At 60.2% G+C, this 55,833-nt stretch carries 55 protein-coding genes and 1 tRNA gene (1 of these 56 only partly in view); 27 read left to right on the forward strand and 29 right to left on the reverse strand.

The window, feature by feature from the left end; all coding sequences use genetic code 11:
- Positions 1-126 precede the first annotated feature (126 nt).
- Both ACYVAC_RS07615 and ACYVAC_RS07620 read right to left on the reverse strand, forming a co-directional pair.
- A complete protein-coding gene (locus ACYVAC_RS07615; protein WP_461097013.1) occupies positions 127-906 on the reverse strand; it encodes an SDR family NAD(P)-dependent oxidoreductase in 780 nt (259 codons plus the stop codon).
- Between the two features lie 64 nt (positions 907-970).
- The gene (locus ACYVAC_RS07620) at positions 971-2,677 is read right to left on the reverse strand and encodes an IlvD/Edd family dehydratase (protein WP_461097014.1); all 1,707 of its coding nucleotides are present in this window, start codon (positions 2,675-2,677) and stop codon (positions 971-973) included.
- A gap of 356 nt (positions 2,678-3,033) precedes the next feature.
- On the opposite strand from ACYVAC_RS07620, the gene ACYVAC_RS07625 reads away from it, so the two are divergent.
- From ACYVAC_RS07625 to ACYVAC_RS07640, 4 genes are all read left to right on the forward strand, one after another.
- Positions 3,034-3,810, forward strand: a complete 777-nt coding sequence (locus ACYVAC_RS07625; protein WP_461097015.1) for a lytic transglycosylase domain-containing protein — start codon at positions 3,034-3,036, stop codon at positions 3,808-3,810.
- 175 nt (positions 3,811-3,985) lie between these two features.
- On the forward strand, positions 3,986-4,798 hold the full coding sequence (locus ACYVAC_RS07630; RefSeq protein ID WP_461097016.1) for an MlaE family ABC transporter permease: 813 nt from the start codon (positions 3,986-3,988) through the stop codon (positions 4,796-4,798).
- Positions 4,799-4,885: 87 nt separating this feature from the next.
- On the forward strand, positions 4,886-5,635 hold the full coding sequence (locus ACYVAC_RS07635) for an ABC transporter ATP-binding protein (protein ID WP_461097017.1): 750 nt from the start codon (positions 4,886-4,888) through the stop codon (positions 5,633-5,635).
- A gap of 87 nt (positions 5,636-5,722) precedes the next feature.
- Positions 5,723-6,745: an MlaD family protein gene (locus ACYVAC_RS07640; protein ID WP_461097018.1), complete on the forward strand. Its 1,023-nt coding sequence runs from the start codon at positions 5,723-5,725 to the stop codon at positions 6,743-6,745.
- Positions 6,746-6,803: 58 nt separating this feature from the next.
- Here the strand turns inward: ACYVAC_RS07640 and ACYVAC_RS07645 are convergent, their stop codons facing one another.
- Positions 6,804-7,100, reverse strand: coding sequence for a hypothetical protein (locus tag ACYVAC_RS07645; RefSeq protein ID WP_461097019.1), 297 nt, complete (start codon positions 7,098-7,100; stop codon positions 6,804-6,806).
- An 82-nt stretch (positions 7,101-7,182) separates the two neighbouring features.
- Positions 7,183-8,109 (reverse strand): EamA/RhaT family transporter, encoded by a 927-nt coding sequence (locus ACYVAC_RS07650; protein WP_461097020.1) that lies wholly within the window; start codon positions 8,107-8,109, stop codon positions 7,183-7,185.
- Positions 8,110-8,246: 137 nt separating this feature from the next.
- On the opposite strand from ACYVAC_RS07650, the gene ACYVAC_RS07655 reads away from it, so the two are divergent.
- A complete protein-coding gene (locus tag ACYVAC_RS07655; RefSeq protein WP_461097021.1) occupies positions 8,247-8,804 on the forward strand; it encodes a DUF4142 domain-containing protein in 558 nt (185 codons plus the stop codon).
- Between the two features lie 70 nt (positions 8,805-8,874).
- A complete protein-coding gene (locus tag ACYVAC_RS07660) occupies positions 8,875-9,588 on the forward strand; it encodes a PorT family protein (protein WP_461097022.1) in 714 nt (237 codons plus the stop codon).
- Positions 9,589-9,595: 7 nt separating this feature from the next.
- Here ACYVAC_RS07660 and ACYVAC_RS07665 read toward each other — a convergent pair whose 3' ends face one another.
- The gene (locus ACYVAC_RS07665) at positions 9,596-10,330 is read right to left on the reverse strand and encodes an EcsC family protein (RefSeq protein WP_461097023.1); all 735 of its coding nucleotides are present in this window, start codon (positions 10,328-10,330) and stop codon (positions 9,596-9,598) included.
- Between the two features lie 108 nt (positions 10,331-10,438).
- Here ACYVAC_RS07665 and ACYVAC_RS07670 point away from each other — a divergent pair, with 108 nt between their 5' ends.
- The 3 genes from ACYVAC_RS07670 to ACYVAC_RS07680 are packed head-to-tail and all read left to right on the forward strand — an operon-like array spanning position 10,439 to position 12,412.
- Entirely contained in the window at positions 10,439-11,146 is a 708-nt protein-coding gene (locus ACYVAC_RS07670; RefSeq protein ID WP_461097024.1) for a murein L,D-transpeptidase catalytic domain family protein, read from the forward strand.
- Positions 11,147-11,189: 43 nt separating this feature from the next.
- Positions 11,190-11,861 carry an alpha-ribazole phosphatase family protein gene (cobC, locus tag ACYVAC_RS07675; protein ID WP_461097025.1) on the forward strand — a complete coding sequence of 224 codons (672 nt, stop codon included), beginning with the start codon at positions 11,190-11,192 and terminating at the stop codon, positions 11,859-11,861.
- Positions 11,862-11,869: 8 nt separating this feature from the next.
- Positions 11,870-12,412 (forward strand): DUF6580 family putative transport protein, encoded by a 543-nt coding sequence (locus tag ACYVAC_RS07680; protein ID WP_461097026.1) that lies wholly within the window; start codon positions 11,870-11,872, stop codon positions 12,410-12,412.
- Between the two features lie 72 nt (positions 12,413-12,484).
- On the opposite strand, the gene ACYVAC_RS07685 is transcribed toward ACYVAC_RS07680, so the two are convergent.
- The 3 genes from ACYVAC_RS07685 to ACYVAC_RS07695 all read right to left on the reverse strand — a co-directional run bounded on the left by ACYVAC_RS07685 (position 12,485) and on the right by ACYVAC_RS07695 (position 15,582).
- Positions 12,485-13,021, reverse strand: coding sequence for a GNAT family N-acetyltransferase (locus ACYVAC_RS07685; protein WP_461097027.1), 537 nt, complete (start codon positions 13,019-13,021; stop codon positions 12,485-12,487).
- A gap of 35 nt (positions 13,022-13,056) precedes the next feature.
- Positions 13,057-13,830 (reverse strand): SDR family NAD(P)-dependent oxidoreductase, encoded by a 774-nt coding sequence (locus ACYVAC_RS07690; RefSeq protein ID WP_461097028.1) that lies wholly within the window; start codon positions 13,828-13,830, stop codon positions 13,057-13,059.
- 87 nt (positions 13,831-13,917) lie between these two features.
- Positions 13,918-15,582 carry a UxaA family hydrolase gene (locus ACYVAC_RS07695; RefSeq protein ID WP_461097029.1) on the reverse strand — a complete coding sequence of 555 codons (1,665 nt, stop codon included), beginning with the start codon at positions 15,580-15,582 and terminating at the stop codon, positions 13,918-13,920.
- Between the two features lie 138 nt (positions 15,583-15,720).
- Here ACYVAC_RS07695 and ACYVAC_RS07700 point away from each other — a divergent pair, with 138 nt between their 5' ends.
- The 4 genes from ACYVAC_RS07700 (at position 15,721) to ACYVAC_RS07715 (ending at position 20,938) form a co-directional block, all read left to right on the forward strand.
- Positions 15,721-16,926, forward strand: a complete 1,206-nt coding sequence (locus ACYVAC_RS07700) for an acyltransferase family protein (protein ID WP_461097030.1) — start codon at positions 15,721-15,723, stop codon at positions 16,924-16,926.
- 18 nt (positions 16,927-16,944) lie between these two features.
- Entirely contained in the window at positions 16,945-18,648 is a 1,704-nt protein-coding gene (gene ade, locus ACYVAC_RS07705) for an adenine deaminase (protein WP_461097031.1), read from the forward strand.
- A gap of 311 nt (positions 18,649-18,959) precedes the next feature.
- Positions 18,960-19,559, forward strand: coding sequence for an RNA polymerase sigma factor (locus ACYVAC_RS07710; RefSeq protein ID WP_461097032.1), 600 nt, complete (start codon positions 18,960-18,962; stop codon positions 19,557-19,559).
- Positions 19,560-19,666: 107 nt separating this feature from the next.
- Positions 19,667-20,938 carry a replication-associated recombination protein A gene (locus tag ACYVAC_RS07715; protein ID WP_461097033.1) on the forward strand — a complete coding sequence of 424 codons (1,272 nt, stop codon included), beginning with the start codon at positions 19,667-19,669 and terminating at the stop codon, positions 20,936-20,938.
- Between the two features lie 49 nt (positions 20,939-20,987).
- Here the strand turns inward: ACYVAC_RS07715 and ACYVAC_RS07720 are convergent, their stop codons facing one another.
- The 10 genes from ACYVAC_RS07720 to ACYVAC_RS07765 all read right to left on the reverse strand — a co-directional run bounded on the left by ACYVAC_RS07720 (position 20,988) and on the right by ACYVAC_RS07765 (position 29,929).
- A complete protein-coding gene (locus ACYVAC_RS07720; RefSeq protein WP_461097034.1) occupies positions 20,988-21,545 on the reverse strand; it encodes a GNAT family N-acetyltransferase in 558 nt (185 codons plus the stop codon).
- Between the two features lie 10 nt (positions 21,546-21,555).
- Complete coding sequence (locus ACYVAC_RS07725) at positions 21,556-21,735, reverse strand: hypothetical protein (RefSeq protein ID WP_461097035.1); 180 nt, start codon at positions 21,733-21,735, stop codon at positions 21,556-21,558.
- Positions 21,736-21,756: 21 nt separating this feature from the next.
- Entirely contained in the window at positions 21,757-21,975 is a 219-nt protein-coding gene (locus ACYVAC_RS07730; protein ID WP_461097036.1) for a Ca2+-dependent phosphoinositide-specific phospholipase C, read from the reverse strand.
- Between the two features lie 60 nt (positions 21,976-22,035).
- Entirely contained in the window at positions 22,036-23,022 is a 987-nt protein-coding gene (argC, locus tag ACYVAC_RS07735) for an N-acetyl-gamma-glutamyl-phosphate reductase (protein ID WP_461097037.1), read from the reverse strand.
- On the reverse strand, positions 23,019-24,272 hold the full coding sequence (locus ACYVAC_RS07740; protein ID WP_461097038.1) for a glycosyltransferase family 4 protein: 1,254 nt from the start codon (positions 24,270-24,272) through the stop codon (positions 23,019-23,021). The genes argC and ACYVAC_RS07740 overlap by 4 nt, the downstream gene beginning before the upstream one ends.
- Complete coding sequence (locus ACYVAC_RS07745; RefSeq protein ID WP_461097039.1) at positions 24,256-25,470, reverse strand: argininosuccinate synthase; 1,215 nt, start codon at positions 25,468-25,470, stop codon at positions 24,256-24,258. Before ACYVAC_RS07745 ends, ACYVAC_RS07740 begins: the two co-directional genes overlap by 17 nt.
- 141 nt (positions 25,471-25,611) lie before the next feature.
- Positions 25,612-27,039 carry a hypothetical protein gene (locus ACYVAC_RS07750; protein ID WP_461097040.1) on the reverse strand — a complete coding sequence of 476 codons (1,428 nt, stop codon included), beginning with the start codon at positions 27,037-27,039 and terminating at the stop codon, positions 25,612-25,614.
- A gap of 54 nt (positions 27,040-27,093) precedes the next feature.
- On the reverse strand, positions 27,094-27,972 hold the full coding sequence (locus ACYVAC_RS07755) for a diacylglycerol/lipid kinase family protein (protein WP_461097041.1): 879 nt from the start codon (positions 27,970-27,972) through the stop codon (positions 27,094-27,096).
- Positions 27,973-28,211: 239 nt separating this feature from the next.
- The gene (gene fabG / locus ACYVAC_RS07760) at positions 28,212-28,949 is read right to left on the reverse strand and encodes a 3-oxoacyl-ACP reductase FabG (protein ID WP_461097042.1); all 738 of its coding nucleotides are present in this window, start codon (positions 28,947-28,949) and stop codon (positions 28,212-28,214) included.
- Positions 28,946-29,929, reverse strand: a complete 984-nt coding sequence (locus tag ACYVAC_RS07765) for an NADPH:quinone oxidoreductase family protein (RefSeq protein ID WP_461097043.1) — start codon at positions 29,927-29,929, stop codon at positions 28,946-28,948. Before ACYVAC_RS07765 ends, fabG begins: the two co-directional genes overlap by 4 nt.
- A 137-nt stretch (positions 29,930-30,066) precedes the next feature.
- On the opposite strand from ACYVAC_RS07765, the gene ACYVAC_RS07770 reads away from it, so the two are divergent.
- The 5 genes from ACYVAC_RS07770 to ACYVAC_RS07790 all read left to right on the forward strand — a co-directional run bounded on the left by ACYVAC_RS07770 (position 30,067) and on the right by ACYVAC_RS07790 (position 33,409).
- A complete protein-coding gene (locus ACYVAC_RS07770; protein WP_461097044.1) occupies positions 30,067-30,516 on the forward strand; it encodes a YybH family protein in 450 nt (149 codons plus the stop codon).
- Between the two features lie 112 nt (positions 30,517-30,628).
- Positions 30,629-31,384, forward strand: coding sequence for a hypothetical protein (locus tag ACYVAC_RS07775; RefSeq protein ID WP_461097045.1), 756 nt, complete (start codon positions 30,629-30,631; stop codon positions 31,382-31,384).
- 141 nt (positions 31,385-31,525) lie between these two features.
- On the forward strand, positions 31,526-31,960 hold the full coding sequence (locus ACYVAC_RS07780) for a MarR family winged helix-turn-helix transcriptional regulator (RefSeq protein WP_461097046.1): 435 nt from the start codon (positions 31,526-31,528) through the stop codon (positions 31,958-31,960).
- Positions 31,961-31,972: 12 nt separating this feature from the next.
- Positions 31,973-32,398: an organic hydroperoxide resistance protein gene (locus tag ACYVAC_RS07785; RefSeq protein WP_461097047.1), complete on the forward strand. Its 426-nt coding sequence runs from the start codon at positions 31,973-31,975 to the stop codon at positions 32,396-32,398.
- Between the two features lie 12 nt (positions 32,399-32,410).
- Positions 32,411-33,409: an NADP-dependent oxidoreductase gene (locus tag ACYVAC_RS07790; RefSeq protein WP_461097048.1), complete on the forward strand. Its 999-nt coding sequence runs from the start codon at positions 32,411-32,413 to the stop codon at positions 33,407-33,409.
- Between the two features lie 83 nt (positions 33,410-33,492).
- On the opposite strand, the gene ACYVAC_RS07795 is transcribed toward ACYVAC_RS07790, so the two are convergent.
- From ACYVAC_RS07795 to ACYVAC_RS07805, 3 genes are all read right to left on the reverse strand, one after another.
- On the reverse strand, positions 33,493-34,347 hold the full coding sequence (locus ACYVAC_RS07795; protein ID WP_461097049.1) for a pirin family protein: 855 nt from the start codon (positions 34,345-34,347) through the stop codon (positions 33,493-33,495).
- Between the two features lie 98 nt (positions 34,348-34,445).
- The gene (locus ACYVAC_RS07800) at positions 34,446-34,604 is read right to left on the reverse strand and encodes a hypothetical protein (protein WP_461097050.1); all 159 of its coding nucleotides are present in this window, start codon (positions 34,602-34,604) and stop codon (positions 34,446-34,448) included.
- Between the two features lie 269 nt (positions 34,605-34,873).
- Positions 34,874-35,971: an aldose epimerase family protein gene (locus ACYVAC_RS07805; protein WP_461097051.1), complete on the reverse strand. Its 1,098-nt coding sequence runs from the start codon at positions 35,969-35,971 to the stop codon at positions 34,874-34,876.
- A 330-nt stretch (positions 35,972-36,301) separates the two neighbouring features.
- Here ACYVAC_RS07805 and ACYVAC_RS07810 point away from each other — a divergent pair, with 330 nt between their 5' ends.
- Positions 36,302-37,171: a sugar phosphate isomerase/epimerase family protein gene (locus ACYVAC_RS07810; RefSeq protein ID WP_461097052.1), complete on the forward strand. Its 870-nt coding sequence runs from the start codon at positions 36,302-36,304 to the stop codon at positions 37,169-37,171.
- An 84-nt stretch (positions 37,172-37,255) separates the two neighbouring features.
- On the opposite strand, the gene ACYVAC_RS07815 is transcribed toward ACYVAC_RS07810, so the two are convergent.
- Together ACYVAC_RS07815 and ACYVAC_RS07820 are read right to left on the reverse strand one after the other, a co-directional pair.
- Positions 37,256-38,572: a family 1 glycosylhydrolase gene (locus ACYVAC_RS07815; protein WP_461097053.1), complete on the reverse strand. Its 1,317-nt coding sequence runs from the start codon at positions 38,570-38,572 to the stop codon at positions 37,256-37,258.
- A gap of 279 nt (positions 38,573-38,851) precedes the next feature.
- A complete protein-coding gene (locus ACYVAC_RS07820) occupies positions 38,852-41,809 on the reverse strand; it encodes a S8 family serine peptidase (RefSeq protein ID WP_461097054.1) in 2,958 nt (985 codons plus the stop codon).
- A 358-nt stretch (positions 41,810-42,167) separates the two neighbouring features.
- On the opposite strand from ACYVAC_RS07820, the gene ACYVAC_RS07825 reads away from it, so the two are divergent.
- The 6 genes from ACYVAC_RS07825 (at position 42,168) to ACYVAC_RS07850 (ending at position 46,852) form a co-directional block, all read left to right on the forward strand.
- On the forward strand, positions 42,168-43,133 hold the full coding sequence (locus ACYVAC_RS07825) for a c-type cytochrome (protein ID WP_461097055.1): 966 nt from the start codon (positions 42,168-42,170) through the stop codon (positions 43,131-43,133).
- Between the two features lie 9 nt (positions 43,134-43,142).
- Positions 43,143-43,601 carry a DsrE family protein gene (locus ACYVAC_RS07830; protein ID WP_461097056.1) on the forward strand — a complete coding sequence of 153 codons (459 nt, stop codon included), beginning with the start codon at positions 43,143-43,145 and terminating at the stop codon, positions 43,599-43,601.
- 125 nt (positions 43,602-43,726) lie between these two features.
- A complete protein-coding gene (locus tag ACYVAC_RS07835) occupies positions 43,727-44,725 on the forward strand; it encodes a YeiH family protein (protein WP_461097057.1) in 999 nt (332 codons plus the stop codon).
- Between the two features lie 45 nt (positions 44,726-44,770).
- Positions 44,771-46,006: a sulfite oxidase gene (locus ACYVAC_RS07840; protein ID WP_461097058.1), complete on the forward strand. Its 1,236-nt coding sequence runs from the start codon at positions 44,771-44,773 to the stop codon at positions 46,004-46,006.
- 10 nt (positions 46,007-46,016) lie between these two features.
- Positions 46,017-46,454, forward strand: coding sequence for a hypothetical protein (locus ACYVAC_RS07845; RefSeq protein ID WP_461097059.1), 438 nt, complete (start codon positions 46,017-46,019; stop codon positions 46,452-46,454).
- A 62-nt stretch (positions 46,455-46,516) separates the two neighbouring features.
- Complete coding sequence (locus ACYVAC_RS07850; protein ID WP_461097060.1) at positions 46,517-46,852, forward strand: hypothetical protein; 336 nt, start codon at positions 46,517-46,519, stop codon at positions 46,850-46,852.
- A gap of 17 nt (positions 46,853-46,869) precedes the next feature.
- On the opposite strand, the gene ACYVAC_RS07855 is transcribed toward ACYVAC_RS07850, so the two are convergent.
- Complete coding sequence (locus ACYVAC_RS07855) at positions 46,870-47,283, reverse strand: EamA family transporter (RefSeq protein ID WP_461097061.1); 414 nt, start codon at positions 47,281-47,283, stop codon at positions 46,870-46,872.
- 184 nt (positions 47,284-47,467) lie between these two features.
- Here ACYVAC_RS07855 and ACYVAC_RS07860 point away from each other — a divergent pair, with 184 nt between their 5' ends.
- Positions 47,468-49,603 (forward strand): hypothetical protein, encoded by a 2,136-nt coding sequence (locus tag ACYVAC_RS07860; RefSeq protein WP_461097062.1) that lies wholly within the window; start codon positions 47,468-47,470, stop codon positions 49,601-49,603.
- A gap of 97 nt (positions 49,604-49,700) precedes the next feature.
- Here ACYVAC_RS07860 and ACYVAC_RS07865 read toward each other — a convergent pair whose 3' ends face one another.
- Together ACYVAC_RS07865 and ACYVAC_RS07870 are read right to left on the reverse strand one after the other, a co-directional pair.
- Positions 49,701-52,019, reverse strand: a complete 2,319-nt coding sequence (locus ACYVAC_RS07865) for a hypothetical protein (protein WP_461097063.1) — start codon at positions 52,017-52,019, stop codon at positions 49,701-49,703.
- Positions 52,020-52,175: 156 nt separating this feature from the next.
- Positions 52,176-52,249 (reverse strand) — tRNA-Arg (locus ACYVAC_RS07870).
- A 296-nt stretch (positions 52,250-52,545) separates the two neighbouring features.
- Here ACYVAC_RS07870 and ACYVAC_RS07875 point away from each other — a divergent pair.
- The gene (locus ACYVAC_RS07875; protein ID WP_461097064.1) at positions 52,546-54,312 is read left to right on the forward strand and encodes a T9SS type B sorting domain-containing protein; all 1,767 of its coding nucleotides are present in this window, start codon (positions 52,546-52,548) and stop codon (positions 54,310-54,312) included.
- Between the two features lie 34 nt (positions 54,313-54,346).
- On the opposite strand, the gene ACYVAC_RS07880 is transcribed toward ACYVAC_RS07875, so the two are convergent.
- The 3 genes from ACYVAC_RS07880 to ACYVAC_RS07890 form a co-directional block, all read right to left on the reverse strand.
- Positions 54,347-54,832: a GtrA family protein gene (locus ACYVAC_RS07880; RefSeq protein ID WP_461097065.1), complete on the reverse strand. Its 486-nt coding sequence runs from the start codon at positions 54,830-54,832 to the stop codon at positions 54,347-54,349.
- Between the two features lie 308 nt (positions 54,833-55,140).
- Positions 55,141-55,407, reverse strand: a complete 267-nt coding sequence (locus tag ACYVAC_RS07885; RefSeq protein ID WP_461097066.1) for a hypothetical protein — start codon at positions 55,405-55,407, stop codon at positions 55,141-55,143.
- 59 nt (positions 55,408-55,466) lie between these two features.
- On the reverse strand, positions 55,467-55,833 hold the 3' portion of the coding sequence (locus tag ACYVAC_RS07890; RefSeq protein ID WP_461097067.1) for a response regulator. It continues 83 nt past the right edge of the window; 367 of the gene's 450 nt are visible here — the last part of the coding sequence; its start codon lies beyond the right edge, outside the window — the gene reads right to left on this strand; its stop codon occupies positions 55,467-55,469.

Raw genomic sequence — 55,833 nt, forward strand, 5'->3', positions numbered from 1 at the left:
CCCCATCTCAACGGCACGTGCCATATCGTAGTCGATTTATAAAAGCCATGAAAGTAGCTAACTTGCTGACGTTACTGATACCCAACTTTACGACGCACAGCAAATCTTACAACTCTACAACTTCCCTTACCCCACCGGCGGGATGCCTACGCTGGTCCAGCCGCCATCGATCACCAGGCTTTGCCCCGTGATATGCCCGGCGGCCGGAGACAGCAGGAAGAGGGCCGCTTCGGCGATGTCGGTAACGGTGGCGGGCCGGCCCATGGGGGTGATGCGCGACCAGACGGGGATATAGTCGGGATCGTCGAGGGTTCGTTCGGTCAGGGTAGCCCCCGGCGCAATGGCGTTGACGGTAATGCCCAGGGGCGACAGGTCGATAACGAGTTGTTTGGCCAGCATTTCGAGCCCCGCTTTGGTCATGCTGTAGACGGGCAGGCCCGGATGACCGATGTGCCCCACCACCGACGACATAAACAGAATACGCCCACCGCGCCCCTGCAGCCGCATCTGACTGGCTGCCCGCTGCGCCAAAAAATAGCTCCCTCGCAAATTGAGGTTGACAATCTGCTCGAAGGCCGCCGGCGTGGTGCTGAACACATCCCCGAATACCGTAATGCCGGCGTTGGCAATGGCCAGATCGACCGACCCAAACCGATCGACCGCCGTATCGACGAACTGCTGGATAAAGGCGACATCGGCCGCATCGCCGGGGCAGGCTTCGCATACTCCGCCCGATTGCCGGATACGACCGGCAGCCGCGTCGGCCGCGGCCGCGTCGAAGTCATTGAGCAGCACCTGCACCCCGCGCCGGGCAAGCCCGTCGGCAATGGCAAAACCAATACCGGTGGCTGCTCCCGTAATCAGGGCCGTCGGGCGCGGTGTCGAATCAAAATCAGTTGTTGGCATAGCAGCGCGTAAATCGGGTCAGGGTCGTTCGCCGGTCGACCCTGACCCGGTCGTTACAGATCGATTAATGTGAATCGCGTCGAACCTCGCTGCCCGACCCGCCTTTCAGGAAGTCGAAGTCGGCACCTTCGTGGGCCTGCGTGACGTGGCGAATATACAGATTTACGTAGCCCCGGTCGTAACCAAGGTCGGGCGCCACGTACTGCGACCGCCGTTCGGCCAGTTCATCGTCCGACACGTGGAGGTGCAGCCGCCGGGCTTCCACGTCGAGGGTAATCAGGTCGCCGTTCTTGACCAGCGCCAGCGGCCCACCCACCGCCGATTCGGGCGAAACGTGCAGCACCACCGTGCCAAAGCCGGTACCGCTCATGCGGCCGTCGGAGATGCGCACCATGTCGTGTACGCCCAGGGCCAGAATTTTGGCAGGTAGCTGCATGTTGCCCACTTCGGGCATGCCCGGATAGCCCCGGGGTCCTACCTGTTTCAGCACCAGCACACAGTCGGGGTCTACATCGAGGGCCGGATCGTCGATGCGCGTCTTGTAGTCGTCAATATTTTCGAACACCACCGCCCGCCCCGTATGCTGCATCAGCGCGGGCGTAGCGGCCGAGGGCTTCAGCACGGCCCCATTCGGGCAGAGATTACCCCGCAGCACGGCAATACCTGATTCGGGCTTGAACGGCTTCTCGACTGTTGCAATCACGGCCGGGTCGTAGCACTGGGCTTCGGCGCAGTTTTCGCCAATCGAACGGCCATTGACGGTCAGGGCGTCGTTGTTGAGGTACGGACGCAGTTCATTGATGATGGCCGGCAGTCCACCCGCATAAAACAGGTCTTCCACGAAATGCTCGCCCGAGGGCTGGAGGTTGGCCAGTAGCGGAATGCGGGCCGACAGCCGGTCGAAATCATCGAGCGACAGCTCCACCCCCACCCGCCCGGCAATGGCGGTCAGGTGCAGAATGAAGTTGGTCGACCCGCCCAGGGCTGCGTTGACCATGATGGCGTTTTCGAAGGCTTCGCGCGTCAGCACCTGCGACGGTCGGGTGCCTTCCCGCACCAGCTCGACCATGCGCATACCGGTCAGGTGGGCAAGCACTTTTCGGCGCGAGTCGGCCGCGGGGATAGTGGCGTTGTCGGGTAGGCTCAGGCCCAGCGACTCGACCATGGCCGCCATGGTACTAGCCGTTCCCATCACGGCGCAGTGGCCTTGGCTACGCGCCATACCGGCTTCGGCGGCTACAAATTCAGCCTGACTCATCTCGCCCATCTTATACGCTTCGGCAAACCGCCACAGGTCGCTCGTTCCGATTTTTCGGCCCTGAAACCGGCCCGCCAGCATGGGCCCGCCCGACACCACCATGGTCGGGATATCGACGCTGCAGGCCCCCATGACCAGCGACGGCGTGGTTTTGTCGCAGCCGCACATCAGAATGACCCCGTCGAGCGAGTTACCCCGGATGCTTTCTTCGACATCCATACTGGCCAGGTTCCGGAACAGCATGGCCGTGGGCTTGATCTGACACTCGCCCAGCGACATCACCGGGAACTCGAGCGGGAAACCGCCGGCTTCCCAGACCCCCCGTTTGATGGCTTCGGCCAGTTCGCGGAAATGGGCGTTGCAGGGCGTCAGTTCAGACCAGGTGTTGCAGATCCCGATCACGGGTTTGCCTTCGAATTCGTGATGCGGGAAGCCCTGGTTTTTCATCCAGGCCCGGTAAATAAAGCCGTCTTTTCCGGTGCGGCCAAACCAGTCTTGGGAGCGTAAAGGCATAGCGATGTTGAAGGGGCAGCAGTACAACCGAGTGGGTATCGGCCCGACGGACGCCCGCCGGGCTACTGCCTGCGGTAGAGAGCCACCGGGCCGGCTTCTTTACCCATCGGCCGGGCAAAAAGAAGCGACGGGGGCGCCCACTTTTATACATTTTAATGTGGCTCCGCCGGAACCTCGCCCCATTGGCCAGAATCGCCCCTCCCGGCCCGGAATCCCACAAAATAAGAATTTGAACAGTTAACCTGTCTGGCCATTAGCCCGGGCCGACCCCCTTCCGATTCGTTACCCGATTGGCTATCAGCAAACTAATCGACACGCCCCTGGCGTTACCTTTCCAGTACCATCAAAATGTTGCCTTGCTTAAACGAGTTGGATTCTCTGTGTTGATGGCCGCCCTGCGCCCGTCAGTAACCGTAGCGGCCCGGCTGACAGCCGCCCCTCTGATTCCCTCCGGTTTGATTCCCGTCAGTCAGGTTGTGCACCCCGATGCCACCGTGACACCCCTCAAACCCATCATCAACAAACCCGAGTTACCCCTGCTGGATGTCGACTTCTGTGGCGAGTGTATGCCCTTCCACCAGGATGAAGTGGTTAGCCGCTGGAAACACGTGTTTACCCTGTTTCGGCCCCACGCCAGCACCCTGACGGCGCTGCGTGCCCGCGCCGACAAGTTTTTTCCGCTGATCGACCCCATTCTGGCCAAGTACGACATTCCCGACGATTTTCGGTATATCCCCCTGGCCGAGAGCGATTTGCAGCCGCACGCTGTTTCGCGGGCGGGCGCTGCCGGCTACTGGCAGCTGATGCCGGGTACGGCCCGTGCGCTGGGTCTCAAGGTAGGCCGCGGTGTCGATGAGCGGTTCAACGCCCGCAAGGCCACCGAGGCCGCCTGCAAATACCTGCGCGAGCTATATACCCAGCTGGGTTCCTGGTCGCTGGTGGCCGCAGCCTACAATGCCGGCCCCGGTCACCTCAAAAGCCAGCTTCGCCAGAACAAACAGCGCGACTATTACAGCATGGCCCTGCCCCGCGAAACGCGTTACTACCTGTTTCGGGTGCTGCTCTATAAAGAAGTCATGTCCAGGCCCGACGACTATTCGGCCTTTCTGACCCCGGCCCTGCAAACGGCCTGAGCCACCAGCGCTACCACCCAGACGGCCCGACCGGCGACCCATCAATCGCTGGCCGGGCCGTCTCGCTTTCGGGAAATCCCTCGTTATATTTGCCGAGTTAAACCTGTAGCGACTAATTTGAGTTAATAGGCAATAGCTGCCCCACCATGCTACAGGGTCGCTTTTTCCAGTCTGAATGCAGCCCGATCCCAAGTCCGCTACGCCCCCTCCTGCCGATAAGCCGGCCCGCTCCGGTGGGTTTGCCCGCTTTTTTATCAATCTGGCCGATGTTGCGGCCTTCGTGGGGCGCTTTTTTCGGGAAGTACTGGCTCCTCCCTATGAGTTCAGGGAAATTGTCCGGCAGTGCTACGAAGTAGGCGTTCGGTCACTGCTGCTCATTTCCATGACCGGTTTCATCACCGGCATCGTCTTCACCAACCAGTCGCGCCCGTCGCTGTCGGAGTTTGGCGCTACCTCGTGGCTGCCCTCGCTGATTGCCATTGCCATCGTGCGCGCCCTTGGTCCGCTCGTGACGGCGCTGATCGCTTCGGGCAAGGTGGGGTCGAGCATCGGCGCCGAGCTGGGGTCGATGAACGTAACCGAGCAGATCGACGCCATGGAGGTATCGGGCACCGACCCGTTCAAGTTTCTGGTTGTGAGCCGGGTGCTGGCCACCTCGTTTACCATACCGCTGCTAACCATGTACACGATTTTCGTGGCCCTGCTGGGCGCGTTTATCAATGTCAACGCCAACGAACAAACCAGTTTCTCGTCGTATATACAGGAAGTATTCGGGGCCATCACATACCTCGATATTTTCGCTTCCCTGCTGAAATCCATCGTGTTTGGCTTTACCATCGGTATGGTGGGCTGTTACAAAGGCTTCCATTCATCGAAAGGTACCGAAGGGGTTGGCAAAGCAGCCAACGCATCGGTGGTTACGTCGATGTTTCTGGTTTTTATCGAAGAGCTGCTGTCCCTTCAGATTGTCAGCGCGCTGCGTGGGTAAGCCGGTGCGCAGCCTGAGCCCGGCCGCCACCCGCACCCGGGCCGGTCGTTGCGGCTCTACCCGTTTATACATTCACTCATTGAGCCTATGACACCTGAACCTGTCATTCTTATCAAAGACCTGCGCAAGTCGTTTGGCGACCTGCACGTGCTGCGTGGCGTTACCCTGACGGTCAACCGGGAAGAAAACGTAGTGGTGCTGGGTCGGTCCGGAACGGGTAAATCCGTGCTGATCAAGATTCTGGTGGGTCTGCTCAAAGCCGACTCGGGTTCGGTGTCGGTACTGGGTCAGGATATCAACGCGCTGAAAGGCCGCGAACTCGATCTATTCCGGCAGAAGGTTGGTTTCTCCTTCCAGAACAGTGCCCTTTACGATAGTATGAGCATCCGCGAGAATCTGGAGTTTCCGCTGGTACGCAATGTTCGGAACCTGAGCCGGGCCGAGATCGACCGGGCGGTGGAAGAAGCCCTCGACGATGTGGGTTTGCTGCAAACCATCAACCAGATGCCGTCCGAACTATCGGGGGGGCAGCGTAAGCGGATCGGTATTGCCCGCACGCTGATCCTGAAACCCGAAATCATGCTCTACGATGAGCCCACGGCGGGTCTCGACCCCATCACCTGCATCGAGATCAATAACCTGATCAACGAGGTAAAAGTCCGCTACAAAGCCACGTCCATTATCATTACCCACGACCTCACCTGCGCCAAAACCACCGGCGACCGTGTGGCCATGTTGCTCGACGGTACCTTCGAACGTGTCGGTACGTTCGAGGAAGTGTTTGCCGATCCAGACGAACGGGTACAGCAGTTTTACCATTACAACTTTGTGAATTAAACAGTGACCACGCTTCAGGCGTTTGTGAGTTAACCCACGAACCTCTTTTCCAGCTGGCCATCATTACACGACTACACGACCATCCGAATGAGTGCAGAATCTAATAAACGATCCGTTACTGTTGGCATTTTCGTGCTGATCGGGATCATCATCTTCGTCGCCGGCGTTTTTGTGCTGGGCGGACAGCAGAAGCGATTTACGAAGAGCATCCGGCTCATGGCCGTTTTCGGCGACATTGCCGGCCTCAAGGCGGGGAATAACGTCTGGTTTTCGGGCGTCAAGATCGGCACGGTCAAGAAGATCAGTTTCTACGGCCAGTCGCAGGTAGAAGTCGACATGGACGTGGAGCAAAGCTCACAGCAGTATATCCGGAAAGATGCCAAAGCAAGCATCAGCAGCGACGGCCTGATCGGCAACAAGATCGTGGTGATTATGGGCGGCACCGTGAGCCACCCCGAAGTGGAAGATGGCGACCGGCTGCAGACCGTGGCCGCCCTCAGCTCCGATCAGGTACTCGAAACGCTGCAGGAAAACAACCGCAATCTGCTGCGCGTTACACAGGATTTCAAAGCGCTGGTTGGCAACATCCGCCGGGGCAAAGGCACGGTTGGCGCCGTGCTGACCGACTCGCTGGTGGCCAATAACTTCAAGAAAGCAATGGAAAACCTCGAAAAGGCGTCCAGCAACACCGTTACGCTGACCGGCTCGGTGTCGAAGTTTGCCGCCAAACTCAACACCAAAGGCAGTCTGGCCAATGAGCTGGTTACCGATACAACCATTTTCCGGCGCCTGAGCCGCACGGCCGCCCGCCTGGAAAGCACCGCCAACAACGCCGATAAAACGGTGGGCACGCTGAGCCAGACGACGCAGAACCTCAACAAGGCGTCGGAAAAGCTGAATAACAACAACAGCCCGCTGGGTGTTCTGCTGACCGACCAGGAAACGGCCTCGAACCTGCGCATCACGCTGCGTAACCTCAACAAAGGCACCGAGCTGCTGAACGAAGACCTGAAAGCCGCCCAGAACAACTTCCTGCTGCGAGGCTACTTCAAGAAAAAGGCTAAAAACGAAGCCAAGCAGAAAGCCGACAGTACGGCCAACATCAAATAGGCAGCCTCACTGCCAGACGCATCGTATAACGGGCGTAGTTCAGGCCAGCCGGCATGGGCTACGCCCGTTCGCTTACAATCACGTAGTAACAACAGCAGGGCACCGCCGGGCTACCGGTTTCGGTTCGGAAGATCCGGATGCGGCCGGGCTCGCCGGGTTGCCAGCTGAGCCCCACCGGCCGCGCGGCTTCCGAACTGCCCGGTTCATCGATGGGCAGCAGCATCACGTCCGGATCAGACGTGAGGGCCGGGTCGAGGGTGATGTCGGCTACCCAGCCGGGGCCGTTGTCGCTCGGGTGTGCGAGCGTTACTATCCCCGTCAGAATCACTGTATTGCGAAAGGATACCGTTGTCATAATCAGCGAGGTAAGGTTGCTCAAATGTAGGCATCTGTCTCGCCAGATACTATCCCACAAAAGGGTGACAATCAGCTGTTTTTCAACCGAGCAGCTGCTGCCACGACAGCAGCCCGATGGCGATGACAGACAGCCCCAGCCCGACCTTGTTGGCCATCGACAGGCGCTCCTGAAAAAACAGCCCTGCCACGAGGGCCGCTACCAGAATAACACCGATGTTATAAATCGGATAAACGAAAGCCCCATTGCCGCCGTAGGCCGAGAGTGCCAGCAGCAGCGTGTAGAAACTCAGGAAATTGGGAATGCCCAGCGTGACGGCTCCCGGCAGGCTCCGCCACGACAGCTGCTCCTGCCCCCGCACCAGCCGAACCACCAGCATCAGTGTCCCGGCCACAATGGCACCCAGCACCATCGTCAGCGTTACCTGCACCGTTTTGTCGGGCGAGGGGATGTAGCGGATGTTCATGTAATTGATGGTGGTGTTGGTGGCTCCGTAGAACAGAAAGACGGCTACCGGCAGCAAAGCCGCGGCTCCCCACCGACGGCCCGGCTCAGGATCGGCAGCGGGTGCGGGCTCGTCGGGAGCGGGTTTGCGGTAGGTACTCAGCCCCACCGCCACAATAGCCAGCAGCAGGCCAGCGTAGTTGAGGGCGTCGAAAGCCGTCGACCGGCCACCCTCGAACACAAACAGGCTGAAGCAGACCGGAATGACCAGCGAGAGGTTGTTGGCCAGCGACGTTACGGTGATACCCATGCGCTGGGTCGACGCCCCCGCCAGCAGAAACGTCAGGATGAAGCCAACGCCCAGCGCCAGAGCCATCCAGGTCCAGGGCTGCGCCAGATCGACCGAAAATGTCTGCCCGGCCGGCAGCAGCAGCCAGCCCGTCAGAAAGCAGACCGGATAGTTTAAAACGATAGCCTGAAAGGTGTTTACGCCAAAGCGCGGAAACAGGCGAAAGTTGAGCAGCAGGACAACCGACAGCAGCACACTCAGAACTAGAAACGTCATACGGCAGGTACAAAAAGGCAATGGGGCCAACGCCGACCCGTACCCCAAAATAACTCATGCCGGCTCCGGCAAACAATACACAGCCCACAGGGTTCGGTTACTACATTGTTTATCAAGTCATTTTGACCCCGAACGTTATGAAAAAGATCATTTTGTTAGCCTTTCTGGTCGCCGGTGGCCTCACGGTTCAGTCGTGCGGCAGTGAGAAAAAAGACAGCACCGAACAAGCCGAAGACATGAACGAAGCCAAGGCTACGGCCGTGGCCGACGACGACGCGGAGTTTGCCGTGAAAGCAGCCAATGGCGGCATGATGGAAATCGAAGCCGGGCGACTGGCGCAGGAGAAAGGCATGAGCCCCGCCGTGAAGGAGTTTGGTGCCATGATGGTGAAAGATCACTCGGCCGCCAGCGATGAACTGAAGTCCATTGCCATGAGCAAAAACATCACGCTGCCCGCCACCCTGGGTGAGGACATGCAGAAACACATCGACGAACTCGCCAAACTGTCGGGCAAGGAGTTCGATAAGAAATACGTGGATATGATGGTCGATGACCACGAAGACGACGTGAAGGAATTTGAGAAGGCCGGCGAAAACGCCAAAGATCCCGAACTGAAAGCCTTCGCGGCCAAAACGGCCGGGGTAGTCAAAGGGCATCTGGAACGGATCACCACGATCAAGGTCGACATGAAGTAAACGGGTTGACAACAGCCTTAAAAAAGGGACACGGCTTCGGCCAGCGTCCCTTTTTTGGTTTATTTGGCGTATGGTACTTCGCATCCTGTCGCTGGCCCTCCTGCTTACGGCCCCGCTTGTCGGCGCACGGGCCCAGTCAGCTTCGCGCTGGCAGGCTGCGCTGCCACAGCAACGGCTGCGAAGCCTGTCGCTGGCCATTGGCATGGCACCGTCATTGACCAGTACCGGCTATCGTCGGCAGACGCTGTATCCGGAGAGTAATGGCCAGCTGGTCGAACCGGTCTGGCTGGACAGCCGGCGAACGGGGATCGGGTTTGGCGCGGGTGCCACAGTCTACTATACCTACGCCCCCGGCTGGTCGGTGGGCGCCGGGCTGTGGTACCACCAGCAAACGATCCGGCAGCTGCGCCGGCCTGTAGCGGGGCCGGGCACCACCCTGATCCGAAGCAGGGCGCTGCGGCTGCCCCTGTCCATCACGTTTCAGCCCGGCACCCAGCGGCTCAGCCCGCTTTTTACCCTGGGGCTCCTTACCGATTTTGGATTGCCGACACAGCTGGTGGCCAGGCGGGGCAGCGAACCCACGCAGTATCTGCGCGTTGCCCAGTCCATCAATCCCACGTTTCAGGCGTCGGTGGGCGCCGGGGCAGCCTATCGGCTGGGAAGACAGCTAACGGTGCAGCTACAGCCCACACTGATCTACGGGGTGGGGCAGTTTGGCGGGGCCACCACTTTCCACCCCACGCTCGAACTGGCCCTGCAAACCCAGGCCCTGTGGCGGTTCTAGCCACTGGTCAGGGGCGGTAAATGCCCTCGTCGAGCCAGCGCATGCGGTAGGCGTTCATGGCCGTCTGCCCCAGCTGGTCGATCAGCTGGTAATTGGCCACCAGCCCCACAGCCGCCCCGATACCGGGAATGAACTGAGCCAGTTTGACCAGGTCGATATAATCGCGGTATTCCTGCTGGAACGTCAGCCAGTCGAACTGATGAATATCGGCGGGCAGCTGCCGGCTGTGTTCGGGCCAGTTGGCCAGTTGGGTATAGACCTGCTGCCGGCGCTCCTGACTCGAAAAGGCAAGCTGAAAAACAGAAAGCATGTACACCCGTTCGCGGTAGTCGCTGGTGGTGTAGCCGTAGATGGCCGCCAGTTCGAACAGCAGCTTCATCTTGATACCCATCAGCAGCGGGAAGTCGGCCAGCCCGAGCAGCAGCCCGCCGGCTCCGGTAGCGCCCCCTTCTACGGCTCCCGCCCGCTTGTAGAAATCGATTCGGGCAATGGCTTTGGTTTCGCGCTGGGGCAGCGTCAGGCCCACCGCGGGCGGCCGGTTCAGCGCTTCGGCCCCAAACAGCATGGCCCGGGTCATCTGCTTGATGGCCGCGGTGATGAGCTGGTGAATCCGGGCCGGAATAAGTTTGTTGATCCGGCGCTGCAACAGCGCCGACGTCCGGCCGAGCCGCGTGGGGGGTTGCTGCATGCGCTGCTGCCAGCGCATCAGTTCGGTCCGAACCGATTCTTCGTAGGATGACATAGCAAATAGCTGCCCGAAAAGCTGTAGTTTCGTTACCCTAAACCGGGACTGCCGCCGTTTGGTGCGCCCAGTTTCGGTTTATTCGTCTGGTTCACGTTGCTGACCTCTATGAAACCACTGGTACTCGTTTTCCTGCTGGCCCTGACCTGCGGCTGCAGCAGCTCCTCGGCCCCGGCCACCAGCGAGCCGTTGCAGACAGCCTCCCTGGCAGCGGCTACCCGGCCCGCCAACCCGCTCTACGACACCCTTAAACTGGCCGATGCCGGTCTGGCCCAGCCCATATTCGAATACGCGCTGCAGGGCCGCACTAACCTGCACAACACGCACCCCGTACTGACCATTGCCGACATGAGCCAGCCGTCGAGTCAGAAACGACTCTACGTGATCGACCTGGTGAAGAAGCAGCTGCTGTTCAATACCTACGTGGCCCACGGCAAAAACTCGGGCGATCTGGTGCCGCAGCAGTTTTCCAACACCCCGTCATCGCTCCAGACCAGTCTGGGCTTCTATCGCACGCTGAACACCTACATGGGCAAGCACGGGCTATCGCTGCAGCTGAAAGGGCTCGAAAAAGGCATCAACAACAACGTGCAGGACCGCAACATCGTGCTGCATGGCGCTAATTACGTCTGCGACGATACGGTTCGGATCACGGGCCGGCTCGGCCGGAGCGAGGGCTGCCCCGCCGTGCCCTACGCGCTCTCCAAACCCATTATTCAGGCGGTGAAGGGCGGTTCGTGCCTGTTTGTCTACGCGCCCAACACCGACTATCTCGCCAAATCGACGCTGCTCGCCACCCGGCGCGATACCCTCTGATTACCCGCCCTGGCCCTCCTGCTCGGGCAACGACCCCGTTCCTGTGGATATTTACCTGATTCGACATACCGAAGTAGCCGTAGGCCAGGGCATTGCCTACGGGCAATCGGATGTGGCGCTGACCGACAACTACCCCGAGCAGCGCGACCGCCTGCTGACTCACCTGCCCGTCGCCCCGTCCGTTATTTTTACCTCGCCCCTGAGCCGCTGCCGCCGACTGGCCGATGATCTGGCGGAAGCCCTGACCACGGGCAGCCCCATCGAAACGGCACCCGGCCAGACCGCACTGGCCGACGCTCACCGCCCCCCGGTGCAGGCCGACGACCGGCTGCGCGAGTTTCATTTCGGCGACTGGGAGCTAAAAGCCTGGAGCGCTATCGGGCGCGATGCCCTCGATGCCTGGATGGCCGATTTCGTGCGCAACCGAACACCCAACGGCGAGAATTTCGACGATCTGTCGACCCGGGTGCAGGCTTTCTGGCAAGACGCTGTTGTGCCGCTGCTGGCCACCGGCGAGGGCGGCCCCGTGCTGGTTGTTTCGCACGGGGGTGTGATTCGGGCTTTGCTCTGTTTGTTTCTGGATTTATCTTTGCAAAATGCCTATCGTATCCACCTCGACTATGGCGCTGTCAGCCGCGTCAGCCTGATCCGGACCGACCCGACAACCGCCAGTCCGCAGGGACTGGCCTACACGATTCAATACATCAACCGCTGATTTACCTCATGAAACCCCTTCAGTTAAAACTGGTTACCCTTATCCTGATTGTACTGGTGGCTGCCCTGTTCCGCCTGCTGCCCCACTGGCCCAACATGACCCCGATTGCGGCCCTGGCGCTGTTCGGAGCCGCCCATTTCGACCGCAAATGGCAGGGACTGATCGTGCCGCTGGCCGCCATGCTGCTGAGCGACGCCATCATTGGCTTTCACAGCGCAATGGGTGCCGTGTACATCAGCTTCGCACTGACCTGGCTGCTGGGTCTGTTGGCCCTGCAGCGCCCCACGGCTCTGCGCATTGCCGCCACGTCGATTGCGTCGTCGGTGCTGTTTTTTCTAATCACCAATTTTGCCGTCTGGTACGGTAGCTCGTTCTATCCCCAAACGTCGGCCGGGCTTATGGCCTGTTACGCAGCCGGGCTGGCCTTCTATAACGGCACCTCGTTTGCGCTCAACGGCCTGATCGGCGATCTGTTTTTCAGCACGGTGCTCTTTGGTGGCTACTACCTGCTCCAGCAGCGCTTCACGGTGCTGCGTCCGGTGCGTCAGTAGTCCAGACACGCCTAGATAAACGGCCCGACCTGTTGCAAACAGGTCGGGCCGTTTCGTTTCGTACGGGTTGGGTCAGGGCTGTACCGAGCCGGGTGCTGGCAGCCAGGACTCGTCGGGATGAGGGCGCAGGGCCCGCTGCAGCCAGCAGGTGCTGTGCCACGTTCCGAATTTATAACCGACGCGGTCGAATACGCCAACCGGCCGAAACCCCATCGACCGATGTAATTGTTCGCTGGCCGGATTTGGTAGTGTAATCACGGCGTAGGCGTTTACGAAACCCTGCCCGGCCAGCCGCTCGAGCAGCTGGGTGTAGAGCTGGCGGGCCAGCCCCTGCCGCTGCCCATCGGGATGTACGTAGACCGACACTTCGACCGACCACGCGTAGGCGGCCCGTTCGCGGTGCCGGCTGGCGTAGGCATATCCCAGCACCCGCCCGGCCACCTCGGCAACCAGATACGGATACTGTGTCTGAATAGCCGCTACCCGCGCGGCAAAGGCTTCGTGGGTGGGCACATCGTATTCAAACGTAGCCGCGGTATCACGTACGTACGGCGCGTAGATTGCCAGCAGCGCCGGCACGTCGGCAGGGGTAGCCAAACGGATAACCATAAGCAGCAAAAACCCCGGCCGTTGGCGGGTCGGGTTTAGTTGTTGAGCCGAATGAAACCGCCATCGAGCGGGTAATCGGTGCCGGTTACGAAGCCGGCCTCGTCGGAACACAGGTAGAGCGCCAAGGCACCCACCTCGCGGGGTTCGGCCATCCGGCCAATGGGTTGCGACTGGGATAGTTTCTCGAACATTTCGGCCTCGCGACCGGGGTAGCTTTTAGCCAAAAATCCGTCTACAAAAGGCGTATGAACCCGGGCCGGCGAAATGCAGTTGCAGCGGATGTTGTCGGCCAGGTAATCTTTGGCCACCGACAGAGTCATGGTGAGCACGGCCCCCTTCGACATCGAATAGGCAAACCGATCGGCTATGCCCACCGACGAGGCCACCGATGCCATGTTCAGGATTACCCCGCCCCCGTTGGCTTTAAAGTGCGGAATAGTCGCGAAGAGGCAGTTGTAAACGCCCTTGACGTTGATCCGAAACAGCCGGTCGAAGTCAGCTTCGCTCGTGGTATCGGCCCGGCCTACGTGGGCTACCCCCGCGTTGTTGACCAGTATATGAATGGGCCCCTGTGCCGCAATGGCGCCGATTACGGCTACGACCTGTTCCTGATTCGATACATCGACCGAGTGGGCTTCGGCCTGACCGCCAGCAGCCCGGATGTCGGCCACCACCTGCCGGGCCTGCGTATCGTTGAGTTCGAGGATGTGCACCAGCGCCCCCGCCTGCGCAAACGCCTGCGAAATGGCCAGCCCAATGCCACTGGCCCCACCCGTTACCAGCGCGGTTTTGTTTTGTAGAGAAAACATAAAATTGAGTGAAAGAGCGAAAGCGTGAAAGAGCGAAAGTGTGATCGGATAAACTGACACACTTTCGCTCTTTCACGCTTTCGCCAGTTACAAAGATACCCCCCGCTTCCAGGGGATGAAGTCGTCCTGGCCAAGGCGTTCGGCCTGGGTTATTTCCTGACCCGACGCGAGCCGGATAATGTAGTCGAGCAGGTTTTCGGCGCTCTGCTCGATGGTCTGCTCACCCTCAATAATGGGGCCGCAGTCGAAGTCGATCACATCGGGCATGCGGTCGCGCAGTCTGGTGTTGGTCGAGATCTTAACCACCGGACACACAGGGTTGCCGGTAGGCGTGCCGAGACCGGTTGTGAACAGAATCACGTTGGTACCCGAACCCGCCATACCCGTGGTTGCTTCCACATCGTTGCCGGGCGTGCAGAGCAGGTTCAGCCCCGGCGTAACCACAGGCTCGGCATAATCGAGTACATCGACCACGGGCGAGTTACCCCCCTTTTTGGCAGCTCCTGCCGATTTGATGGCGTCGGTAATGAGCCCGTCTTTGATATTACCGGGCGATGGGTTCATATCGAAGCCCGACCCGGCGGCCTGCGCCTGCGCCGAATACGCGCCCATGAGGTCGATAAACTTCTGCGCGTCGACATCATCCACGGTCCGGTTTATGAGTTCCTGTTCCACCCCGTTCAGTTCGGGAAATTCGGCCAGGACGGTTTTGCCCCCCAGCCCGACGATCAGGTCGGACAGATGCCCGACGGCCGGGTTGGCCGAAATACCCGAGAACCCGTCCGAGCCCCCGCACTTGAGACCAACGGTCAGTTTGCTCAGGGGCGCGGGCTGCCGCTCGATTTTATCTATCTCGACAAGCCCCATAAACGTCTGCTTCACCGCCTGTGCCATCAGCGCATACTCGGTACCCGCCTGCTGCTCGAAGATGTAGAGCGGCTTGTGAAAGTTGGGGTTTTGCTGCCGAATGGCGTGTTCGATCATGTCGGCCTGCAGGTGCTGGCAGCCCAGACTCAGAATGGTAGCCCCGGCCACGTTGGGGTTGTTGATAAAACCCGCCAGCAGCGACCCCAGATACGCCGAATCCTGCCGGGTGCCGCCACAGCCCATTTCGTGGGTCAGGAACTTGATACCGTCGACGTTTTTAAACGGTCGCCGGGCCACGTCAGGTCGGGCCTGGCGTGGTTCCGCATCGGGAAACGGCTGTAATTTTTCAATCGTGCTCAGGTCACCGGCTTTATACAGGCTCAGCAGTTCGTGAACCTGTTCGCGGTAGGTATCGGGCTGGGCATAGCCCAGTTCGCGCTCAAACGCGTCTTTCAGAATCAGTACATTGCGATTCTCGCAGAACACGAGCGGCACCACCAGCCAGTAATTGCGGGTACCGACCGATCCATCGGCCCGGTGGTAGCCCATAAACGTCCGGCCCTGCCAGGCCGACACATCGGGCCCCTCATAGGTGTAGGGTTGCTTGCGGTCGAGGCCGTAGCCGTCGGCATCGTGTTTCAGATTGAACGTGGTAATGGGCTCGCCCCGCCGGATGGGTTGCATGGCCTTTCCCACCAGTACCCCGTACATCGTGATGGGCTCGCCGATCTGACGATCTTCGGTAACAAACTTATGCTTGGCACTAACGGGGTAAGGCAATTCGTAGCGTTCCTGATCGAACGTAATAACGTCGCCGGCCGCCAGGTCGCGCAGGGCAACGATGACGTTATCGGCGGGGTGAACTTTAAGTACGCGGGCTGGCATTCGACAACTGGGTTTTATGGAAAAGAGTCCATTAAGCCCGAAATATACCAGCCTTTCCTAAAAAACATTCGGACGGGCGGTTGCTATTGTGGCCGGCAATCCCAAGTTTTGGCGCCGACTCCCCTGACCCGACCCGCTATGCTGACTCAATCGCCCCCCGCCGGCTCGGCGGCACTGCCCGGCCGACTGGTGTCGATGGATGCCTACCGGGGTTTTGTCATGACGCTCATGGCGGCCGAGCTGCTGCAGTTCGAAGCCCTACACCGCGCCCGGCCCGAAAACCCTGTCTGGGCCTTTCTGGCCCACCAGCAGACGCATGTGGCCTGGGTGGGCTGTAGCCTGCACGATCTAATTCAGCCGTCGTTTTCGTTTCTGGTGGGGGTGGCCCTACCCTACTCCGTAGCCAGCCGCCAGACCCTCGGCCAGTCGGACCGGGCGCAGTGGGGGCGGGCGCTGCGCCGATCGCTGCTGCTGATACTACTGGGCATTTTTCTGCGCTCGATTCACAGCGACCAAACCAATTTTACCTTCGAAGACACCTTGACCCAGATCGGCCTGGGCTACCCGTTTCTTTTCCTGCTGGGGCGCACCTCGGCTCGAACTACCTGGCTGGCGGTAGCCGGGCTGCTCATCGGCTACTGGCTGGCCTTTATCCTGTATCCGGCACCTGGCCCCGGTTTCGATTACGCGGCCGTAGGCGTTCCGGCCGACTGGCCGCACCACCAGGCAGGGCTGCTGGCGCATTTCAACAAAAACAGCAACCTGGCCTGGGCCTTCGACACCTGGTTTCTGAACGGCTTTCCACGACCGACTCCGTTTCTGTATAACGGCGGGGGCTACGCGACGCTTAGCTTCATACCCACGCTGGCAACCATGCTGCTGGGACTACAGGCCGGCCGCTGGCTGCGGTCGAGACCCGACCCGGCCCATCTGCTGCGCCGGTTGCTGGTGGCGGGCGCCATCGGCATAGCGGGCGGACTGGTGCTGCAGCTAACCGGGCTGTGCCCTATTGTCAAACGCATCTGGACGCCGGCCTGGGTACTCTTCAGCGGGGGCTGGTGCTACTGGCTGCTGGCCCTGTTTTATGGGTTGATCGACCGGGCGGGTTACCGCAGCTGGGCAAAGCCATTCGTTGTTGTCGGTATGAACTCCATCGCGATCTACTGCCTGGTACACCTCATCGACCAGTTCATCATCCAGTCGTTTCATATCCACCTGGGCCGTGCGCCCTTCCAGGTGTTTGGTACGGCCTATGAGCCCCTGCTGACTGGCCTGGCTACCCTGACTGTTTTTTACCTTATACTGCGGTGGATGTATCACCGCCAGCTCTTTATCCGACTGTAAATCACTTCCTGTCAACGCATGATCACTGCTAACCTTATCAACCTCTTCGATCAGACCATTGCCTACGGTCACCTGCATGTCGAACACGGCCGCATCAGCAAAATTGAGCTAACCGGACCCGAGCGCCCCGATGAACCCTACGTGCTGCCGGGCTTCGTCGATGCCCATGTTCACGTCGAAAGTTCGCTGCTGACGCCCCCGCAGTTTGCCCGCCTGGCCGTGGTTCACGGTACCGTGGCTACCGTATCGGACCCCCACGAGATTGGTAACGTCCTCGGCGTGGCCGGCGTCGAATACATGATTCGCGAGGGCAAACGGGTGCCCTTTAAATTTATGTTCGGGGCACCCTCCTGCGTACCCGCCACCCCGTTCGAAACGGCCGGCGCCACCATCGACCTGGCCGATATCCGGTACCTGCTCGGTCTCAAAGACATCGGCTATCTGGCCGAAGTAATGAACTTCCCCGCCGTGCTGCATCAGGACCCCGATATGATGGCCCGGCTGGCGTTGGCCAAAGCCTTCAACAAACCCATCGACGGGCATGCCCCCGCCCTTACCGGCGACGACGCCCAGCGCTACATCGACGCGGGCATCACCACCGACCACGAATGTTTTACCTACGCGGAAGGGCTCGACAAAGCCCGGCGGGGCATGCAGATTCTGATTCGGGAAGGTAGTGCCGCCCGTAATTTCGAGGCACTTATTCCGCTGCTGGCCGAGTATCCCGGACAGATCATGTTCTGCTCCGACGACAAGCACCCCGATACACTGGCCGTTGGCCATATCGACCAGCTGGTTCGGCGGGCGATTGGCCTGGGCCATTCGGTCTGGCACGTACTGCGGGCTGCCTGCCTGAACCCTGTGCTGCATTACCGGCTACCCGTTGGCCTGCTGCGCGAAGGCGATCCGGCCGATTTTATCCAGATCGACTCGCTGCGTTCGTTCCGGGTGCTGCAAACAGTTATCAATGGCGAAACGGTTGCCCGCGACGGTGTATCGGCCATTCCCGATCTACGCTCCGAGACCATCAACAAGTTTAACTGCACGGCCAAGACGCCCGAACAGTTTGCCGTACCGGCCGAACCTGGCGCGACCCACATCCGGGTAATCGAAGCCCTCGACGGCCAGCTGATTACCAATGAGCTGATCGAAGAAGCGCCCATCCGCGACGGGCAGCTCGTGGCCGATCCCAATCGGGATTTGTTGAAACTGGTGGTCGTGAACCGGTATGAAGACGCGCCCCCCGCCGTGGCGTTTATCCGGAACGTAGGGCTCAAACACGGCGCCATTGCCTCGTCGGTCGGTCACGACTCGCACAATATCACCGCCGTAGGCTGCGACGACGCGAGTATCTGCCGGGCCATCAACCTGGTTATCGAAGCGCGGGGGGGGCTATCGGCCGTGTCGGGGCTGAAACCCCACGCCCACGACGACGAGGTAATGAGCCGGCGGGCTTTCCTGCACATAACCACTACGCCCGACGAGCAGGTGCTAGCTCTGCCGGTAGCTGGTCTGATGAGCGACAGCGATGGCTATGATGTGGCAGTGCAGTACGCCAGCCTCGACCGTTTTGCCCGGCAGGATCTGGGCAGCCCCCTCGGTGCGCCGTTTATGACGCTGAGCTTTATGGCGCTGCTGGTTATACCGATGCTAAAGCTTAGCGACAAGGGCCTGTTCGACGGAAATCGGTTTTCGTTTACGCCCCTGCAAATTGTGCGATAAGTTTACCAGGTCGCCTTTTCGACCGGGGCGCCGGGTGCGGCAGCTGTGTAATACGGATTGCCGCACCCGGGCTACCAGGCCAACAACCGGCTACCCCTATCTACGAAATTTATAACACCATCAGGGAATCAGTCTGAAACGACCTCTTTATAGCCTTATTTGACTCAAACCGGCTCTTATTTAACCAACTGCAAAATTTGCAGTGATTTCTGGAAAAAATTTACCTGAGCCCTGCCTTAAATCTAATTTATTATTAATATGTTTACAGACGCCAACCTATTTCTAAACACTTTCCCTCTCTTAACTCCTACATGGCTCGCTCTTGCAATCAATCAGGCCCGGACGACGAAACGCTCTGGAATATGTTTCGGAATGGGGATGAAAACGCGTTTGCCCGACTGTATCAGAATTACGTACAGACCCTTTACCACTACTGTGCGCACTTTGCCACAGATCGCGCGCTGATTAAAGACTGCATCCACGACTTGTTTGTCGAGCTCTGGAAACACCGTACCACCATTGGCCCCACCACCTCGGTTCGGTTCTACCTGATGGCTTCCATCAAACGCAAGCTGGTACGCCACCTGACGGCTGAGCAAAAGCTGGTCAGCCAGGACGAAATCACCAATGGCCGCCGGCTGGGCGATACGCTCCCCGGCGCCGACCCCTCACACGAACACCTGCTGATCTCACACGAAGAAGATTCGTTCATGACCTCGTGTCTGCATCAGGCACTCGACAAGCTGCCCCGGCGGCAGCGGGAAGCCGTGCACCTGCGCTACTTCCAGAACATGAGCAACGAAGAAATTTCGACCATGATGCAGATAAACATCCAGTCGGTTTATAACCTGATCTTTGGCGCCATGAGTAACCTGAAGCGCTACGTTACGCCCGAAAACGTATCGCTGTAGACAGCATTCGTTTTTACCGCCAGTTCCCACAGCCCGGTCGACCCAGTAAGGTCGGCCGGGCTTTTATCTGGGTTGCACACGCCGGTTTGCGGGGGTAACTTCGCCCTATGAATACAGACGCAACGCCCCTGCCCGAACGGGTTCGGCCCCGCACACTCGACGACGTAATTGGCCAGCGCAAACTAATCGGCCCCGGCGGTTCGCTGCGCCGGGCGGTCGAAGCGGGCCGCCTGCCGTCGATGATTTTGTGGGGACCGCCGGGCGTGGGCAAAACCACCCTGGCCCTGCTGCTGGCCGAAGCCGTTAAACGCCCTTTTATCGCGCTGAGCGCCATCAATTCAGGTGTCAAAGAGATTCGGGATGTGCTGAGCCGCCCCTCGGGTATGTTTCCGCCGGTGGTTTTTATCGACGAGATCCACCGGTTCAACAAAGGCCAGCAGGATGCCCTGCTGGGCGCTGTGGAGAAGGGACAGATTACCCTGATCGGAGCCACTACCGAAAACCCATCCTTCGAGGTCAACTCGGCCCTGCTGTCGCGGTCACAGGTGTACATCCTCGAAGCCCTGAGCCGCGACGAGTTGATTCAGCTCGTCGACCGGGCCATTGCGCAGGATGCACAGTTGCGCAGCAAACAGATTACGGTGGCCTCGTACGATGCCCTGCTGCGTCTGTCGGGGGGCGATGGCCGGAAGCTGCTGAATTTGCTCGACCTGGTCGCATCGGGCCATGTGAGTGCCGAGCCGCTGGTTATCACCGACGCGCTCGTAACCTCGGTTGCCCAGCAGAACATTGCGCGCTACGACAAGTCGGGCGAGCAGCACTATGACATTATTTCGGCGTTTATCAAGTCACTGCGGGGCTCCGATCCCAACGCGGCTCTCTACTGGATGGCGCGGATGATCGTGGCCGGCGAAGACCCTATTTTCATTGCCCGTCGAATGCTCATCATGGCGTCGGAAGATATCGGCAATGCCAACCCCACGGCCATGATTATGGCTTCGGAAGCGGTGCAGGCCATCAAGGCGATCGGGATGCCTGAGGGGCGCATCATTCTGTCGCAGGTAGCCGTTTATCTGGCTACCTCGCCCAAGAGCAACGCCAGTTACGTAGCCATCGACGCGGCCATTGCCCTGGCCGAACAAACGGCGCACCTGCCGGTACCGCTTCACCTGCGGAACGCACCCACCAAACTGATGAAGGCCATTGGCTATGGGCAGGACTATCAGTACGCCCATGCCTACGAGGGTAACTTTGCCCAGCAGAATTTTCTGCCCGACGACCTGCAGGGCCGTAAGCTCTACGAACCAGGCCATAACGCCCGCGAAGCCGAAATCCGGCGCAGCCTGCAAAAATGGTGGGGCGACTGGTACGGGTATTAGGCAGGCTGCGCATGCACCACGTATAGCGACTACCGATAGCGTCGCCTGGCTATTGTGCCGGCTCCCCAGCCAGCGAACGGCCATACTGCCGGATTATGCGCCCGCTGGTCAGATACGGGCCCTCATAGCGCAGGCCCAGCTTTTCGATCAGCCCGATGGAAGGCGCATTATCAGGATTGACAATGGCCAGCAGCCGCGGTAGCCCGAGGGTCTGCCGCGCGTACGTCAGCAGGGCGCTGGCAGCTTCGTAGCCATAGCCCTGCCCCTCGAAGCCGGTTAGAAACGCAAAGCCAATATCGGGGTGATCGAGGGTATCGCGTTTGAACAGGCCACACATCCCCACCGACACCCCATCGGCTACGCGCCTGACCCGGTAGCCGCCATAGCCATGCCGGCGGTAACTGGCCTGGTAGTTGTCGCGGATGTAGGCCCGGGCATCCCCGAGCGTCCGGACGCCCCGGTCGCCGATAAAGCGCAGCCAGCCGGGGCTGTTCAGTAAATCGAGCACAAAGGGCGCATCGGCAGCCGTTACCCGGACCAGTTGCAGCCGGGGCGTTGTGAGTACTACCTCAGCGGGTAGTTCGGCGGGTTCCTCTCGGTCGATCATCGGCAGGGGGTCAGTTCGTTTTGTGGGGGCGACCGTTCAGCAGGGCCACCATCATCAGCCCGAAACCGGCGCCCTTAAGCAGGCCATCCACGACATCGGGCATGGGAAACAGGTGCTTAAGCCAGAAACCGCTGACCAGCAGCAGAAGCCCGACAGCGACAAAACGGAGGTTTGACTTTTGGCGATTCATTGGCGCAGGTAGTTTGGTCTCCTATCGGTCAGCCGACAAACGGGGGCCAGCCGCACTAAACAGGGGGTTGGCCCGAAAGTAAGGATTCCCGTCGAACTGTACCGAATACGTCGAGGCAACATGCGTACTGGGCTGGTAGGAATCGGTGGTGATGATCTGCGCGCCCGACGCACAGGCTGCTAAAAAATCGCGCCGGCCGTTGGCCCGGGCCTGACGCAGCAGCCTTCGAAACGATGGCATACGCGTAACGGAACTAAAAAAAGCCCGACTGTCGGAGACAAGTCGGGCAATACAATCCAATCAGAACGCGGTGGCTTTCAGGCGCAGGCCGCAGTCTTCGGGCAACCCAAAGACGAGGTTGAAGTTCTGCACGGCGTGCCCCGATGCGCCTTTGGTCAGGTTGTCGATTACGCTCGTAATCAGCAACTGCCCATCGTGTACCTCCAGGTGCAGCAGGCATTTGTTGGTGCCCACCACCTGCTTGATATCGACCGGTGCCTCGCTCAGGTGTGTAAACGGGTGTTCGGCGTAGTACGTCCGGTACAGCGCCCTGGCCTCCTCAATCGTCCCGTCGTAGGCCGTGTACACGTTGGCCATGATCCCCCGGGTGAAGTCGCCCCGGTACGGAATAAACTGGATGGGGGCGTTGAAATCGGGGTCGAGCTGGGTCAGGCTCTGCCGGATTTCGGCCAGGTGCTGGTGCGTAAAGGCCTTATAGATCGACACGTTGTTGTTGCGCCAGGTAAAGCCCGTGGTCGGTACGAGGGCCTGACCGGCCCCGGTGCTGCCCGTGATGGCGCTCACGTGCACCTCGCCGGTCAGTCGTTCAGCTTTTGCCAGCGGCAGCAACGCCAGCTGAATGCTGCTGGCAAAACAGCCAGGGTTGGCAATGCGGTTAGTTTCGGCAATGCGGTCGCGCTGCAGTTCGGGCAGGCCATACACGAAGTCGTCGTGTTCATCCCGAAAATCAGCGCTCAGGTCGATGATAGCGATATCGTCCGACACCTCGTATTGCGCCAGAAACGCGGCCGACGCGCCGTGGCCCGAGCACAGAAACAGGGCGTCGAGGTCATCCTGCGTCAGCAGGCCGGCGATATCATCGCCCGAAAAGAACAGATCAGTGTCGCCCAGCAGATCGGTATGGGTAGTCCAGACGGGTTTGCCGGCCTGACTCTGGCTGTGTACAAAAGCAATATTGGCAAAGGGATGGTTGAGCAGAATGCGCAGCAGTTCGCCCCCGGTGTAGCCGGCTCCGCCAATGATACCTACGTTTATTTTATCGGTCATGCTATTTTCCGGTATAGATCAATGTGCTCCTGCAGAAACTTATCCCAGGAGAATTTACCCGCCTGCACCAGCGATCGGGCGGCCAGATCGGCCCGCACCGTGCTGTTGTTGACCAGCGTCAGCATGGCCTGACACAGGGCGTCGACATCGGTGGGCGGCACCAGCAGGGCCGCGTCGCCCACCACCTCGGGCAGCGACGATACGTTGGACGTAATCACGGGCAGGCCGCACTGCATGGCTTCGAGCGGGGGCAGGCCAAACCCTTCGTAGAGCGACGGATACGCAAACGCAAGGGCACCCGCGTACAGAGCCGCCAGATCGCCGTCGGGCATAAAGCCTGTAAACACCAGCCGCGACCGAATGCGGTCGTTTTTGGCCACTTCGGCCAGCAGCGCGTCGATTTTCCAGCCCTTCGTGCCCACCAGCACCAGGTTCAGCTCGTCGGGCAGTTCGCCGGCTTCGATGAGCCGCACGAAGCACCGGATCAGGTGATCGATGTTTTTGCGGGGCTCCAGCGTGGCCAGACTGAGCAGATACGGATTGTCGCCCAGACCGAATTTCTGCCGAACGGCCTGCTTACGGGCCACATCGGTCACGGGATAAAACAAATCGGGCGATGCCGCCAGCAGGATGGGCGTTACCCGCGCCGGGTCGATGCCGGTGTAGGCGCAGAGATCGGCTTTGGTAGCGGCCGAAATGGTGGTCACATGGGCATCGGGCGGCAGCGTTTCGATGGCGTGCCGCACCGACGATTCGCCGTCGGGGAACCACTCGGGATGCAGCAGCGGAATCAGGTCGCTCACCGTGAGCAGCTTCGCCACCCGTTTGCTCGTACCAATCTCGGGCGGGATGGCGTAGAACGGCGCGTGATAGACCGAACCGGCCGCCAGCCGGCCGGCATCGAGCCGGGCCTGCTCGGCACCGAGTTGTTTGCGACCCAGGTAAAAGCCCTGCCGGATCACCTTCGAGGGGAGACTCCCCACCGCAAACGGATTGAGCAGGGTATTCTCGACACGCGCCCAGCGCTGCTCGCCCGGCGGGTTGACGAACGCCGGTGCCGACGTGCCGAACGTGGCCGTGGCATAGCGCATGGTTTCGGGCAGGTGCGTGGTAGCCGCCAGCGTCAGCCGGATGTCGGGCGCCTGTTGCAGCCCCGACACCAGCTTTTCGACGATGCGGCTAATGCCCGTTTTGGCCTGCCGGTGATAAAATCCCAGTCCGAGCGGACTGGCATCAATTGTTACGTCCACTGATCTTTTCGTAAATCATGACCTGATTGGAAGCTACTTTCGAGAAGCCCCGGACATCGTCGCCGGTCCAGGCATTGTTCATCTCGCCGTACGAGCCAAAGGCCGACGACATCAGGTCGTAATCCGATTCGATGCCGAGCACCTGGAACCGGTAGGGCGACAGCTGCACGTGCACCTTGCCCGTAACATGGCCCTGCGTATCGGCCAGGAAGGTTTCGATGTTGCGCATCACGGGGTCCATAAACTGGCCTTCGTGGAGCATGGTGCCATACCAGTTGGCCAGCTGCTCTTTCCAGTAGAGCTGCCATTTGGCCAGTACGTGCTTTTCGAGCGTGTGGTGCGCCTTGAGCAGGATCAGGGGTGCGGGGGCTTCGAAGCCCACGCGGCCTTTGATGCCGATGATGGTATCGCCCACGTGAATGTCGCGGCCAATGCCGTAGGGGCCCGCCAGTTCGGTTAGTTTCCGGATGGCATCGACCGGGTTATCGTAGGTCTGATCGCCGACCGACGGGCCCGAAATGCCTTTGATTTCGCCGTGTACAAAGGAGAGCGTAATGGTTTCGGGCTCCGATTTGGTTACCTGCGTAGGCCAGGCCGATTCGGGCAGAAACTGATCGGAGGTAAGGGTTTCTTTGCCCCCTACCGAGGTGCCCCACAGTCCTTTGTTGATCGAGTAAGCGGCCTTGTGCCACTCCTGCACCACCCCTTTCGCTTTCAGGTAATCGATTTCGGCTTCGCGCGACAGCCGCAGGTCACGGATGGGTGTAATGATCTCGGCTTCGGGAATGATAATCCGGAAGGCCATGTCGAACCGCACCTGGTCGTTGCCGGCGCCGGTGCTGCCGTGGGCAATGGCCGATGCGCCGATCTGCCGGGCGTATTCGGCGGCTGCAATGGCCTGAAAAATCCGTTCGGCGCTGACACAGAGCGGGTAGGTATTGTTCTTAAGCACATTGCCGAAAACCAGAAACTTCAGGCAGTGCTGGTAGTAATCGTCGGTTTTGGCAATGGTCGCGTGCGATTTCACGCCCAGCGAATAGGCCCGCTCCTCAATGGCTTTGATCTCCTCGTCGGAGAAACCACCGGTATCGACCAGCACGGAGTGAACTTCCATGTCCCGATCCTCGGACAGGTATTTAACGCAGAAGGAGGTATCGAGACCCCCGCTAAAGGCAAGAACTACTTTTTTCTGAGACATGGTACGAAAGACGCCGGGCAACTGCCTACCCATCGTCGGGATAGTGTTGGCGCGCAAATATCGGGCATCTCAACGGAAAATCGGCCTGCCCGGCCCACTACTTCCGTTGGCTTTCGCCCAAATTGCCCCTACCCGAGGCCCTTAGTTGGTCACTACGTTCTGCTCGTCGAGGGTAACGGGGGTGCCGTTTACCACAATCGCCCCGCCCTGCATGGAGAACGTACCAATCACTTCCAGGTTCAGACAGCTGGCCCCGGGCATGGTGGCATCGAGCGTGACGACATACCCCGCCCCGATCGTCACGTTGTTGCTCGCCGATGGCACGCACCCGCACGACCAGACCGTCGGGTCGTTCCAGTTGCCCGACTTAACGGCGTAGACAGCATTCGACACAGGCCCCACTTTGACGAGCCATGTTTCTGCATCTGTGTTCGTTTTGCCCTGTACGTTGCCATCGGTCGATGTAGTCGTTCCGATTACTAAAAGGCCGCCATCGGAACCCGCAACGACTCCCGTAACGGTTTCGGCCCCGGAGCCGCCCAGCATTTGCAGGTAACTCAACTCCTTACCGACAACCGTCTGCAGTCGAATATCACCCTGCCGTTCGTTGACGACATCGGCGATGGTATGACTATTCGGATTTTCACCAGTAGCCAGAAATGAGGTAGTGAAATTAGCCCGGTTCGTCAGGGGACTGTCCTCAGTCAAATCGCCGTTGGTATTGACTCTGACCGTCCGGGTTTCAGCTCCCGTAATTGAGCCAACGGCAAGCGTAGCCGTGTTGTCGTATGGGCTTACAACAACATTGTCCAGTCCGCGGCCACCCTTATTTTTCTGCCAGATCACGGCTAGTTGGGCATCCAGTTTAACCACCCAATCGGCAGGTGAAGCGGATGCGCCATTGGCCCTGCCGACCAGTGTGTATGTACCATCTGGCATCTTGACAATCTGCCTTACAGTGGAATAGGTCCATGGCTCGTTTCCAGCGGGTATGTTGACCGAACTTTTCATTGTATTGGTCCCAGCCTCGTCAAACTTATACAACTCCGTTCCGAACGAGCCTCGTGAATAGCCCATGGTAGCCGCTGCCAGAAACCCACCATCAGCCGTATAGATCAGCCCTGCGAACTCACGTGTCGCCGAACTCGATGTTTCTGTACTCTCAACAAACACTTTATTCCAGCGAATACTGCCGTCTGCGTTTAGCCGGAACAATGACCACTTAAACCGATTATAGGCCAATACCCCAAACCCGCCATCGAGCGCGGCAGCAATATGAGTCGTGATAGTATAATAACCAGGATATTCAGGCGGGTCGGGAAGGGTAGTCTCCCAGATCATGCTACCTGACTCGGTCAGACGAATCACCTTCCGGTGCAGAACCGCAAACCCATCGCTACTAGCGCGAACGACCCGTGCCTGATACGGGCTTGATCCGCGTGATGGGCCCAGCAGCCGCTGCCACTGTATTGCAGGCGGGCGATTCGTCTGGGCGAGCGCGGTGCCGGTGACCAGCAGGCAAATCAGCCATAAACTCCCCGTAATTGTGCGTTTGTATAGGTTTGCCATAGGCAGTTGATGTGGAAAAATAATGGGAGAACAGGTATGGGCCTGCTGCCTCGTTTACAGCAGCACCAGCAGACTACCCGGCAAAATGCGGATGTCAGCGCGGCCGGTGGGCAGCGTCAGGGGTTCGCCGTCGGCATGGATCAGCAGCGGCCCGTCGGTCTCGACGGTGGCCTGCGTAATCGAACGCCCCTGCCAGTAGGCCGACCGGTCGATGCTTTTGTTAAACAGCTGCCAGGCCAGCAGCCCCCCCGCCCGCATCGGAAACGGGCGCAGTTCGCACTGCTCCAGTCGCCCGTCGGCGATGTTGGCCGTGGGTGCCATCCAGGCATTGTTACCAAACTGGCCGGCATTGGCAAACGTCAGCGAATACAGTTCTTTCTCCTGCCCGTCGAGCCGGTAACGACCCGGCTGGTAGGCCCGAAAGGCATCGAGGGTGGTGCGCACATACGTCGACAGCCCCCGCGTGGCCTGCCGGGCAAAGGCGTGGGCCACGTAGGCCTCGAAGCCCAGCCCGGCCGTGCAGAAAAACGGATGTTCGTTGATCTGGGCGCTGTCGATGACCACGGGCCTGCCATCGAGGGCCCGGCGCACGGCCAGCTGCGGGTTGAGCGGAACGCCCAGGTGCCGCGCCAGCCCATTGCCCGACCCGATGGGCACAATACCCAGCGCCGTGTTGGACTGCCGCAGGGCCCGGGCCGTTTCGTTGATGGTGCCGTCGCCCCCAATGGCCAGCACGCGCGTAACGCCCCGCCGAACGGCGTCGGTCGCCAGTTCGGTGGCGTGGCCGGGGCCTTCGGTTACGACCAGTTCGGGGGCGTAGCTACCGGCCTGAGCCGTCTGGGCCACAAAGTCGCGCAGGCGGGCTTTGGCAGCGGCCGAGGTCGTCCCCGACAGTGGATTGATAATGGCCAGTAGGGCCGGTAATGCAGCCATTCAGGCAAAGAAGATAAAGAGCACCAGAATAAACACGACGATGAACACGTAGTACCAACCATCCGAAAAGATGTAGGGTTTGTACTCATCGTAGAACTTTCGAATGGGGTTCATAAGTGGGGATTCGGTTTTCAGTTTACTGTTTACTGTTTACTGGTTTTCAGTTTTCCGGGTACGCTGTCGGCTGACGAAGGGAACGGTACACTATAAATCGTATACCGAAAACTGTAAACCCAACACTAGATCGCCTGCCCGCCGTTGACGGCCAGTACGTGACCGTTGACGAACGACGCTTCGGTCGATGCCAGAAACAGGTAAGCGTTGGCGATATCCTGGGGTTCGCCGATGCGCCGGACCGGAATGGCGGCCACCGCTTTGGCTTTTACGTCGTCGGGCATGGCGTCGGTCATGGGCGTCCGGATATAGCCCGGGGCCACAGCATTGACGGTGATGCCCTTCGGCCCCAGTTCCTTGGCCCAGGTTCTGACCATGCCAATAATACCGGCTTTGGCTGCCGCATAGTTGGTTTGCCCGAACGCCCCGTGCACCCCGTTGATCGACGACGTGCAGATGATCCGCCCGTACTGCTGATCGACCATGTAGGGCGCAATCACTTTGGTGCAGTTGAACACGCCCGACAGGTTGACGTCGATCACCTGCTGCCATTCGGCATATGACATCTTGAGCAGACTTTTATCGCGGGTGATGCCGGCATTGTTGATCAGAATATCGATACGCCCGTAGGTGTCGATAACCGACTGGGCTGCCTGCTCGATGGCTGGCACATCGGTCGTGCTGACCGTCATGAAATCGCAGCGATACCCGGCCTCGCGCAGCGAGCGGGCGGTTTCTTCGCCCGCGTCGAGCACATCCCAGATCACGACGGTGGCGCCTTCGCGGCAGAACAGTTCGGCCGCAGCCTGGCCAATACCCCGGGCTGCGCCGGTAATGATGGCTACTTTATCGGTTAGTTTCATGGCTTATTGATGACAACGATGGCCTTGCCGATCACGTTCCGGTCGAGCAGATCGCGGAGGGCATCGGGGGCCGCCGATAACGGATAGTGTTTGTAGATGTGCTGCTTCAGCTCGCCAGTGCTGATCCAGCGCAGCAGCTGGTTGAAATTCTGCCGACTGGTAGCGGGTTCGCGCTGCGCGAAGGCTCCCCAGAACACTCCCACAATCGACGCGCCTTTCAGCAGCGCCAGATTGAGCGGAATGCTCGGGATGGCCCCGGCCGCGAAACCCACCACGAGGTAGCGCCCCCGCCACGCCAGCGACCGGATGGCCGGTTCGGCAAAGCGGTCGCCCACGGGGTCGTAGACAACATCGACCCCCTTGCCGCCGGTGATCGCTTTCAGGCGTTCGCGGAGGTCTTCGGTGGTGTAGTTGATGGTTTCGGTGGCTCCCAGGGCGCGGCATACGGTCAGTTTCTCATCAGTCGAGGCCGCTGCAATCACGCGGGCGCCCATCAGCACCCCCAGCTGCACGGCAGCCAGCCCGACCCCGCCGGCGGCCCCCATCACCAGCAGCGTTTCGCCGGGCTGCAGCGCTGCCCGGTCTTTCAGGGCGTGGTACGAGGTGCCGTAGGTGTACATACTCGATGCCGCCGTCACGAAATCCATTCCCTCGGGCATGGGCAGGGTGGTAGCGGCACTGGCCACGACCGCTTCGGCGAAGCCCCCGAAGCCCGTCAGCGCAAAAACCCGGTCGCCGGGTTTGAACTGGCTTACCCCCTCGCCTACCGAGCGAACGGTGCCGGCCACTTCGCCCCCCGGTGCAAACGGCAGGGGCGGTTTGATCTGGTACTTGCCTTCGATGATCAGCGTATCAGGAAAATTGACGCCACAGGCTTCGACCTGAATAACCACCTGACCGGCCCCGGCTTCGGGTTCCGGCACCTCGGTCAGCACCAGCTGTTCGGGCGGGCCATAGTGTTCACACAGTATAACATTCATTGGTAAGGCGGGTGGTTTTGTCGGAACGATGCCCCTAAACTACGCGAAAATAAAGTCCGGCGGGTCAACGGCGGCCAAACTACCGGCTTCCACTGCGGGTTATCTGGAGCAGGATGCCTTTCCCCCTGCTCTGGCCTATGCGCTTTCTTTGCCTGTCTCTTTGGTTGCTGGCTACCGGCCCCGCCGTGTATGCCCAGCAGCAACCCGAATCGCCGATCGACAAAGACCGGAGGGCCATTATCCAAACCCTTAAACGCCAGTCGTCGGACTGGAACGAGGGCCGGGTCGATCGCTTTATGGATGCCTACTGGCGCTCCGACTCACTCACGTTTGTGGGGAAGGCCGGCATCACGTACGGTTACAAAGCCACGCTGGCCAGCTATAAAAAGCGCTACCCCGACCGGGCGTCAATGGGTCGACTGGACTTTGACCTGCTGCAACTCGATTTTCCCGCTCCCGATGTGGCCTATGTGATTGGGCGCTGGCAACTGACCCGCCCCAGCATCGGAAACGCCACGGGCCATTTTACGCTGCTCTGGCGCCGGATCAGAGGCCGCTGGCTGATTGTCAGCGACCACAGTAACTAGGCTGCTGACGGCGTCGGCCCCTGGCCAGCGGCTGCTTCGGTGACGGGATAGCCCCCCCCTGGCTGGCGGAGCCCACCGGCCTGTTATCTTTGCGGCCTTACCCCCCACCGGCATGCCCGTTCTCCTGATCAAAGTTAGTCTGATGCCCGTTGTGATTGGGCTGGTTACGCTGGCTACCCGCCGGTGGGGCCATACCATTGGCGGCCTCATCGGCAGTATGCCCTGGATGGCCGGGCCCATTCTGCTGTTTTTCATACTCGAACAGGGCAAAGCGTTTGGCATCGCGTCGATACCGGGGGTGCTGACCGGTATTCTGTCGCTGATTGGCTTCTGCCTGACCTACGCAGCGCTGTCGCGCCGACTGCCGCCGGCACCTACCCTGCTGCTGGCCTACCTCGTTTACGTAGGGGTGGCGCTGGTGTTCAATCAGCTCGCCATGCCGCTGGTGCCCAGCTATGGCCTCGTTATCGGCTGCGTTCTGCTGGCGCTCCGTTTTTTTCCGAAAGCCCGCGACACAGCCCGCCCCGCCCGCCGACTCCCCTACGACATTCCCCTGCGTATGGGCGTTGCCACGGGGTTTGTGCTGGCCATTACCGGTCTGGCGCAGGTGCTGGGCCCTGCCTGGAGCGGTATTCTGACCCCCTTTCCGATACTGACTACCATTCTGTCGGTTTTTGCGCACTACCTGCAGGGCAGCGCGGCCGCCATTGCTACCCTGCGCGGCCTGATGATCGGTTTGCTGGGCTTTACTACTTTTTTGTTTCTGCAGGCGTTTCTGCTTCCCCACTTCCCGGTAGCTATAGCGTTTGGGCTGGCACTTGTTGTCAACGGCAGCATCAATGCGGTGGCCGGCCGGATCTGGCGCTAGTCAGCCCGACACGACCACTAGCCACCTTAATCACCTATCTTACAGTCAACTACCCAAAGAATCCTAACTAATTCCGGGTAGTTCAAACTTTTCGGCAGGCGCATGGGTTATTATATTGTACACAATTTAATTGTAGACTATATGTCGGCGCAACGGCTCAGTAATCAGGTTTGTTTTCCGCTCTACGCGCTTTCGCGGCAGGTGACGGCCCTCTACCGCCCCCTGCTCGACCAAATTGATCTGACCTATCCGCAGTACCTGACGCTGATGCTGCTCTGGGAAACGGATAACCTCACGGTCGGGGCCATTGGCGAGCGACTGCTGCTCGACTCGGGCACGCTGACCCCGCTCCTGAAACGACTGGAGCAGAAAGGTCTGGTGAGTCGGCATCGTAACCCCGCCGACGAACGGCAGGTGACCATCCAGCTCACCGAGGCCGGGCGGGCGCTCAGCGAACGGGCCGAATCGATACCGACCCAGCTGCTGCAGCAACTTAACCTGAGTGACACCGACGCAATCCGCCTGCGCGATCAGCTGCTGGCCCTCCTGTCTCCATTAACCACGCAAAAACCATAAGTTAACACCCCGATGATCACTCCACTGTACACAGCCCAGGCAACAGCCACGGGCGGCCGCAACGGCCACGTTACCTCGTCCGATCAGGTACTCGACCTCGACGTTCGTATGCCCAAAGAACTAGGCGGGTCGGGCGGGGCCTACACCAACCCCGAGCAGCTGTTTGCCGCCGGCTACGCAGCCTGTTTCGATAGTGCCCTGAACCGGGTCATCCGAATGAGCAAGGTACAGACAGGCACTACCACGGTCGAAGCCAGCGTTGGCATCGGCCAGAATGGAGACGGAGGCTTTGGCCTGACCGTGAGCCTGGTCGTAACCATTCCGGGTGTCGATCAGGCGGTGGCCGAGGAGCTGGTGGCTAAGGCCCACCAGGTTTGCCCCTACTCCAACGCCACCCGCAATAACATCGACGTAACCCTGACGGTAAGCACCCATTAATCGACACGAACCATGAACACCCAACAGATTGTGCTGGCAGCCCGCCCCAAGGGTATGCCCGATACCAGTACCTTCCGCACCGAAGCCGTTACCCTGCCCGCGCTGGCCGACGGTGAACTGCTGGTGCAGCCCACGTTTTTCTCGGTCGACCCATACATGCGGGGCCGGATGAACGCGGGCAAATCCTACATCGCCCCCTTCAGCGTCGACCAGCCGCTGGAAGGCGGAGCCGTTGCTACGGTACTCGAGAGTAAAGCCGACGGGTTTGCGGCCGGCGACACCGTAACGGGGATGCTGCCCTGGGCCACCCAATCGGTTGTACCCGCCAAAAGCCTGAAGAAAGTAGACGCGAGCCAGGTTCCGGCCAGCTATTACCTCGGCATTCTGGGTATGCCCGGCCTGACGGCTTATTTCGGCCTGCTCGACATTGGCAAGCCCAAAGCCGGCGAAACCGTGGTGGTATCGGGCGCAGCCGGTGCCGTGGGTATTCTGGTGGGGCAGATTGCCAAAATTCAGGGATGCCGGGTGGTTGGACTCGCCGGCTCCGATGATAAAGTGGCGCTGCTGACCAACGAGTTTGGTTTCGACGCCGTAATCAACTACAAAACGGCAACCGACCTGACCAAAGCCGTAGCCGATGCCTGCCCCGATGGCGTCGACGTCTATTTCGACAACGTGGGGGGTGACGTCTCCGATGCCGTTGTCGCCAACCTTAACTTCCACGCCCGCATACCACTCTGTGGCCAGATTGCGCTCTACAACACCACCGAAAAGCCCGTTGGTCCCCGGATTCAGCCCATGCTACTCACGCGCAGTGTGCTGATGCAGGGCTTCACCATCGGTAACTACCAGGCCCGTTTCGGCGAAGGCATCCGGCAACTGGCGGCCTGGGTAAAAGAAGGTAAACTACACTATACCGAAACCACCATACAGGGCTTCGACAAGTTGCCCGAAGCCATGCTGGGTTTGTTCTCGGGTCAGAACACCGGCAAAATGATCGTGGCCGTTTAGGCTCACCTACCGTCACTACACAGCCAGGCCGCCCGACGATACACTGTCGGGCGGCCTGGCGTCTTTACCGGGCAGTGCCGGCGTCAGTGCGTCCAGCTGCCGAACTTACCCTGCCGAAAGTCGGCATAGGCCTGCTGAATTTCGGCCTCGGTGTTCATCACGAAGGGGCCCTGCGCCACCATAGGTTCGTTGAATGGTTTGGCCAGTCCGAAAAGCAGCAGACTATCACCGGCGCTGGCGACTTCGATGGCATCGCCGTCGGCGTTGAATTCGGCCAGCTGGCGGGCTTTCACCGGCGTATCGCCCACGGTGAGCTCGCCCTGAATGACATAGAAAAAAACCGTGTGATCAGCCGGTGTCGGCACCGTCAGGCGGCTGCCCGGCCGAAAACGGATGGTATTGAGCTGGACACCCGTCTGGGAATCGAATGCGCCGGTATGGCCATCCCAGTTGCCCGACACCAGATCGACCGTTACGCGGCCTTCGTCGAGGGTCAGGGCGGGAATGTCCTGATGCTGGAGACCCCGGTAAAACGGATCGGACAGTTTGAGCCGGGCCGGCAGGTTAAGCCACAGCTGCAGAATTTCGAGAGGGCCACCCGTTTGCTTAAAGGCGTCCGACGAGGTTTCGGCGTGAATCAACCCCCGGCCGGCGGTCATCCACTGCACGCCACCCGCCGTCATTACGCTGTTGTGACCACTGCTGTCTTTGTGCGCAATGTCGCCCTCGACGATAAACGTGACGGTTTCCATGCCCCGATGCGGGTGCGGGCCAAACGGCAGCCCCTGGTTGCGGGGCGGGTAAACCTGCGGACCGTGGTGGTTGAGAAACAGAAATGGATCGAGGTAGTCGATAGAACGGGTAGGAATGGCGCGGTAGGTGACCAGATCACCAATCGGCGACGATTCGGCCCGGTGCAGTTGCTTGATAGTTCGCATGGACGCTAATTCGTGTTTATACACATAACGACCAAAACCGGCAAAAAGGTCATTCCGCTACCCGCCCGGGTAACGCCAATCCGACTATCAGCGGGCCCTTATTTCATCAGCAGCCACTTGTCGGCAAACCAGTCGGGCGTCAGCTCGCAGTGCTGGAAAATCCAGATCGTCACCAGAATAAGGGCCAGATTAACCAGACCGGCAATCCACATAAGTTCGCGCTTATCGTCATTCAGCCGCATAATGAGCAGCACCATCAACGTGTTTGTAAGCAGTATCCAACCAATAAGTGCAGCAAAATGAATGATGATGTAGAGAAGCTCCAAGGTGTGATAGACAGCTAATGGTTATGCATACCGATCTGGCCGTTTATGGGCAATCGAATTACTAAACTATGGGTTACCGATAGTCGTCATTTGTTTATTTACCAAACGGTAAGCGAATGACCGTTCACGAAAAAGCCGTTGCTGTGCCAACAACTGTTGTTGACACAGCAACGGCTTTTACAAGTATCCGGACGGGCTGTCTAGCGCGTCGAGAACGAATAGACCGTTGTGGTCTGATAGGTCTGTCCGGGGCGCAGCGTCGTCGTCGGGAAGGCCGGCTGGTTGGGCGAATCGGGATAATGTTCAGTTTCGAGGCAGAGGGCGTAGCGCTTCTTAAACGTTGTTCCCCGGCCCGAAATCGTACCGTCGAGGAAATTACCGGTGTAGAACTGAATGGCGGGCTCCGTGGTGCGTACTTCCATTACCCGGCCGCTGGTGGGTTCGTAAACGGTGGCAGCCAGCTTCAGGCTCTTGCTGCTGTCGCTCAGCACCCAGGCATGGTCGTAGCCTCCGCCGTACTGGATCTGTGTATCGGTCGAGTCGTTGATGCCTTTGCCGATCACCGTTGGTTTGGTGAAATCGAACACGGTACCGGCCACGGGTTTCAGCTCGCCGGTCGGGATCAGCGTTTTATCGACGGGCACAAACCGGTCGGCGTTCAGCGTCAGTTCATGATCGAGAATATCGCGCTTGACGCCACCCGTCAGGTTGAAGTAGGTGTGGTTGGTCAGGTTCACCACGGTTGGTTTGTCGGTGGTGGCTTTGTAATCGATTTTCAGCGCATTGTCTTTCTGCAGCGTGTAGGTCACTTCCACGTTCAGGGTGCCGGGATACCCCTCCTCACCGTCTTTGGCGGTGTAGGTCAGTTTCAGGGCGGGTTCGTCGCCTTCTACGGGCGTGGCGGTCCAGAGCACTTTGTCGAAGCCTTTGAGGCCCCCATGCAGGTGGTTACCCATGTTGTTGGTAGCCAGTGTATAGGCCTTGCCGTCGAGGGTAAATTTGCCTTTGGCGATGCGGTTGCCGTAGCGACCGATCAGCGCTCCGAAATAAGGTACCCCTTTCTGGTAGGTCGCCAGCGAATCGTCGCCCAGGGTTACTTCCTCGAAAGTGCCGGCCTTGTCGGGCGCCGTCAGCGAAACGATTGTTCCGCCGTAGTTGGAAATTTTAACGGTCATGCCGGCCGCGTTGCGCAGCGTGTAGAGATCAGCGGTCTGACCATCGGTGAGGGTACCAAACGGCGCTTTTTCGATACCGGCTTTCTGGTCGTTGTCGGTCTTGGAGGTACAGGCGTTCATCATGAGTAAACCGCCCCAAAGGGCGAATAGAGCAAAACGGTTCCGTAGATTCATCAGGCGATTGCAATTGACGGTTGACGGTTGGCGGGGTTTCCGGCGACCACCCCGCGCAGTGCCGACCCGGCCGAATAAAGCCGGCGGAAGGGTTTATGTACTCAGCCCGTTGCCTGTTTTTTTCGCAGGAAACGCCTTATTCGGTCGATTTTCGCCCATCTTCGCCTTACAATCCGGCCTACCAAGGGGTCTATCCCGGTCCGCTGACTCGTAAAACCAACGACGGTAGCGTAGAACCGGGCTTCCTTTTTGTTTTATCCCGGTAATCCTACATCCTGTATGCAACGACGCAGTTTTCTAAAACAGACCGGCCTGCTGACCGCCGGTGCCCTTACCCTAAGCCAGCATTCGCTGCTGGCCGGCGCTCCCGCCAAAACCATTAACCCCTTTGGCGTACAGCTCTATAGCGTACGCGACGTGATTCCGGCCGACCCCAAAGGCGTAATGACCAAACTGGCTCAGATGGGCTATAAACAGTTTGAAAGCTACGGTGGGGCCAAAGGCTTTTTGTGGGGCATGGAACCCCGCGAGATCAAATCGTTTCTCGATGGCCTGGGCGTAACCATGATTAGCACGCACTTCGATTACCGGGGGGCCGTCAGCAAACCCGATGAACTGAAAAAAAGTATCGAGATGGCCCACGACGCCGGCCTGAAATACCTGCTGTGCCCCTACATAGGCCCCCAGAAAACCTGGGACGACTGGAAGCGTATTGCCGAACAGTTCAACACGGTGGGCGAACAGGTCAACAAGGCGGGGCTGAAGTTTGGCTACCACAACCACGACTACTCGTTCCGACCCCTCGAGGGAAAACTGCCGCAGGAATACCTGCTGGCCAATACCGATCCCAAAAACGTGATGTTCGAGCTGGATTTGTGCTGGATCGACGTGGCTGGCCAGGATACCGAAGCGCACCTGAAAAAGTACGGCAAACGCTACGAACTCTGCCACATCAAAGATTACAGGAAAGTGGATGGGAAACCCGTTCAGAACGATCTGGGCAAAGGGGCCGTCGACTTCAAAAAAACGCTGCGCGTAGCCATGGATAACGGCATGAAGTATTTTATCGTCGAGCAGGAAGAATACCCCGGCGAGGTGCTGGTGAGTATGAAAAACGACGCGGACTACATGAAAAAACTGACGGTCTAGGTCAGAACCGGTATAGCCCAAAACCCGAACAGGGCCGGTCTGTGTGACCGGCCCTGTTCGGGTTTTAGACCTGTTTGCGACTGACTACAGTTCGACACCAGCCTGCGGAGACCCCGACCGGGCGGCCCGCTGCCGGGCCGCCTTGGCGTCGACCTTACGCTGGGTGGCCCAGGGCTGCTCACTGTCGCTGGGCATCACAATGGGCACCTGCAGGCAAACACTGTGGGCGGGCAGCACCTGCTGCCAGTCGCTGATGAGTTGTTTATAGGCCTGCCCCACCGGCCGAATCTGCCGGTTCAGGTCGTAGAGCCCCAGTGGGTTGACGTTACCATTGTTTTCGCGCAGGGCCGAATCCCAGTCGACCTGGTCGGTCAGCGAATACCAGGTAAAGCCCACCATCGGCACCCCATCGTTGCGCACGCGCAGCACGTTGGCCCACTCTTTCCAGAGCCAGTTGACGGCCTCATCGCCCCGGGGCCCCTGCCACAGGTTGGTTTCGGTGTGCATCACCGGCAGCTGGTAGCGATCGTGGTACTGGGTCGTAATCACGTGATAGCCAAACACTTCGCCCGACGCCCGGGTACTGCCATCGGCCGACACCCGGTGTTCGTTGGTGTAGTAATAATCATTGCCCATGATGCAGTACTGCTTCAGGCTCTGATTCAGAAAAAAGTGGTACTCCTCGCGGGTCATGCCGTTGTCCATCAGGTACTCGTACATCTCCGAGTCGACCCGGCGGCCGTAGTTCAGATCGAGTGACAGAAACCGCTTGGCGTTGAGCAGTTCGGCGGGGCGGATGGCGGCCGGATTTTCGGCGTGAAAATACTCCGACGATTCGCTCTGGATAAAGATCGCGTCGGGCCGCACCGACAGGATGGCGTTCATGGCCATGACGTTGGCTTTGACGATGTGTTTAAGCGCCGTTACGAACGCCTGATCGGAGCGCAGCTGCTCGTTCCACCAGCCATACAGAGCCGAAAACTGGGCGCAGATATACATCTCGTTGACGGGCGTGTAGAGCTGCACCCACGGAAAGCGCCGGGCAAAATCGCGGGCGTAGTCGGCGAAAAGGACCGGAAAGTCGGGGTTCTGAAAATTGCCGATCCAGTCGGGCACGCCGAAGTGACACAGATCGACGATGGGCACGATATCACGCCGGCGTAACTCCCGAAACGTTTCATCGGCAAACGACCAGTCGTAGCGCCCCGCCCCGATCAGCGTCGTATGCAGCGGGGGGCCATAGCGCAGAAACCGGATACCCAGTTCGCTCACCAGTTGAAAGTCGGTGCGCCAGTGGGTATAATGGCCGCATTTTTCCAGTTCGTCCTGCCGGACGGTGCCCCCCCGGATGGTGGGGTTACTATTCTCGATGCCAGTGGCAAACAAAAACTGTGGTGTCATAGGTGGTTACGTAATCAGTACGGTTCAGGAGCTACTACAGAACCCGGACGGGTCCGATCAGGTATCGATACAATTCTCGATCCAGCGTCCGGGAAATGTAACCAAAACGCAGACATATATCGGATTAATCTGTCGGCGACCCGGTAAAATAAGTTTTTGCTGACCGGGCCTCGCCTGGCCGGGCCTCGCCTGGCCGGACCTATCCAGGGCGGACCAGTTACCCAAAAAAAGACCCGGCCAACTGCTGACCGGGTCTTATACCTGAGTAGATTATGGCAATTAGGGCCGTATAAGCTTCACCTGCTGCTGCTGGGCAGGGGTCTGCACCCGGAGCAGCAGCATGCCTTTACTCCGCCCTACCGGCACGGTGATCCGCTGGACAGCAGCCGCTTCGCCGATGCGCTGCTGGTGCACCGGATGGCCCAGCAGATCAACAAGCCCTATCGTCAGAGGCTGCCCTTCGGCCCCCGTCACCTCAACCTCAGCCGACTCGCCCGTTACGGGGTTGCCCAGCACCGTTACCTGCAGCGTACGCGTACCTTCCGCCACGCCCAGCCGTCCCTGTTTCTGGCAGCCGGTGAGCCAGTCGTATTTGAAACTGGCCGACTTACCGTCCTGATCGGCAATCAGCGTCACGGTCGGGTTGTCGGTATAGAGTTGCACGGTGTAGGGACCCGGCGCCGTTGTTGGCACCGTTTCATTGACCACGTAGAACTGGATCGGTGTCCCCGACGCACCGCTATACTGGGGCGTAAAGACCAGCTGACGGCTGGTCTGGCTCAGCACATCGCACTGGACTGTAGTGACCCCCGTGATGGCAAAACCCGGAGCGGGCGGTGGTGGGGTGGCCGGGGTAGTCAGGCAGGCGGCAAGCCAGTTGTACTGAAAGCGGGCCGTTGTGCCGCCCTGACTGGCCACCAGTGTAACCACCGCGTTGTCGGTATAGAGCAGCAGCGTGTAGGGGCCGGGCTGCGTAGTGGGTACCATTTCGTTGACCACCGAAAAGCTGATGGGCGATTCGGTAGCCAGCGCGTACTGGGGCGTAAAGATCAGCCGGTGCCGGTTGCCGGGCAGGCTCTCGCAGCTGAGGGTTGTTGCACCACTGATGCCAAACGTGGTCTGGGCTTTGTCTTTAATCGTCACCGACGTAGTCGACGCAGTGGGGTCAGGGTCGTAGGCATCGCCGTCAAGGAGCGTAATCACAATCGACTCATCCCCCTCGACCAGCTCATCGTCGATCGGGTCGATTTCTTCCGTGACCACCGCCTGGCCGTCGGCAAACACCACCGAGGTGGGCAGTGAGACGAAGTCCGTTCCGTTAGTGGCTGTACCACCAATCTGGTAATTAACGGTCAGGGCTCCCTGCGTATTCGACCGTTCGAACCGGATAAAGCCCGGATCGGCCGCCGTACCACTGCTCAGCCGGGCCCCACTGGGGGTACTGACCCGGGCACTTCTTGGCGCAGCTCCCTCGCTCGACGTCGGATCTGTACTGCTCACCTTCACCACCGGCCCACCCGAGGCTACACTGCTGACAAACAGCGAAAACTCCTGTGGCCCTTCTTTGATGGTGCCTTTGTGACTCACCTGAATTTCGTACTGACCGGCGGGCAGGTTTTCGATGAAAATCTGCTCCACGTTGTCGACTACGTTGTCGCCCCGTGTAGCGGCCGCTGCGGGCTGATCGGGATTCAGTTTCCAGGGCAGCTCCTGTACCGGCTGCCCCGTCGTCACATTAATCAGGCGCACATCCAGGTCATTGATCAGCATAGCCGTGCGGTTGTTCAGCGTCGGATTGGCAAGGGGTACTCCCGGCACATCGCTCCAGCAGATGGTGGTTTTAAACGGACCACCGCCCGTGGTCACCTGCTTTTTGTAGACGTCTTTGTCGGCCAGCTGGGTCTGCTCCATGAGCTGAAGACCCCCTTTCTGATCCATCAGGTTAATGGCTTTCTCCAGATTGAGCAAGCCCCAGCCAAACGAATAGTCGGGGCCGGGCGCCGTACCGGCTTCATCGGCCGTATGAATAGCCAGTCCCTTCAAGGTCGCGGCCCGCATGAATCCGCCCGTTTTGTTGCGGTAGTGTTGCTGAAGCAGAAACAGCGAGCCTGCTGCTCCCGGCGACGCCATAGACGTGCCATTGAAGGATTTATATTTATCATCGCCATCGGAAGCAGGCGACTCGATACCCACCCCGGGTGCTACAAAGTCAGGCTTGATCCGGCCATCATCCGTCGGGCCGTAGCTACTGAAGTCACTCATTACGACACTGGACGGATCTTTATACCCTTCCGCCAGAATCCGCACGGCCCCAATAGTAGCCACGTTTTTGGCTACCGCCCCGCCAATCAGCAGGTCATACTTTAAGCCATCGCCCTCATCGCGGTCATTACCGGCCGCGTGAAACTGCAGGTAGTTCTTCTGCCGAAAGGTAATCTCGTCGTATTTCCGGGCGCCATCGTCGTAGAGCCCCTGTGGAAGAGGATTCGTTTTCTTCAATGATGGCCCATACGAGTGATTCGAAACGAGCATACCCTGCGTGGCAGCCTGCTCCATCTCGTCGAGTTCACCCAGCTGAATCTCATAGCAGTCCAGTTGGGCCTGATTGGCCATGCCGCGCGCCGTGGCCTTGATACCGGCGGCAATCATGGTACCTGCCACGTGGGTAGCATGGTCGGCGTTACCCTTGCCAGCACTGTCGGCAATGAAGGCCGGCGTGTCGCGGGTGATGGCGCGACCCCCAAATTCGGCGTGTGTGGTGCGGGTTGCACCCGGCTCCCACATACCCAGCCGCGACCGGGTAGGGCTTACGACCATATCCTGCCCCTGCAGGTTAAGCCCCAGATTGCCCCCCGACCATAGCTTGCTGGTCCCGATCGACGTGGCCAGCCCCAGGTTGCTGCGGGTCTGGTAGTAAACGGGCTGCCCCTGGGCGTCGATGTGGTGCAGAAAATGGTAGGCTCCATTTGCGTCTGTGAAGGCCCGGCGAACGGTTTTGTTACGGGCCAGAAAAGCGGCTACGGCCGCCTGCCGATTGGCTTCGTACTGTTTCAGCTCCTGCCGGAAAGCGATCACGTCGGGGCGCTCCGTTGTCTTTACCTGACTACTGCTGGCCGTTGTGCCGGCTCCCGGTTTAGTGCTCGGCGGGGTCTGCGCCTTCAGGCTGGGGCTGCTCAGGGCGAGCAGAGCAACCAGCCCGATACCGCGCCAGTTGGTGAATCGATACACGTGTTTCATTGGGTGTTAATAAGGTTGACGGTTACGTTATCACTGTGTCTGCGTGCACACGGGCCAATTCCCGCTTGGGGCCGGTTTCAGCCAGCGTCAGGCAGCAGCAGGCTCGCCGGTAAGGCTTCGGTGGCCGCATGCTGGGCGCAGACACCCCCAATCAACCGATTATGCAGATCGTTACCAACATCCGCCCGGACTTTGGGTGCGAATCACCCTTTTTATGAGTGCGAAACCGCCATCAGGCCCCTCATCGACCAGCCAACTCGCTGACACATAGACCGTATCGACCTCGTCAGCCCGGCAACTGCGTCGATTCTATCTGGATATGGCGTACCTTCACCGGCAGACTTAAACGCTATAGCCGATGTCCGTATCCCGGTTGGCCAGCCTGTTGCTGGCCGGTAGTGGTTTCGCGGCAGCAACCCTGCTGCCCCCCCGAACACCCCCGGCCGATGAAGCAGTCAGCTGGTGGCGCCCCCCGGCCGACTCACTGATCCCGGCCGGTGCCGCCGGCGTGTCGATTCGCTACGGCCGCGAACTGATTGCCCATACGGCCCGCTACCTCGGCCCCCGGGGCACCGTGGCCCGGCTTTCCAACGGCATGAACTGCCAGAACTGCCACCTCGACGCGGGCACCCGCGTGTGGGGCAACAACTACGGGGGCGTTCGGGCTACCTACCCGCGCTACCGCGACCGGTCGGGCACGGTCGAGACCATACGTCGGCGTATAACCGACTGTTTCGAACGCAGCCTGGCCGGCCGAGCGCCCGACAGCAGCAGCCGCGAGATGCAGGCCATGGTTGCTTACATCGACTGGCTGGGCACGGCCGTACCGGCTGGCCGGAAACCGGCCGGAGCGGGCCTGACCCGCCTGCCCTATCCCGACCGCGCGGCCGACCCGATTCGGGGTAAGGCCGTATACCGCACCCGGTGTCAGAGCTGCCACGGGGCGCAGGGGGCCGGGCTGCGGGTGGCCGGCGCCCGCGAGTATACCTACCCACCGCTCTGGGGACCGGCCAGCTACAACGATGCAGCCGGCCTGTATCGCCTGTCGAACTTTGCCGGCTACATAAAAAGCAACATGCCGTTCGGCGCCACGTTCGACACGCCCCAGCTGAGCGATGCCGACGCCTGGGACGTAGCGGCCTTTGTCAATTCCATGCCCCGACCCCACAAAGACCAGCAACGCGACTGGCCCGACCGGCGCACGAAACCCGTCGATTTCCCGACCGGGCCCTACAGCGACAGCTTCAGCGAACAGCAACACAAATTTGGTCCGTGGGCGCCCATCGTAGCGGCCCGTAATGCCCAGTCTACCCTACAAAAGTAAATGCTACTCATGCGCAGACTCCCGATTATCGCCCTGACCCTCGGGCTGGCGGCTACGGCCCCTACCCTGGCACAAACCACCCCCAACCCCGCCGACTTTCACGGGGCCGAAGCCACCAAAGCCCGCTACCGGGCCGCTTACCAGCTCAACACCGACGATTCGACGCACATTATCAGTACCCTCAAAAACATTCAGAATGCGCTGAGCGACCCACGACTGAAGGGTAAGCTCGACATCGAACTGGTGGTGCATGGCTCCGGACTGGCCGTGTATCGCCGAACGAACCCCTACGAAAAGCAACTGGCCAGCCTACAAAAGCAAGGTGTGATTCTGGCCATGTGCGAGAACACCATGCGGGCGTATAAGGTGGGTCGGGAGGAACTGTTTCCGTTTGTGAGCTATGTACCGAGCGGCAATGGCGAGCTGATAATCCGGGCGCAGGAAGGCTGGGCCGTTATTCACCCCTGAGCGCACGGCGCGGCTCATAACCGCCATCCGGCTACCGATAACAACCGGTTATCAGGCATGAGCAATACTGATTGGCCCCGCCCCCACCGCACCGGTACCTTTGGACTACCAAACCGGTTACGCCCATGCAAACGCCCCTTCGTCCATCCCGCCCGGCCTACCTGCCAGCCAGTCCTGTCACGGCCTTCGCCTGGCGTCGGTGGGTGTTCGTTATGGCCGCCCTGGCTTGCCTGGGCCCCTGGCTATCGCCTGCGCTGGCGCTGGCCCTTGGCGTGCTGGTAACCCGGTGGGTGGGCGTACCGCACGCGCTGCTCGACCGGATGGGGGGACAGTCGCGGCTTACCCACGGGTTGCTGCAGGCATCGGTGGTAGGGCTGGGCTTCGGCATGAACGCCCACAGCGCCCTGGCCGCCGGCCGTACCGGCCTTGCCCTGACCGTGGCGTCGATTGCCGGTACCCTCACGGCGGGGATTGTGCTGGGCCGGCTACTCCGGCTCGACCGGGTTACGGGCTTTCTGATCGCGGCTGGCACCGCCATCTGCGGGGGCAGTGCCATTGCCGCCCTCACGCCCGTTACGCGGGCTACCCCGGCCCAAAGTTCAGTGGCCCTCGGCACGGTGTTTTCGCTCAACGCCCTCGCCCTGATCCTATTCCCGCTGCTCGGGCAATGGCTGCACCTGACCCCGCAGCAGTTTGGTCTGTGGTGTGCGCTGGCCATTCACGACACCAGTTCGGTGGTGGGGGCAGCCGCCCGCTTCGGACCCGAGGCCCTGCAGCTGGCCACCACGGTTAAGCTGGCCCGCGCGCTCTGGATTATTCCCATTGCCCTCGGCACCGCCACCGCGTTTGGCAGTGGCCGGTCGGGGGTTCACATGCCGTGGTTTATCGGGTTGTTTATACTGGCCATGCTGCTGCACACGTATGTGCCGGCGCTGGCACCCCTGGCGCAGGGGGGCGTGGTGCTGGCGAAGGCTGGTCTTACCCTGACCCTGTTTCTGATTGGCACCACCCTCACCGCCGACCGGCTTCGGGCAGTGGGCTGGCGGCCTCTGGCGCAGGGCATCGGGCTCTGGGCACTTATTTCTGCCGGGTCGCTGTATGCCATCCTGCGCGTTTCGGTGTAACTTCGCTGACCGCCTGAACCCTGTTCCGACTCAACTCCTCCGTATATGGAAAACTCCCCTGCCCCCCTGTTCGACCGACGGGGCTTCCTCAAAGCCGGTTCGCTGACCACCCTCACGACCCTGCTGGGTACCAGCATTGTGTTTGCCGACCGGCTGCCACGCCATTACCTGCCGCTGGTATTCGACACCAACCCCTTGACTGACAAGCACAAAGACATGGTGGTACTGAACGACAAGCCCTGGAACGTAGAAGCTACGCCCACGCTGCTCGACGATGCCGTGACGCCCGCCAGCAAGATGTTTATCCGTAACAACGGCCTGATTCCCGAACACATCGATGCGGCCAACTGGACGCTGACGATCAAGGGCGAATCCGTTAAAGCCAGCAAGACCTACACGCTGGCCGACCTTAAGAAAAAATTCAGGCCCTACACCTACCAGCTTGTGCTCGAGTGTGGAGGCAACGGCCGGGCCGGTTATTTTCCCAAAACGGCCGGCAACCAATGGACCGAAGGGGGCGTCAGCTGCGCCGAATGGACGGGCGTGCGGCTGAAAGATGTGCTGGCCGACGTGGGGCTGACCGATTCGGCGGTGTACATCGGTTATTACGGGAGCGACCTGCACCTAAGCCAGGACCCTAACAAGCCGGTTATTTCGCGCGGGGTGCCGATGGCCAAGGCGCTGGAAGACGAAACGCTGCTGGCCTGGGCCATGAACGGTCAGCCCATTCCGTTGGTCCACGGCTATCCGCTCCGGCTGGTGATCGGGGGCTGGCCGGCGTCGGTGTCGGGTAAGTGGCTGCACACCATCGCTGTGCGCAACAAAGTGCACGACGGGGCCAAAATGACCGGCAAAAGTTACCGGGTGCCCATGCACCCCGTCGAACCCGGGGTCGATCCGCCCGAAAGCGAGTTTAAGATTATCGAATCGATGCCGGTGAAGTCGCTCATCACGTTTCCGAAAACGGGGCTCGAATTGCCGGTGGGTCAGGCGCTGTCGCTACGCGGCCACGCCTGGGCCGGCGACCGGGTGGTGAAAAGCGTGCAGGTGTCGACCGATTTTGGCGCGACCTGGCAGTCCGCCGACCTGAAAGCGCCTAAAAACCGGCTGGCCTGGCAACACTGGACAGCCCAGATCAAACTGCCGACGCAGGGCTACTACGAGGTGTGGGCCCGCGCCACCGACGACAGGGGCGTGTCGCAGCCGATGGTGATGCCGCAGTGGAACCCCGAGGGCTACTGCAACAACGCCTGCCACCGTATTGCCGTCAAAGCCATCTAACTCCTTGCCTATGCCGTTCCGACACACCCCTTACCGCTGGCTGCTGGCCAGCCTGTGCCTGTGGCTTTGCTGCGCCTGGGTAGCCCGGCAACCCACTCCCGGTGCCGAGGTAGCGACCGTCGAAACCGGGCTTCGGCCGGTCGTGACCGACAGCCTTCGGAAAGACCCTGAAACCGGACTAGCCCTCGACCCCAGCCTGCCGCTGGTGAAGGGGCAGTGCACAGCCTGCCACTCCAGCAAGCTGATCCTGCAAAGTCATTTCGACCGAGACAAGTGGATCGAGCGCATCCGCTGGATGCAGCGCACCCAGAAACTATGGGATCTGGGCGAATCGGAGCCCGCCATTCTAACGTATCTGACCACCTACTACGGCCCGCAGAAAATTCCATTCGACGGCCGGCGACTGCCGCTGACCACACCACGCTGGTACCGGGCAGCCCGACGCTGACCGAACAGTGGAGTGCGTTTGCGGGTTTATCCGGTAAATGCACCCCACAACCTGACTGACGCATGGAATCGATATATGACTGGCTGTTGCACAACATCGGCAACGAAGGCAACTACCTCACCATCCTGAACACACACCGCTCCGGCGATACGCTGACCCAGCTCGACGTGATGGCCCGTACGAAGGCTTTTCAGCCGGTCGACCTGCTGATCACACCCGCCGATGCCCCCGCGCCGGCGACCGAAAAAACCGAACTGGCTCACTATACCTTCGCCGGCCCCGATGATCTGATCGAGTGGCTGGCCACGGGTAGCACTCCCCAGACCGAAGCCACACCAGCCCTTACGGTCTCGGTGCTGCAACCTGCCGACGGCGCCGACAGCATTACCTTTCCCTGATCCGGCCGATGGCTGGCTTAGAGGATCAGCACGAGGGTGCCGCCAATGATGAGGGCGGCACCCAGTGCGGCTTTCCACGTAAGCACCTCTCCCAGAAACACCACCGACAGCAGTATGGCAATGGCCACGCTCAGCTTATCGACGGGTGCCACCTGCGATACCTTGCCCAGTTGCAGCGCTTTGAAGTAAAAAATCCACGAGAGCCCCGTCGCGATTCCAGACAGTACCAGAAACAGCCAGTTCTGCCGCGTCAGCGCGGGCAGCGTTTCCAGCCCACCGCGCCAGGCGACCAGCCCCCAGGCCACCAGCAGAATTACTACCGCCCGGATGGCCGTAGCCAGATCGGTATTCACGTTTTTGATGCCGATTTTAGCCAGTACGGCCGTCAGGGCCGCGAACAGAGCCGACAGAAGCGCGTAGATCCACCACATACGTATCGCAGGTTAGCCAGCCCCGGGTTGGGTCAGCGCCGATGTAACACGGCTACGGACCCGAACGTTTGGCGTACCTGCCCAAACCGTCATGGGTGCGGCCTAATCGATCAGACGGTTTGTCGCGGCTCAATCGGTAGCCCGCTGCCCCCGGTTGCTTTACCAGCGCAAAGACCGCTCTGCCATGCCCCGCCCGCTGCGTCCGTTCCTCTGGTTGCTGTTACTCGTTGCTTCGATCGTTCATGCTCAGAAAATCGACCGTCGGGCACTGGTTCGCCGACACCGGGTAGTGCTAACCCGCATCGATACGCTGGGGGCGCTGACGGTGGGCAATGGCGGCTTTGCTTTCACCGTCGACGCCACGGGCCTGCAGTCATTCCCGGACGCCCACGCCCACGGCATCCCGCTCGGCACCCAGTCCGACTGGGGCTGGCACCGCTTTCCCAATCCGGCCGGTTATAAGCCGGCCGAAAGCCACCGAAGCCTGGTCGTGGCGGGTCGACGGGGGGCCTACGCCGTGCAGCCTAAGGAGCCGGGCCGGGCGCAGGCAGCCGCCAATTATTACCGCGAAAATCCGCACCGGCTGCAGCTGGGCAACGTGGGCCTCGACATCATCCGGCGCGACGGCACCCCCGCCACACCAGCCGACCTTACCCAGATCCACCAGGAACTCGACCCCTGGACGGGCCTGATCACCAGCCGTTTCGCCATCGAGGGCCAGCCCGTCAGCCTGACCACCGCGGCCGATCCGCAGCACGACCGAATCGCCGTTCGCATCGAATCGCCCCTGCTGGCCACGCATCAGCTGCGCCTGCGTTTCCGTTTTCCCTATCCGACCAATACCTTCACCGACGCCGGCACCAACCACGCCCACCCCGACCGGCACACCACTACCTACACGCCACTGCCGGGACAACGGGGGCAGTTCAGCCGACAGCTCGACCAGGATCGGTACACCGTCACGGCGCAGTGGCAACAGCCGGCTGCCATGCAGGCGGGCGCCCCCCACACCTATCAGCTGATTCCGCAGGGCGGCACCACCTTTGAGGCTACGGTTACCTTCAGCCCCACGAAAGCGACCCAACCTGCGCCCCGGGTAGCCACCGTGCTGAGCCGTAGTGCAGCCGGCTGGCGGGCTTTCTGGCTGTCGGGGGGAGCGGTCGAACTGGCGGGCAGCACCGACCCGCGGGCGGCCGAACTCGAACGGCGCATTGTGCTGTCGCAGTACCTGACCCGGGTGCAGTGTGCCGGTACGCAGCCCCCCCAGGAAACCGGTCTGACCTATAACAGCTGGTATGGCCGGCCCCACATGGAAATGTACTGGTGGCACAGTGCGCACGTTGCGCTCTGGGGTCGCCCCGAACTCCTCAGGCGTAGCCTGGGCTGGTACGCGCGGGCCTTCGACCCGGCCCGCGCCCTGGCCCGGCGGCAGGGCTTCGCGGGGGTACGCTGGCAGAAAATGACCGACCCGGCCGGGGGCGAAGGCCCCTCCTCGGTAGGGTCGTTTCTGATCTGGCAGCAGCCCCACCCCATCTACCTGGCCAACCTGCTATACCGCCAGCAACCCAGCCGGGCGGTGCTCGATCGGTATAAATCCCTTGTTTTTGCCACCGCCGATTTTATGGCGTCGTTTGCCCGCTACGACTCGGTCACGCAGCGCTATGTGCTGGGCTATGGCCTTATTCCGGCGCAGGAGTGCTTCGACCCGGCCACCACGCTGAACCCACCCTTCGAGCTGGCGTACTGGCACTGGGGGCTGCAAACGGCCCAGCAGTGGCGCCGGCGGCTGGGTCTCCCGCTCGATCCGCGCTGGCAGGCCGTTATCGACAGGCTGCCGCCCCTGGCGCAACGCGACGGCGTGTATCAGGCCGCCGAATCGGTGCAGGATTCGTATTCGCCCGCCAGCCGCTACACCATCGATCACCCGGCCGTGCTCGGTGCGCTGGGTATGTTGCCGGCCTCCCGACTGGTCGACACGACGATTATGCGCCGGACGCTGGCCGTTGTCGATACGGCCTGGCAGTGGAGCCATACGTGGGGCTGGGATTTTCCGATGGTGGCCATGACCGCCACACGCCTGCACCAGCCCGAGCAGGCCATCGACGCCCTGTTTCGCGCTGTAACCACAAACACCTACCTGGTGAATGGCCATAATTACCAGGACAAACGCCTGACCTTGTACCTGCCCGGCAATGGCGGATTGCTGGCAGCCGTGGCGCTGATGTGCGCCGGCTTCGACGGCAACCACACCCCTAACCCGGGCTTCCCTGCCAACGGCCAATGGCAGGTTCGGTGGGAAGGGCTGCGGCCCATGCCGTAAGTTGTTGCCAAACAAAAGCAGGCCGCTGAACCCTTCCCCGTAGGGATGGTTCAGCGGCCTGCCATACCTGAGCCGACTGTTCTGGCCTTAATCCGGACTACTGCCGGATGATCGTAGCCGTACGGGCTTTACCCTGGTGAATAGCCCGAATGATAAACAAGCCCCCCGTAGCCGGCTGGCTGCTGAACCGGTAATCGGTTGCCGGATCAATCTGATCGATCGGCAGTCGTTCGACCAGCCGGCCATTGGCTTCGTACAGCTCCAGCAGGGCCGGGCCGTTCACGCCACTCAGGCGCACCCGCACCTGCGTCGTCACCGGATTTTCCAGTACGGTCAGGGTAAACGAATCCTTCTCCGTACCGACAGCGGCTACGCGGGCCTGCCGCCGGCCACAGGCCGCTTTCAGATCCCAGACGTACGTCACCGTCACACCATCCTGACGAGCCATCAGCGTGAAGGGCTGCACATCGTTTGCCGTTCGCGACTCGGTATCGACCTGCTGATTGGGGTTGGCGGTCCAGCCCGTAATGCCGGCAGCGGCATACTCAATTGCCGATCCGTTACCACCCGTCGCCTGAAACTGGAACGCGCCGGTGGCACAGTCGTACACGGGCGCCAGCAGCCGCAGCGCAGTCGAAACGGGGGGCTGCGCCGTGCGGCAGTAGGCGCTAAAATCGAACGTGTAACTGGCCTGTTGCCCCGCCTGCAGGGCGGTGATCAGGATGGGTTTAGGGTCGCGACGCAGTTCAGCTTCGATGGTTCCCGACAGACTTTGCGCCGAGGGGCGGTTGATACCCGGAGCCGAGAACGTGATGGGCGAGCCATTGCCGCCGGTGGTCACCAGCGTAATGGCTCCCGTCTGGCAATCGTAGACCGGTGGCAGCACGGCCAGGCCCGACGGGGCCGGTGGGGGTGGCGGTGGTGTCGTCTGACCGCAGAAACGGCCAAAATCGAAAATAAACGTAGCCCGTTGTCCACCCTGTTCGGCGGTGATCAAGATAGGCTTGGGATCATTGCGGAGACCGGCTTCGACCCGGCCCGTGGGGCTATCAGGCGTGAAGCGCGTAACGCCGGGGGCCGTAAACGTGATGGGTGCACCGGTGCCGCCCGCCGTTCTGAACGTGATGCTCCCCGTATCGCAGTTGTAGATGGGCGTCAGTAAGGTAAGTGGCGTAACGCCCTGCCTGCGCACCCACACCACCGGCTGGTTACCATCGGGTTGCAGCCCAAACAGCCCCGGCGAGTTGGTTGTACCGGCTACAAAAAACGACCCATCGGCAGCGACCGACACGGCCCGCGCGTCGTCGTCGCCCGAAAAACCGCCCGACTCCTGCCAGTCGACGGCCAGCTGGCTGTTGTATTTGGTGATCCGGTAATCGCGGTTGGTCGTGTAGGTCCGGTCGACCACGATACACCCCCCGTCGGGTGTTGGCTGCAGGGCAATCTGATCCTGCGCATCGTTTTCGTAGGAGCCCGGCAGCGACTGTACCACAATGGGCTCGAACGTACGGTTCAGCTTCAGCACCGTCAACCCGGTATACCCGGCTCCGTAATAGTAGCCAAGGGCTACATAGCCATCGCGTGTGGGTACAATATCACGCAGCGTTGCCTGAAACGTTTTCTGTTCCCAGACGATGGTTCCATTGTCATCGACCCGGAAATTGTAGGTAAGGCTTCCATTCTGCGCATCGGGGTTACCGGTAATGGCTGGTACGTTGGTAAAGGCATGGACCAGGTAACCTCCGTCGACGGCGGGTGCGGTTTTGAAGGGAACGGTCGCGTTGGTACCCACGTAGGTTTTCGACCAGATCACCCGCCCGTTCCGGTCGACGCGGGTCAGCAGTACGTCGGCTCGTACGACCGATGTATTGATAGCCGAGGCCAGGCCCGCCACCAGAAAGCCACCGTTGGGTGCCACGATAAGATCATCGACCGTGCGCTGGAGTGTGCTGGTGGCCGGCAGATCGAGCAACTGCACGAAGACAACCGACCCGGTTCCACTTATTTTGACCAGCTGGATGGTAGCCGGTCCGGCGGGCGAGTAGCTGTTGCCAGCCACGAGGTAGCCCCCATCGTCGGTGAGCTTCACCGCTACCGGAATAAACGTATTGCCCGTCAGGCTCAGATTGGCCGTCCAGGCCAACTGCCCCGAGGCCGTTAACTTCGTTAGAAACGGCAATCCGGTGAAAAACGATTGTGACAGCACCGCACAGCCCTGATCGGGTGTGGCTTCCAGCGCCAGCGCAATTACTTTTTCGGACCGAAAACTACCCGACAGCGCCGTTTTGTCGAGCGCCCGCGACCAGAGCACGGGCGGGAGTGGTGTCTGGGCCAGTGCACCGCCCCAGCAGAAAAGCAGACAGGCTACCAGCAGTTGCCGGAATAGTCGCCCTGACCGGTTGTATTGATTATTCATGCGTATAAGGATTAGCAACGGGCCATGCATCGGCTCGCTGGTTCCTTTATCGCCGACCTTATCGAAAGTTGACTTTTTATTTATTAAACGATGCAACAAACTGACTGTGACCACAAAAAAAAGCCAGTCAGCAATAAACTGACTGGCTTCCTGATGTGATCCCGAAGCGATTCGAACGCTTGACCGTCTGCTTAGAAGGCAGATGCTCTATCCAACTGAGCTACAGGACCATCAATAAACGGTTTTTGACAACCGACCGGGTAAGCGCTTGGGCCTGACCTGCTTTAAGCAGCAGCCGGCCCGCGTGCCCCTTGAGCGCGCAAAGGTACACGCCCGCCGGTTCTTTTGCAAAAAGCCACACGCAATCCGGGGTAACCCATCCTGTCTGCCTGGCCCCGCCAGCCCGTAATGCACCGTTTACCGCACCTATTCCCGCATTCACCGCGCAACCAACCCCCACCTGCAACAGGCTGACAGCCAAAAACGTATCCAACAGAAACCGCTAACCCTAAACCCGTGCTGTATTATGCCCAACGGCTACCTGTTTGTTATGCGTTCGATTGGCTGGCTGGGCGTGCTGCTCCTGCTGGGCCGGGCTCACCCGGCGAATGCCCAGGTCGACTGTCAGAATATCGGTTTTGACGAAGGGACCACCCGCGGCTGGCGGCTGACCAATGGCTCCGTAACAGACATCGGTACAACAACGGTGTACCAGAACGAGACCGATGGTATCTTCGAAAACGGCCACCGCGTCACGAGCCTGTCCGACGGCAACGACCCGAACGTAACGGTCGAGGCCATACCGATGGTAGCGCCCGGCAGCACCCACTCGATCCGCATTGGCAACGTCACGCGCGGCTCGCGCTTCGACCGGCTGCGGGGCTCTTTTCTGGTCAGTGCCGACAACACCCTGTTTCAATACCAGTTTGCCGTTGTGCTGCAAAACCCCACCCACCAGCCCCACCAGCAGCCCGGCTTCAGCATTCGCATTACCAATCAGGCCGGGCAGTCGCTGTCGTGCAGCGAGTACGACGTGACGGCAGCCGCCAGTATTACTGGTTTCAAGGCGCAGGGGGATATTCGCTACCGCAACTGGACCACTGGCGCCATCGATCTGCGCGCCTACATAGGCCAGACGGTCTATATTGAAGTAACGGCCCATGGCTGTACCGAACGGCGTCACTATGGCTACGCGTACTTCGACGCCAAATGCCTCCGGAGCGAGATTACGCAGGCGCTATACTGCCCCGGCGTCGATAAAACCATGACGCTGAAAGCACCCGACGGCTTTGCCGGCTACCGCTGGAACACGGGCGCTACTACCCCCACCATTCAGATCACCCCCCAAACCGGCGACCTATATCAGGTGAAGCTGACGCCCTACTCGAGTCTCAATACCGACTGCCTGCTGGGTCTCGACTACCGGGTAGTGATTGGCAAACCCGTTGAACCAACCCGACAAACCGTTAGCCGCTGCGAAGGCGAGGCCTACCGCATCGGCGACTCGACCTATACCCGGGCCGGCACGTACCTCACGCCTATCCGCCGGGGTGCGCAGCAGTGCGACAGTCTGGTGCAGACCACCCTTACCATCCGGCCGCTCGCCCGCAGTACGCAGTCGCTCACGATCTGCGCCGGCGACAGTGTGTGGGTGGGTGCCAGTGTCTACAAAACGAGCGGCACGTTTCAGACCCGGCTAAGCCGCCCCGCCCCGCGCTGCGATAGTATCGTAACGACCCAGCTGACCGTGCAGCCCTTTCAGCTGACCATGCCGCCCGGTATGCTGCTGCGCCCCGGCGACGTGGCCAATCTGCGGGCGGTGGTTACGGCGGGCCCGGCCCCCATTCAGTACACATGGTCGCCGGGCAGCTGGCTCAGCTGCGCCACCTGCCCGACTACGGTGGCAAACCCGCCCGAAACCACGCTATTTACCCTGCGGGTGCAGGATACGGGCCTGGGATGCCAGCGCACCGGCACGGTGCTCGTGACGGTCAGCAACTGCCTTTTTTACGCACCCGATGCCTTTTCGCCCAATGCCGACGGCGTCAACGATGTGTTTATGGTGCCCGCCAACAGCTGCGTGCGGCAGGTGCTGGCACTCACCGTGTTTAATCGGTGGGGCGAAATCATGTATCAGGGACAGGCCGGAGCAGCCGGGCAGCCGGGACTTGCCTGGGATGGCACGTACCGGGGCCTCGCGGCCGAAGCGGGTATCTACGCCTTTCAGGCCGAGGTCGACTTTATCGACGGGGGCACGGCGCAATACCGGGGTCAGGTGCTGCTCATGCGCTAGCCTGCGCCTGCCCTTCGGGCCAACACGGCGTTTCTTACAGATTAAACAGATTCTTGAGTTTTTCGTAGAACCCGGTATTGCGGAAGGTAAACTGCTTGTGGAGAATGTAATTGCTCATGAAGCTCAAGCCCATGCCGACAATCTGCGCCACCAGTTTGTTGATGTTTACTTCCTTCACTGAAAACGGAATCACGACCGTCATTTCGAACCGGTCGACCGACAGTTCGTAGATCAGTGATGACCCGTAGACCGTGATCAGGCAGGAAATAATGGAGACGAGGGTAAACTTGGCGGCTTCGCGCTTGGTCTGGGCCGAATTCTTGGCGTTGAACGCGAAGAGCTTTGTCAGGAAAAACCCGACCACAAAAGCAACCAGGTAGCCTACCAGCAGGGCCTGCTGATAGGTGACCTGAAACCATTCCTGCAACAGACTGCCGGCCAGCAACTGGATGGATGCGCCAATGGCGGCCACCACAAAATAAGCCAGGAGATCCCGTCGGTTAAAAAGCGTACTTGCCATAGACTCGATAGATGGGCTGCCCGATCGCACCGCAGACTGGCAGCAAATGCCGCATGGGTGACCCGTGCCGTATCGCATCCGGCTGACGTTAGCCGGGGATACGTCGCGCAAAAGTAGGCCTATTCTGGCTGATTAACGAGCGCCCCTTTGTCCTCCGGCCGACCCGGCACCGGTCGGGGCCGCCCGGCTCGCTTTGCCCAACCGTATAACGAGCGGCTGTTGACCCGACCCAGCCAACAGGTAATCAGCCGGTTACTGTCTGGGCCGGAAGGTAGTGTATAGCTGAACGTCCCTGACCGGGATTGCCATTAATCGAGCATATGGTTGAACCAATAAGCAACAAAGAGCGTCCACGAAACGCCGATAGCCATAGCGACGATAGCCAGTATTCTTTTTTGTGGGATCGGTGCGTAGATAGACACGAACATACTATAAAGTACCAACAAGGGTCCCGAAAAACCCACGCCCAGCAAGCCTGTTACGAGTCCAACTTTGTGCGGGGCGAGCACCAACCCGAAGATGGGCAGTGTAAGCAGCACAAGAAGGACGATCAGGCGGTACAGTAATCGGGGCATGCGGTAAACAGATGCGGCTAAACAGTCTGCTCTCGGAACAAGTCAGGTCGCTACCAGCCCTACACGATATCGCTGTCGTCCGGATCGGGGTCGGGAGGCAGCTGCACCGTCTCGAACCAGTATTGCCGGATCAGGGTCATGTAGTTTTTCCACTGCTCATAGCTAAACGGCTTGATGGTAAACGACGATGCGCCGGTTGAGTAGGCCTGCCGGGCCCGGCGCCCCAGTTCGTCGCCCGTAAACACGATCACGGGAACGGTATACGTCCGCCGACGAGCCCGCAGACTCGACAGAATTTCGATTCCGTTGACCTGCTCATTCAGGTTAACGTCCAGCAGCACCAGTTTGGGCAACTGGTTGTCCGGGTTTTCAAAATAAGCTTTTACCTCCCTCGAACTCGACAGAAACACAAGCGTGGCTGCCGGA

This window comes from Spirosoma luteolum (assembly GCF_054778875.1).

Excerpts from the sequence above, each read along its gene's own strand:
- ACYVAC_RS07615 (WP_461097013.1), bottom strand. The coding sequence starts at position 906 with ATGCCAACAACTGATTTTGATTCGACACCGCGCCCGACGGCCCTGATT.
- ACYVAC_RS07620 (WP_461097014.1), bottom strand. The coding sequence starts at position 2,677 with ATGCCTTTACGCTCCCAAGACTGGTTTGGCCGCACCGGAAAAGACGGC.
- ACYVAC_RS07630 (WP_461097016.1), top strand. The coding sequence starts at position 3,986 with ATGCAGCCCGATCCCAAGTCCGCTACGCCCCCTCCTGCCGATAAGCCG.
- ACYVAC_RS07635 (WP_461097017.1), top strand. The coding sequence starts at position 4,886 with ATGACACCTGAACCTGTCATTCTTATCAAAGACCTGCGCAAGTCGTTT.
- ACYVAC_RS07640 (WP_461097018.1), top strand. The coding sequence starts at position 5,723 with ATGAGTGCAGAATCTAATAAACGATCCGTTACTGTTGGCATTTTCGTG.
- ACYVAC_RS07645 (WP_461097019.1), bottom strand. The coding sequence starts at position 7,100 with ATGACAACGGTATCCTTTCGCAATACAGTGATTCTGACGGGGATAGTA.
- ACYVAC_RS07650 (WP_461097020.1), bottom strand. The coding sequence starts at position 8,109 with ATGACGTTTCTAGTTCTGAGTGTGCTGCTGTCGGTTGTCCTGCTGCTC.
- ACYVAC_RS07655 (WP_461097021.1), top strand. The coding sequence starts at position 8,247 with ATGAAAAAGATCATTTTGTTAGCCTTTCTGGTCGCCGGTGGCCTCACG.
- ACYVAC_RS07660 (WP_461097022.1), top strand. The coding sequence starts at position 8,875 with ATGGTACTTCGCATCCTGTCGCTGGCCCTCCTGCTTACGGCCCCGCTT.
- ACYVAC_RS07665 (WP_461097023.1), bottom strand. The coding sequence starts at position 10,330 with ATGTCATCCTACGAAGAATCGGTTCGGACCGAACTGATGCGCTGGCAG.
- ACYVAC_RS07670 (WP_461097024.1), top strand. The coding sequence starts at position 10,439 with ATGAAACCACTGGTACTCGTTTTCCTGCTGGCCCTGACCTGCGGCTGC.
- ACYVAC_RS07680 (WP_461097026.1), top strand. The coding sequence starts at position 11,870 with ATGAAACCCCTTCAGTTAAAACTGGTTACCCTTATCCTGATTGTACTG.
- ACYVAC_RS07685 (WP_461097027.1), bottom strand. The coding sequence starts at position 13,021 with ATGGTTATCCGTTTGGCTACCCCTGCCGACGTGCCGGCGCTGCTGGCA.
- ACYVAC_RS07690 (WP_461097028.1), bottom strand. The coding sequence starts at position 13,830 with ATGTTTTCTCTACAAAACAAAACCGCGCTGGTAACGGGTGGGGCCAGT.
- ACYVAC_RS07695 (WP_461097029.1), bottom strand. The coding sequence starts at position 15,582 with ATGCCAGCCCGCGTACTTAAAGTTCACCCCGCCGATAACGTCATCGTT.
- ACYVAC_RS07700 (WP_461097030.1), top strand. The coding sequence starts at position 15,721 with ATGCTGACTCAATCGCCCCCCGCCGGCTCGGCGGCACTGCCCGGCCGA.
- ade (WP_461097031.1), top strand. The coding sequence starts at position 16,945 with ATGATCACTGCTAACCTTATCAACCTCTTCGATCAGACCATTGCCTAC.
- ACYVAC_RS07710 (WP_461097032.1), top strand. The coding sequence starts at position 18,960 with ATGGCTCGCTCTTGCAATCAATCAGGCCCGGACGACGAAACGCTCTGG.
- ACYVAC_RS07715 (WP_461097033.1), top strand. The coding sequence starts at position 19,667 with ATGAATACAGACGCAACGCCCCTGCCCGAACGGGTTCGGCCCCGCACA.
- ACYVAC_RS07720 (WP_461097034.1), bottom strand. The coding sequence starts at position 21,545 with ATGATCGACCGAGAGGAACCCGCCGAACTACCCGCTGAGGTAGTACTC.
- ACYVAC_RS07725 (WP_461097035.1), bottom strand. The coding sequence starts at position 21,735 with ATGAATCGCCAAAAGTCAAACCTCCGTTTTGTCGCTGTCGGGCTTCTG.
- ACYVAC_RS07730 (WP_461097036.1), bottom strand. The coding sequence starts at position 21,975 with ATGCCATCGTTTCGAAGGCTGCTGCGTCAGGCCCGGGCCAACGGCCGG.
- argC (WP_461097037.1), bottom strand. The coding sequence starts at position 23,022 with ATGACCGATAAAATAAACGTAGGTATCATTGGCGGAGCCGGCTACACC.
- ACYVAC_RS07745 (WP_461097039.1), bottom strand. The coding sequence starts at position 25,470 with ATGTCTCAGAAAAAAGTAGTTCTTGCCTTTAGCGGGGGTCTCGATACC.
- ACYVAC_RS07750 (WP_461097040.1), bottom strand. The coding sequence starts at position 27,039 with ATGGCAAACCTATACAAACGCACAATTACGGGGAGTTTATGGCTGATT.
- ACYVAC_RS07755 (WP_461097041.1), bottom strand. The coding sequence starts at position 27,972 with ATGGCTGCATTACCGGCCCTACTGGCCATTATCAATCCACTGTCGGGG.
- fabG (WP_461097042.1), bottom strand. The coding sequence starts at position 28,949 with ATGAAACTAACCGATAAAGTAGCCATCATTACCGGCGCAGCCCGGGGT.
- ACYVAC_RS07765 (WP_461097043.1), bottom strand. The coding sequence starts at position 29,929 with ATGAATGTTATACTGTGTGAACACTATGGCCCGCCCGAACAGCTGGTG.
- ACYVAC_RS07770 (WP_461097044.1), top strand. The coding sequence starts at position 30,067 with ATGCGCTTTCTTTGCCTGTCTCTTTGGTTGCTGGCTACCGGCCCCGCC.
- ACYVAC_RS07775 (WP_461097045.1), top strand. The coding sequence starts at position 30,629 with ATGCCCGTTCTCCTGATCAAAGTTAGTCTGATGCCCGTTGTGATTGGG.
- ACYVAC_RS07780 (WP_461097046.1), top strand. The coding sequence starts at position 31,526 with ATGTCGGCGCAACGGCTCAGTAATCAGGTTTGTTTTCCGCTCTACGCG.
- ACYVAC_RS07785 (WP_461097047.1), top strand. The coding sequence starts at position 31,973 with ATGATCACTCCACTGTACACAGCCCAGGCAACAGCCACGGGCGGCCGC.
- ACYVAC_RS07790 (WP_461097048.1), top strand. The coding sequence starts at position 32,411 with ATGAACACCCAACAGATTGTGCTGGCAGCCCGCCCCAAGGGTATGCCC.
- ACYVAC_RS07795 (WP_461097049.1), bottom strand. The coding sequence starts at position 34,347 with ATGCGAACTATCAAGCAACTGCACCGGGCCGAATCGTCGCCGATTGGT.
- ACYVAC_RS07800 (WP_461097050.1), bottom strand. The coding sequence starts at position 34,604 with ATGGTGCTGCTCATTATGCGGCTGAATGACGATAAGCGCGAACTTATG.
- ACYVAC_RS07805 (WP_461097051.1), bottom strand. The coding sequence starts at position 35,971 with ATGATGAACGCCTGTACCTCCAAGACCGACAACGACCAGAAAGCCGGT.
- ACYVAC_RS07810 (WP_461097052.1), top strand. The coding sequence starts at position 36,302 with ATGCAACGACGCAGTTTTCTAAAACAGACCGGCCTGCTGACCGCCGGT.
- ACYVAC_RS07815 (WP_461097053.1), bottom strand. The coding sequence starts at position 38,572 with ATGACACCACAGTTTTTGTTTGCCACTGGCATCGAGAATAGTAACCCC.
- ACYVAC_RS07820 (WP_461097054.1), bottom strand. The coding sequence starts at position 41,809 with ATGAAACACGTGTATCGATTCACCAACTGGCGCGGTATCGGGCTGGTT.
- ACYVAC_RS07825 (WP_461097055.1), top strand. The coding sequence starts at position 42,168 with ATGTCCGTATCCCGGTTGGCCAGCCTGTTGCTGGCCGGTAGTGGTTTC.
- ACYVAC_RS07830 (WP_461097056.1), top strand. The coding sequence starts at position 43,143 with ATGCGCAGACTCCCGATTATCGCCCTGACCCTCGGGCTGGCGGCTACG.
- ACYVAC_RS07835 (WP_461097057.1), top strand. The coding sequence starts at position 43,727 with ATGCAAACGCCCCTTCGTCCATCCCGCCCGGCCTACCTGCCAGCCAGT.
- ACYVAC_RS07840 (WP_461097058.1), top strand. The coding sequence starts at position 44,771 with ATGGAAAACTCCCCTGCCCCCCTGTTCGACCGACGGGGCTTCCTCAAA.
- ACYVAC_RS07845 (WP_461097059.1), top strand. The coding sequence starts at position 46,017 with ATGCCGTTCCGACACACCCCTTACCGCTGGCTGCTGGCCAGCCTGTGC.
- ACYVAC_RS07850 (WP_461097060.1), top strand. The coding sequence starts at position 46,517 with ATGGAATCGATATATGACTGGCTGTTGCACAACATCGGCAACGAAGGC.
- ACYVAC_RS07855 (WP_461097061.1), bottom strand. The coding sequence starts at position 47,283 with ATGTGGTGGATCTACGCGCTTCTGTCGGCTCTGTTCGCGGCCCTGACG.
- ACYVAC_RS07860 (WP_461097062.1), top strand. The coding sequence starts at position 47,468 with ATGCCCCGCCCGCTGCGTCCGTTCCTCTGGTTGCTGTTACTCGTTGCT.
- ACYVAC_RS07865 (WP_461097063.1), bottom strand. The coding sequence starts at position 52,019 with ATGAATAATCAATACAACCGGTCAGGGCGACTATTCCGGCAACTGCTG.
- ACYVAC_RS07875 (WP_461097064.1), top strand. The coding sequence starts at position 52,546 with ATGCCCAACGGCTACCTGTTTGTTATGCGTTCGATTGGCTGGCTGGGC.
- ACYVAC_RS07880 (WP_461097065.1), bottom strand. The coding sequence starts at position 54,832 with ATGGCAAGTACGCTTTTTAACCGACGGGATCTCCTGGCTTATTTTGTG.
- ACYVAC_RS07885 (WP_461097066.1), bottom strand. The coding sequence starts at position 55,407 with ATGCCCCGATTACTGTACCGCCTGATCGTCCTTCTTGTGCTGCTTACA.